This window comes from Streptomyces sp. NPDC048248, from assembly GCF_043201875.1.
In the GTDB taxonomy this organism is placed as follows: domain Bacteria; phylum Actinomycetota; class Actinomycetes; order Streptomycetales; family Streptomycetaceae; genus Streptomyces.
The window spans coordinates 1-56,278 of sequence record NZ_JBICZL010000014.1 but is presented as its reverse complement, the minus strand read 5'-3'; the positions used below and the strand labels follow the sequence as shown (position 1 = coordinate 56,278).

At 72.3% G+C, this 56,278-nt stretch carries 50 protein-coding genes (1 of these 50 cut by a window edge); 28 read left to right on the top strand and 22 right to left on the bottom strand.

What is annotated here, in order from left to right; all coding sequences use genetic code 11:
* The 5 genes from ACGFZW_RS28455 to ACGFZW_RS28435 form a co-directional block, all read left to right on the top strand.
* Positions 1–795: the 3' portion of an MOSC domain-containing protein gene (locus ACGFZW_RS28455; protein WP_393896093.1), read on the top strand. 30 nt of this gene lie to the left of the window's left edge; only the last 795 of its 825 coding nucleotides appear in the window; the start codon falls outside the window, past its left edge; the stop codon is at positions 793–795.
* Positions 796–1,016: 221 nt separating this feature from the next.
* A complete protein-coding gene (locus ACGFZW_RS28450) occupies positions 1,017–1,835 on the top strand; it encodes an MEDS domain-containing protein (RefSeq protein ID WP_393896092.1) in 819 nt (272 codons plus the stop codon).
* A complete protein-coding gene (locus ACGFZW_RS28445) occupies positions 1,829–2,281 on the top strand; it encodes an ATP-binding protein (protein WP_393896091.1) in 453 nt (150 codons plus the stop codon). The genes ACGFZW_RS28450 and ACGFZW_RS28445 overlap by 7 nt, the downstream gene beginning before the upstream one ends.
* A gap of 448 nt (positions 2,282–2,729) precedes the next feature.
* Positions 2,730–3,332: a hypothetical protein gene (locus ACGFZW_RS28440; RefSeq protein ID WP_393896090.1), complete on the top strand. Its 603-nt coding sequence runs from the start codon at positions 2,730–2,732 to the stop codon at positions 3,330–3,332.
* 156 nt (positions 3,333–3,488) lie between these two features.
* Entirely contained in the window at positions 3,489–5,936 is a 2,448-nt protein-coding gene (locus ACGFZW_RS28435) for a right-handed parallel beta-helix repeat-containing protein (RefSeq protein ID WP_393896089.1), read from the top strand.
* On the opposite strand, the gene ACGFZW_RS28430 is transcribed toward ACGFZW_RS28435, so the two are convergent.
* Positions 5,906–8,344 (bottom strand): hypothetical protein, encoded by a 2,439-nt coding sequence (locus ACGFZW_RS28430; protein WP_393896088.1) that lies wholly within the window; start codon positions 8,342–8,344, stop codon positions 5,906–5,908. The genes ACGFZW_RS28435 and ACGFZW_RS28430 overlap by 31 nt on opposite strands.
* A gap of 231 nt (positions 8,345–8,575) precedes the next feature.
* Here ACGFZW_RS28430 and ACGFZW_RS28425 point away from each other — a divergent pair, with 231 nt between their 5' ends.
* Both ACGFZW_RS28425 and ACGFZW_RS28420 read left to right on the top strand, forming a co-directional pair.
* Positions 8,576–9,421 (top strand): DeoR/GlpR family DNA-binding transcription regulator, encoded by an 846-nt coding sequence (locus ACGFZW_RS28425; protein WP_393896087.1) that lies wholly within the window; start codon positions 8,576–8,578, stop codon positions 9,419–9,421.
* 67 nt (positions 9,422–9,488) lie between these two features.
* Positions 9,489–9,962 (top strand): SRPBCC family protein, encoded by a 474-nt coding sequence (locus ACGFZW_RS28420; RefSeq protein WP_393896086.1) that lies wholly within the window; start codon positions 9,489–9,491, stop codon positions 9,960–9,962.
* A 20-nt stretch (positions 9,963–9,982) separates the two neighbouring features.
* Here ACGFZW_RS28420 and ACGFZW_RS28415 read toward each other — a convergent pair whose 3' ends face one another.
* Positions 9,983–11,080, bottom strand: coding sequence for a PLP-dependent cysteine synthase family protein (locus ACGFZW_RS28415; protein WP_393896240.1), 1,098 nt, complete (start codon positions 11,078–11,080; stop codon positions 9,983–9,985).
* 302 nt (positions 11,081–11,382) lie between these two features.
* Here ACGFZW_RS28415 and ACGFZW_RS28410 point away from each other — a divergent pair, with 302 nt between their 5' ends.
* Together ACGFZW_RS28410 and ACGFZW_RS28405 are read left to right on the top strand one after the other, a co-directional pair.
* The gene (locus ACGFZW_RS28410; protein WP_393896085.1) at positions 11,383–11,670 is read left to right on the top strand and encodes a hypothetical protein; all 288 of its coding nucleotides are present in this window, start codon (positions 11,383–11,385) and stop codon (positions 11,668–11,670) included.
* Between the two features lie 174 nt (positions 11,671–11,844).
* Positions 11,845–12,357 carry an ATP-binding protein gene (locus ACGFZW_RS28405; protein ID WP_393896084.1) on the top strand — a complete coding sequence of 171 codons (513 nt, stop codon included), beginning with the start codon at positions 11,845–11,847 and terminating at the stop codon, positions 12,355–12,357.
* A 22-nt stretch (positions 12,358–12,379) separates the two neighbouring features.
* Here ACGFZW_RS28405 and ACGFZW_RS28400 read toward each other — a convergent pair whose 3' ends face one another.
* Genes ACGFZW_RS28400 through ACGFZW_RS28390 form a run of 3 tightly spaced genes read right to left on the bottom strand, consistent with a single transcriptional unit; the run spans position 12,380 to position 16,034 of the window.
* Complete coding sequence (locus tag ACGFZW_RS28400; protein WP_393896083.1) at positions 12,380–14,944, bottom strand: FtsX-like permease family protein; 2,565 nt, start codon at positions 14,942–14,944, stop codon at positions 12,380–12,382.
* Positions 14,941–15,732, bottom strand: coding sequence for an ABC transporter ATP-binding protein (locus tag ACGFZW_RS28395; protein ID WP_393896082.1), 792 nt, complete (start codon positions 15,730–15,732; stop codon positions 14,941–14,943). Before ACGFZW_RS28395 ends, ACGFZW_RS28400 begins: the two co-directional genes overlap by 4 nt.
* Positions 15,729–16,034, bottom strand: coding sequence for an SHOCT domain-containing protein (locus tag ACGFZW_RS28390; RefSeq protein ID WP_393896081.1), 306 nt, complete (start codon positions 16,032–16,034; stop codon positions 15,729–15,731). Before ACGFZW_RS28390 ends, ACGFZW_RS28395 begins: the two co-directional genes overlap by 4 nt.
* Positions 16,035–16,212: 178 nt before the next feature.
* Here ACGFZW_RS28390 and ACGFZW_RS28385 point away from each other — a divergent pair, with 178 nt between their 5' ends.
* From ACGFZW_RS28385 to ACGFZW_RS28375, 3 genes are all read left to right on the top strand, one after another.
* Positions 16,213–16,815: a TetR family transcriptional regulator C-terminal domain-containing protein gene (locus tag ACGFZW_RS28385; RefSeq protein ID WP_393896080.1), complete on the top strand. Its 603-nt coding sequence runs from the start codon at positions 16,213–16,215 to the stop codon at positions 16,813–16,815.
* Between the two features lie 159 nt (positions 16,816–16,974).
* Positions 16,975–17,559, top strand: coding sequence for a DUF4865 family protein (locus ACGFZW_RS28380; protein WP_393896079.1), 585 nt, complete (start codon positions 16,975–16,977; stop codon positions 17,557–17,559).
* Positions 17,556–18,536 carry a phosphotriesterase gene (locus ACGFZW_RS28375; protein WP_393896239.1) on the top strand — a complete coding sequence of 327 codons (981 nt, stop codon included), beginning with the start codon at positions 17,556–17,558 and terminating at the stop codon, positions 18,534–18,536. Before ACGFZW_RS28380 ends, ACGFZW_RS28375 begins: the two co-directional genes overlap by 4 nt.
* A 47-nt stretch (positions 18,537–18,583) precedes the next feature.
* Here the strand turns inward: ACGFZW_RS28375 and ACGFZW_RS28370 are convergent, their stop codons facing one another.
* Positions 18,584–18,967 (bottom strand): PPOX class F420-dependent oxidoreductase, encoded by a 384-nt coding sequence (locus ACGFZW_RS28370; protein WP_393896078.1) that lies wholly within the window; start codon positions 18,965–18,967, stop codon positions 18,584–18,586.
* A gap of 214 nt (positions 18,968–19,181) precedes the next feature.
* Positions 19,182–20,402, bottom strand: a complete 1,221-nt coding sequence (locus tag ACGFZW_RS28365; RefSeq protein WP_393896077.1) for an ROK family protein — start codon at positions 20,400–20,402, stop codon at positions 19,182–19,184.
* A gap of 17 nt (positions 20,403–20,419) precedes the next feature.
* On the opposite strand from ACGFZW_RS28365, the gene ACGFZW_RS28360 reads away from it, so the two are divergent.
* From ACGFZW_RS28360 to mmsB, 9 genes are all read left to right on the top strand, one after another.
* On the top strand, positions 20,420–21,673 hold the full coding sequence (locus ACGFZW_RS28360) for an MFS transporter (protein ID WP_393896076.1): 1,254 nt from the start codon (positions 20,420–20,422) through the stop codon (positions 21,671–21,673).
* Between the two features lie 155 nt (positions 21,674–21,828).
* On the top strand, positions 21,829–22,176 hold the full coding sequence (locus tag ACGFZW_RS28355) for an SCO4225 family membrane protein (protein WP_393896075.1): 348 nt from the start codon (positions 21,829–21,831) through the stop codon (positions 22,174–22,176).
* Positions 22,163–22,924, top strand: a complete 762-nt coding sequence (locus ACGFZW_RS28350; RefSeq protein ID WP_393896074.1) for a maleylpyruvate isomerase family mycothiol-dependent enzyme — start codon at positions 22,163–22,165, stop codon at positions 22,922–22,924. Before ACGFZW_RS28355 ends, ACGFZW_RS28350 begins: the two co-directional genes overlap by 14 nt.
* Before the next feature lie 169 nt (positions 22,925–23,093).
* A complete protein-coding gene (locus ACGFZW_RS28345; RefSeq protein WP_393896073.1) occupies positions 23,094–24,254 on the top strand; it encodes a mandelate racemase/muconate lactonizing enzyme family protein in 1,161 nt (386 codons plus the stop codon).
* A gap of 46 nt (positions 24,255–24,300) precedes the next feature.
* Positions 24,301–25,353 carry a zinc-binding dehydrogenase gene (locus ACGFZW_RS28340; RefSeq protein ID WP_393896072.1) on the top strand — a complete coding sequence of 351 codons (1,053 nt, stop codon included), beginning with the start codon at positions 24,301–24,303 and terminating at the stop codon, positions 25,351–25,353.
* 142 nt (positions 25,354–25,495) lie between these two features.
* Positions 25,496–26,500, top strand: coding sequence for a hypothetical protein (locus tag ACGFZW_RS28335; protein WP_393896071.1), 1,005 nt, complete (start codon positions 25,496–25,498; stop codon positions 26,498–26,500).
* Positions 26,501–26,502: 2 nt separating this feature from the next.
* The gene (chvE, locus tag ACGFZW_RS28330; protein ID WP_393896070.1) at positions 26,503–27,612 is read left to right on the top strand and encodes a multiple monosaccharide ABC transporter substrate-binding protein; all 1,110 of its coding nucleotides are present in this window, start codon (positions 26,503–26,505) and stop codon (positions 27,610–27,612) included.
* A gap of 59 nt (positions 27,613–27,671) precedes the next feature.
* Positions 27,672–29,207, top strand: a complete 1,536-nt coding sequence (mmsA, locus tag ACGFZW_RS28325; RefSeq protein WP_393896238.1) for a multiple monosaccharide ABC transporter ATP-binding protein — start codon at positions 27,672–27,674, stop codon at positions 29,205–29,207.
* 8 nt (positions 29,208–29,215) lie between these two features.
* Positions 29,216–30,448: a multiple monosaccharide ABC transporter permease gene (gene mmsB / locus ACGFZW_RS28320; RefSeq protein WP_393896069.1), complete on the top strand. Its 1,233-nt coding sequence runs from the start codon at positions 29,216–29,218 to the stop codon at positions 30,446–30,448.
* A 327-nt stretch (positions 30,449–30,775) separates the two neighbouring features.
* On the opposite strand, the gene ACGFZW_RS28315 is transcribed toward mmsB, so the two are convergent.
* On the bottom strand, positions 30,776–31,600 hold the full coding sequence (locus ACGFZW_RS28315; protein ID WP_393896068.1) for an SMP-30/gluconolactonase/LRE family protein: 825 nt from the start codon (positions 31,598–31,600) through the stop codon (positions 30,776–30,778).
* A 17-nt stretch (positions 31,601–31,617) separates the two neighbouring features.
* Entirely contained in the window at positions 31,618–32,391 is a 774-nt protein-coding gene (locus ACGFZW_RS28310) for an IclR family transcriptional regulator (protein ID WP_393896067.1), read from the bottom strand.
* A gap of 111 nt (positions 32,392–32,502) precedes the next feature.
* On the opposite strand from ACGFZW_RS28310, the gene ACGFZW_RS28305 reads away from it, so the two are divergent.
* Positions 32,503–32,766, top strand: coding sequence for a DUF6332 family protein (locus ACGFZW_RS28305; RefSeq protein ID WP_393896066.1), 264 nt, complete (start codon positions 32,503–32,505; stop codon positions 32,764–32,766).
* Here ACGFZW_RS28305 and ACGFZW_RS28300 read toward each other — a convergent pair.
* The 3 genes from ACGFZW_RS28300 to ACGFZW_RS28290 all read right to left on the bottom strand — a co-directional run bounded on the left by ACGFZW_RS28300 (position 32,727) and on the right by ACGFZW_RS28290 (position 35,574).
* Positions 32,727–33,392 (bottom strand): response regulator, encoded by a 666-nt coding sequence (locus ACGFZW_RS28300; protein WP_393896065.1) that lies wholly within the window; start codon positions 33,390–33,392, stop codon positions 32,727–32,729. The genes ACGFZW_RS28305 and ACGFZW_RS28300 overlap by 40 nt on opposite strands.
* Positions 33,389–34,678, bottom strand: a complete 1,290-nt coding sequence (locus tag ACGFZW_RS28295) for a sensor histidine kinase (protein ID WP_393896064.1) — start codon at positions 34,676–34,678, stop codon at positions 33,389–33,391. Before ACGFZW_RS28295 ends, ACGFZW_RS28300 begins: the two co-directional genes overlap by 4 nt.
* Positions 34,679–34,863: 185 nt before the next feature.
* Positions 34,864–35,574, bottom strand: a complete 711-nt coding sequence (locus tag ACGFZW_RS28290) for a TetR/AcrR family transcriptional regulator (RefSeq protein WP_393896063.1) — start codon at positions 35,572–35,574, stop codon at positions 34,864–34,866.
* Positions 35,575–35,730: 156 nt separating this feature from the next.
* On the opposite strand from ACGFZW_RS28290, the gene ACGFZW_RS28285 reads away from it, so the two are divergent.
* Entirely contained in the window at positions 35,731–36,171 is a 441-nt protein-coding gene (locus ACGFZW_RS28285; RefSeq protein WP_393896062.1) for a nitroreductase family deazaflavin-dependent oxidoreductase, read from the top strand.
* A 551-nt stretch (positions 36,172–36,722) separates the two neighbouring features.
* Here ACGFZW_RS28285 and ACGFZW_RS28280 read toward each other — a convergent pair.
* Positions 36,723–37,925 carry a geranylgeranyl reductase family protein gene (locus ACGFZW_RS28280; RefSeq protein WP_393896061.1) on the bottom strand — a complete coding sequence of 401 codons (1,203 nt, stop codon included), beginning with the start codon at positions 37,923–37,925 and terminating at the stop codon, positions 36,723–36,725.
* A gap of 178 nt (positions 37,926–38,103) precedes the next feature.
* Between ACGFZW_RS28280 and ACGFZW_RS28275 the strand changes: the two genes are divergently transcribed.
* Complete coding sequence (locus ACGFZW_RS28275) at positions 38,104–39,465, top strand: dipeptidase (protein ID WP_393896060.1); 1,362 nt, start codon at positions 38,104–38,106, stop codon at positions 39,463–39,465.
* A gap of 65 nt (positions 39,466–39,530) precedes the next feature.
* On the opposite strand, the gene ACGFZW_RS28270 is transcribed toward ACGFZW_RS28275, so the two are convergent.
* From ACGFZW_RS28270 to ACGFZW_RS28255, 4 genes are all read right to left on the bottom strand, one after another.
* On the bottom strand, positions 39,531–40,562 hold the full coding sequence (locus ACGFZW_RS28270) for an NUDIX domain-containing protein (protein ID WP_393896059.1): 1,032 nt from the start codon (positions 40,560–40,562) through the stop codon (positions 39,531–39,533).
* A gap of 349 nt (positions 40,563–40,911) precedes the next feature.
* Positions 40,912–41,832, bottom strand: coding sequence for a carbohydrate ABC transporter permease (locus ACGFZW_RS28265; protein WP_393896058.1), 921 nt, complete (start codon positions 41,830–41,832; stop codon positions 40,912–40,914).
* Positions 41,829–42,740 carry a carbohydrate ABC transporter permease gene (locus tag ACGFZW_RS28260; RefSeq protein ID WP_393896237.1) on the bottom strand — a complete coding sequence of 304 codons (912 nt, stop codon included), beginning with the start codon at positions 42,738–42,740 and terminating at the stop codon, positions 41,829–41,831. The genes ACGFZW_RS28265 and ACGFZW_RS28260 overlap by 4 nt, the downstream gene beginning before the upstream one ends.
* A gap of 155 nt (positions 42,741–42,895) precedes the next feature.
* Positions 42,896–44,152: an ABC transporter substrate-binding protein gene (locus ACGFZW_RS28255; protein ID WP_393896057.1), complete on the bottom strand. Its 1,257-nt coding sequence runs from the start codon at positions 44,150–44,152 to the stop codon at positions 42,896–42,898.
* Positions 44,153–44,419: 267 nt separating this feature from the next.
* Between ACGFZW_RS28255 and ACGFZW_RS28250 the strand changes: the two genes are divergently transcribed.
* Positions 44,420–46,489 carry an NPCBM/NEW2 domain-containing protein gene (locus tag ACGFZW_RS28250; RefSeq protein ID WP_393896056.1) on the top strand — a complete coding sequence of 690 codons (2,070 nt, stop codon included), beginning with the start codon at positions 44,420–44,422 and terminating at the stop codon, positions 46,487–46,489.
* A gap of 42 nt (positions 46,490–46,531) precedes the next feature.
* Here the strand turns inward: ACGFZW_RS28250 and ACGFZW_RS28245 are convergent, their stop codons facing one another.
* The 3 genes from ACGFZW_RS28245 to ACGFZW_RS28235 form a co-directional block, all read right to left on the bottom strand.
* A complete protein-coding gene (locus tag ACGFZW_RS28245) occupies positions 46,532–48,673 on the bottom strand; it encodes a protein kinase (protein WP_393896055.1) in 2,142 nt (713 codons plus the stop codon).
* 345 nt (positions 48,674–49,018) lie between these two features.
* Positions 49,019–49,729 carry a VC0807 family protein gene (locus ACGFZW_RS28240; RefSeq protein WP_393896054.1) on the bottom strand — a complete coding sequence of 237 codons (711 nt, stop codon included), beginning with the start codon at positions 49,727–49,729 and terminating at the stop codon, positions 49,019–49,021.
* Between the two features lie 158 nt (positions 49,730–49,887).
* Positions 49,888–50,844 (bottom strand): ROK family protein, encoded by a 957-nt coding sequence (locus tag ACGFZW_RS28235; protein WP_393896053.1) that lies wholly within the window; start codon positions 50,842–50,844, stop codon positions 49,888–49,890.
* Positions 50,845–50,987: 143 nt separating this feature from the next.
* Between ACGFZW_RS28235 and ACGFZW_RS28230 the strand changes: the two genes are divergently transcribed.
* Positions 50,988–52,028, top strand: a complete 1,041-nt coding sequence (locus ACGFZW_RS28230; RefSeq protein ID WP_393896052.1) for a LacI family DNA-binding transcriptional regulator — start codon at positions 50,988–50,990, stop codon at positions 52,026–52,028.
* Between the two features lie 338 nt (positions 52,029–52,366).
* Here ACGFZW_RS28230 and ACGFZW_RS28225 read toward each other — a convergent pair whose 3' ends face one another.
* Complete coding sequence (locus ACGFZW_RS28225; RefSeq protein WP_393896051.1) at positions 52,367–53,650, bottom strand: DUF6986 family protein; 1,284 nt, start codon at positions 53,648–53,650, stop codon at positions 52,367–52,369.
* Positions 53,651–53,844: 194 nt separating this feature from the next.
* Between ACGFZW_RS28225 and ACGFZW_RS28220 the strand changes: the two genes are divergently transcribed.
* Complete coding sequence (locus tag ACGFZW_RS28220) at positions 53,845–54,366, top strand: DinB family protein (protein ID WP_393896050.1); 522 nt, start codon at positions 53,845–53,847, stop codon at positions 54,364–54,366.
* A gap of 59 nt (positions 54,367–54,425) precedes the next feature.
* Here ACGFZW_RS28220 and ACGFZW_RS28215 read toward each other — a convergent pair whose 3' ends face one another.
* Complete coding sequence (locus ACGFZW_RS28215; RefSeq protein WP_393896049.1) at positions 54,426–55,649, bottom strand: GDSL-type esterase/lipase family protein; 1,224 nt, start codon at positions 55,647–55,649, stop codon at positions 54,426–54,428.
* Between the two features lie 83 nt (positions 55,650–55,732).
* Between ACGFZW_RS28215 and ACGFZW_RS28210 the strand changes: the two genes are divergently transcribed.
* The gene (locus tag ACGFZW_RS28210; RefSeq protein ID WP_393896048.1) at positions 55,733–56,047 is read left to right on the top strand and encodes a putative quinol monooxygenase; all 315 of its coding nucleotides are present in this window, start codon (positions 55,733–55,735) and stop codon (positions 56,045–56,047) included.
* The last annotated feature ends 231 nt before the right edge of the window (positions 56,048–56,278 follow it).

The window sequence follows — 56,278 nt, the reverse complement described above, 5'->3', positions numbered from 1 at the left end:
CTCTATCCGGTCAAATCCATTGCGGGGTCCGGTCCCGGCGAGGCGGTCGTGGAGCCGTGGGGGCTCGCCGGGGACCGACGGTGGATGGTCGTGGACACCCAGCGCAGGATGCTGTCCCAACGGCAGCAGCCGACGTTGGCGTTGGCCTCGGCCGAGGTGCTGCCGGGCGGCGCCCTCGCGCTGACAGCGCCCGGTATGGAGCCGCTGACGGTCGAGGTGCCCGAGCCCGGCGAGACGGTCGTGGTCGAGGTCTGGAGGGACAAGGTCGAGGCGGTGCCGGCCGGCCGGCAGGCAGCCGACTGGCTTCGCGCGTATCTGGGTGTCGAGGCCGAACTGGTGCATCTGGACGCACCGGACATGCGCCGCCCCATCGATCCGGAGTTCGCCCTGCCCGGCGAGACCGTGAGCTTCGCCGACGGCTATCCCCTGCTGCTCACCACCACCTCGTCGCTGAACGCTCTCAACTCCCTCATCGCGCAGGGCGACCACGCCGACGAGGGCCCGCTGCCGATGAACCGTTTCCGGCCCAATGTGGTCGTCGACGGCACCACGCCCTGGGCCGAGGACGACTGGCGGTCGGTCCGCATCGGCGAGCTGACCTTCCGGGTCGCCAAGCCCTGCTCGCGCTGTGTGGTCACCACCACCGACCAGCGCACCGCCGAGCGCGGCAAGGAACCGCTGCGCACCCTCGCCCGCCATCGCCGCTTCGGTGACCGGCTGGTCTTCGGCCAGAACCTGATCCCCCAGGGGGCGGGCACGCTCCGTGTCGGCGACCCCTTCGAAGCAGTCGCCTGACGTGGCCTGCGGGCCTTCGGCGGCGCCCCGGGGCGGGCACCGATGACGGCCGCCGGGCGCATTGCGGGCCGCCCGCACGCTGCCTAGAGTGAGCGCTCCACGCCACCTGCGGGAGGGCCGTCCGGGGGGAGACGAAAAGCCAGGTGTCGATGCCTGAGAGGGGCACCAGGAACGATCACCTCATCCCTGTCCAGCATCTGCGACCCGGGGACCACGCCTTTGTGAGCTATGGCAATGACGAAGTGCGCTGGGAGGTCGTCACGGCCTTCGTGCGGCTCGGGCTGGCCCGCGGCGAGAAGGTCCTGCTGCTCCCCTGCCCCGGCGTACCGGAGGCGGAGGTGCTGGCCCGGATCGATTTCCCCAGCCGCAGTACGGTCCCGGCCCGCGAGCGCGGCCAGTTGGTGCTGACCAGCATGCGGGAAGTGATCCAGCCGGATACGGAGTTCACCGCCGCGCGCCAGTTGAGCAGGCTGAGCGAGGAGACCGACAAGGCGACCGCCGAGGGCTGCACCGGCCTGCGTGCCTTCATCGACATGGGCTGGGTGGCCGCGCTCGGCGCGGACGTCAGCGCGATGACCCACCGCGAGACACACGCCGACCACCTGTTCACCGGTCGGCCGTACACCGAGATCTGCGCCTACGACCGCCGCCGGTTCGACCGCGCGACGGTCTGCGCCATGGAACGCGCGCATCCGCGCGCCCTGCTGGAGCGCATCGGCAGCATGCGGTCCGAGCGGGGCCCGGACGACGCGGTGCACTTCATCGGCGAGGCGGACACCGCGAACCAGGGCGCGTTCACCAGATCGTTGGAGATCGCGCTGGCCCGGACGACGCGAAGCCGGCGGCTGACCATCGATCTGACCCGGCTGCACTTCCTGTCGGTCGGCTGCGCGACCGGCCTGCTCGCCCTGGTGCGCGACGCGGCGGGGCACGACCTGGTCGAGGTGCGCTGCGACCAGGTGCAGTCCGGAATGCTGCGGCGGCTCGGGGCCGGGACGGTGCCGAGGCTGGCCGCGAAGGAGGTGTCGCGGCCGTGGTGAGTCACGAACCGGTCGGGCCGTCGCAGTCGCCGCCGGCGGACGCCGGCCGCCGGCTGCTCCAGCGCCGTTTCACCGCACGACTGCTGCCCCAGTTGCGGCTGCTGGTGGAGGAGTGTGCGGCCCGCGAGGGTCTGGGCGAGCCGCGGCGCGGCGAGTTCGTACTGGCCGTGGACGAGATCGCCGGGAACGCCGTGGAGCACGCGGGTGGTTCCGGCCGGCTGGTGCTGAGCCGGGTCGGCGATGAACTGGAGTGCCGGATCAGTGACGCGGGGCCCGGGTTCAGCGAGGCGGTGATTCCCGAGCTGCTGCCGGGTCTTGACGGGGCACCGAAGGGGCGTGGCCTGTGGCTGGCGCGCCTGGTGACGGACCGGTTCGCGGTCGCGGCGGGCACCGCGGACACGGGCCTGGGGGGCGCCGTCGTGACGGTGGCGGTGCGGCTGCCCTAGGGCGCGCCGACGATGGCCCGTCCGCCCGTCCGCCCGTCCGCCCGTCCGCCTGTAGGGCAGCGGGCGCGGGACCGCGGCATGCCATGCACCGGCGGCGGCTCGGCCCACTCGCTCCGCCTCGGCTCCGAGGCGCCTTCGCGGACCGACGGGCGATCGCGCGGCGGCAGGGTCACCCCCTCCCACCAGGCCCCGCCTCGGGTCCATCGGCCACCCGGTCCTCGTCCGCCCGGTCCCACTCGGTCGTCTCGTCGGCTCTGCGGGCGACGCGTCCTAACAAGCCCCGCACTCCCGGGTGTTCACGCGCCGGTGGCGCCGAGTCGGGGCAGGAGTACAGTGTCCGCGCTCCGGCCGGTCCGCCCCTCGCGAAGTGATGTTCCTCTCTCTTTGCGGAACTCGCGCATGGACCAGGCGCGATGAGGTATTCACGGACACGGAAGGGGGTGCAGCGATGCGAGCGATGGCAGGTATGTGGCGTTGGCGACGCAATCCGCTGCGGCGCCGGACGGATCGGATCGAGGCGTGGGTGGCGCTGACCGCCGCCCTCCTGATCACGCTCGGGGCTCCCTCCGTGGGCTGGCTCACCGGACAGGCAGCGCACGGCGCGCTCCTGGAGACCGTCCGCCTCCAGCACGCACAGCGGCATCTGGTGTGGGTCACCGTCGACCGGCTGGTCTCCCGCACCCCGCTCGACCCCGACCCGGAGACCTCTTCCGAGCGCGACGCACACCGCCGGGTCATCGCCCGGTGGACCGCGTACGACGGCAGCCTGCACACCGGCCGGCTCGCCTCCCCTCGGCCGGTGGAGCCCGGCGAGCGCTTCCGGATCTGGACCGACCACGGCGGCCGGGTGATGCCGCGGCCGATGGACGTCAGCACTGCCGGTACGCATGCCGTGCTCGCCGGGCTGGGTGCCGCGGCGGCTGCCGGGGGCCTGATCGAGGGGGGCCGGCGGCTGGCCGTCTGGCGGCTGCGGGTGCGCCGCTACCGCCGCTGGGACGAGGAGTGGGAGCGCGCGGGCCAGGACTGGGGACGGGCCGGCGCGGGCAGCTGATCAACCGGCTGACCATGTCAACTGCCCCCCGCCGGGCGCGCTACGGTGGTGCATCCAGCCTCCCGGCTGGGGCCTCGCAGACCCGAATGCGGACATCCGCGGACGGATGCCTGCCGGGCCGACAACAGCCGCACGAGGTGGGGGCACGACAGCGCCATGGCACAGGGCTCGGTCCAGGTGACGCACTCCGGAACGTCGCGTTGGCGGCGCCGCACAGGGGAGTACAGCTCGCTCGCCGCCGCCCTGGAGGCCGCAGGGGACGGTGATGTCCTCACCGTCCCGGCAGGTACCTACCGCGAGAATCTGGTGCTGGTGCGCGCGGTGACGCTGCGCGGACCGGACGGGGCGCGCGGTTCGGTGCGTATCGCCCCGGCCGACGGCGTGGCGCTGACCATACGCGCCTCGGCCACCGTCCACGATCTGCATCTGGAGGCGACGGACTCGGCCGCGCCCGCGCTACTGGTGGAGGACGGCGCGCCCGAGCTGTCAGGTCTGCGCGTGGTGACCCGGTCCGCTGCGGGCATCGAGGTCCGCGGCGGCGCCCGGCCGACGGTGCGCCGCTGCACGGTCGACAACGCGGGCGGGGTCGGCATCAGCGTCCTGGACGGCGCCGGCGGCGTCTTCGAGGAGTGCGAGGTGGTGGCCGCGGGGCAGGCCGGGGTGGCGGTGCGCGGCGGGGCCCATCCGCGGCTGGAGAACTGCCGGATCCACCACGCCTCCGGCGCCGGCCTCTCCCTGAACGGCGAGGGCAGCGCGGTCGAGGCGGTGGGCTGCGAGCTGTACGAGATCAAGGGTGCGGGCATCCAGGTCGCGGCGCGGGCCACCGGCCATCTCACCGACTGCACCGTGCACCGCACCTCGGCGGACGGCGTCACCCTGGACACCGACGCGGTCCTCACGCTCGCCGACTGCGACATCCACGACATCCCGGAGAACGCCATCGACCTGCGGTCCCGGTCGGTGCTGACCCTGACCCGCAGCACGGTGCGGCACTTCGGCCGCAACGGCCTGTCCGTCTGGGACCCGGGCACGCGCGTGGACGCCAACCAGTGCGAGATCCACGACAGTACAGGCGACTACCCGGCGGTCTGGGTGAGCGACGGCGCCACGGCGGTGCTGGACTCGACGCGGGTGCACGACGTGCCGGACGCGCTGTTCGTGCTGGACCGTGGCTCGCGGGCCGATGTGGTGGACTGCGACATCTCGCAGGTCCGCAACACCGCGGTGTCGGTGAGCGACGGGGCGACCGTGCAGCTGGACGACTGCCGGATCCGCGAGGCGGCGACCGGCGCCTGGTTCCGTGACCACGGCAGCGGGGGCACCCTCGCCAACTGCACCATCGACGGCGCCCAGACCGGGGTGATCGTCACCAAGGGCGCCGACCCCACCATCGAGGGCAGCACGGTCAGTTCACCGGCCGAGGCCGGGTTCTATGTGTCGGCGGAGGGCCGCGGCACGTTCCACGGCTGCCGCGTCACCGGAAGCTCGGGCTTCGGCTTCCATGTGATCGACGGCTGCCGTACGACGCTGACGCGCTGCCGCACGGAGCGGTGTGCCCGTGGCGGCTACGAGTTCGCCGACGGCGGCTCCGGGTTCGGCGACGGTACGGCAGGCGGGCCCACCGTCCAGGACTGCACCAGCGACGAGAGCCGGACGGCCACCGCCCCGTCGACCGGGGCCGGGACCGCTCCGGCCGTGCAGACCGCAACCCAGACCGCCGGGCTGCTTGGCAACGTACCGGCGCAGAGCGCCCCGCAGGCGCCGGTGGCGGCCCCCGAGCCGCCCGTCGCCACTCGGCCCTCCGATGAGGTGCTCGGCGAACTCGACACCCTGGTGGGCCTGGACAGCGTCAAGCGTGAGGTACGCAGCCTGATCAACATGATCGAGGTGGGGCGCCGGCGGCAGGAGGCCGGGCTGAAGGCGGCGTCGGTGCGCCGGCACCTCGTGTTCACCGGCTCCCCCGGCACGGGCAAGACGACCGTGGCGCGCCTGTACGGCGAGATCCTGGCCTCTCTGGGGGTGTTGGAGCGCGGGCACCTGGTCGAGGTGTCCCGGGTTGACCTGGTGGGCGAGCACATCGGCTCGACGGCGATCCGTACCCAGGAGGCCTTCGACCGGGCGCGGGGCGGGGTGCTTTTCGTCGACGAGGCGTACGCCCTGTCCCCCGAGGACTCCGGGCGGGACTTCGGCCGGGAGGCCATCGACACGCTGGTGAAGCTGATGGAGGACCACCGGGAGGCGGTGGTGGTGATCGTGGCGGGCTACACCGCCGAGATGGCGCGCTTCCTCGCCGTCAACCCCGGTGTGGCGTCGCGGTTCTCACGGACCATCACCTTCGGCGACTACGCGCCGGAGGAGCTGCTGCGCATCGTCGAGCAGCAGGGCGAGGAGCACGAGTACCGCCTCGCCGAGGGGGCCGGCGAGGCGCTGCTGAAGTACTTCACGGCGTTGCCGAAGGGCCCCTCCTTCGGCAACGGCCGTACCGCGCGGCAGACGTTCGAGGCGATGGTCGAGCGGCACGCGGGCCGGGTCGCGCAGCTCACCGACACGAGCACCGACGACCTGACCCTGCTCTACGCGGAGGATCTGCCCGAACTGCCCTGAGGGGACGACTGCTGCGGGCCCGGCCCGCTGCGGTCGGGGCCACCCTCCGGCTCGTCGTCCCGCTGGCCGGGCAGCCCGGGGTCGAGCCGGGCGATCAGCGCGGTGCGCACCTCGGCGAAGACCGGGTCGGCCTGGTAGTCGCCATGGCCCAGGATCTGGGCGGGCAGCGGGTTCTGGAGCGTACGGCCGAAGGCGAGCGGGTCACGCAGCGGGCCCTCGTCGACGCGGCAGCCGTCCTCGCAGGTGAGCCGGGTCGGGCCGCCGATGGGGTCGGTGAAGCGCCACAGGTTGCGCCAGTCGTCCATCTCACGGTGCAGACCGGTGAGCAGGGGCGGGCCGAAGAAGGCGGGGAACCAGCGCCCGTAGAGGCGTTCCAGGGGGGAGCCGTAGGTGAGCAGCGCGACGCGGCTGCGGGTGACCAGGTCCAGCTGCCAGACGGCTGCCGCGGCCAGCACACTGCCCTGCGAGTGCCCGGAGATCACCAGGCGCCCGTCGAACCGCTCCGTCCAGGTCGCCATCCGCCAGGTGAGGTCGGGGACGGCACGCTCGGCGTAGCAGGGCGGCGCGAAGGGGTGGGCGGCGCGGGGCCAGAACGTGCCGACGTCCCAGAGGATGCCGATGGTGCGGCGGGCGGAGTGGTCGCGGTAGGCGCGTCGGCCCATGGCGACGAGGACTATGACGCCCGCGCCCATCAGCCAGGAGCCGAGCGCCTCGGCGGTCTGCGCGGCCGCGTGCACGACGGGCGGCGCGGCCTCGGTGGCGCGGCCGGGCGCGCGGCCGGTGAGCCAGGCGCCGGCCACGGCGCCGGCCCCGAGGACGAGGGTGACGGCGGCGGTGGCCGCGACGAGGACGGGCGCCGAGTCGGTCAGGCCGGCGCGGGCGATGGTGCCGGCGATCCGCTTGGTGCGCAGGTCGTCGGGGCGCTCCTGCGGGTCGAAGAGTCCGGGGACGTCGTGGGAGACCTTGCTGCGGACGACGAGCACCCGGATACCGGCGAGCACCACGACGACGGCGACGACGACCAGCAGCGCCGGGATGACCGCGGCCTGCCAGGAGAGGAGTACCGGCGGGCCGGCCATGGGGGCGTGCGCCTGGCCGGGGGTCGCGCCACCGTCCAGCCAGTCGGCGAACCGCTGGGCCACTCCCCCGGACAGCACCCCACCGACGGCACAGGCCAGCAGGGCGACGGCCGGGCCACCCATACCGCGCAGGGCGGTGCGGTCGTCGTCGCGGGCCGCGCGCTGCAGCACCCATGCGGTCACGGCGAGCGCGAGGACCATGGCGCCCTGGAAGACGGCGATCGCGCCGAAGGCCGAGGCGCCGGGCAGCGGGCCCGAACTGTGTGCTCCGGGGCGCGCCCAGGCGGTGTGCACGGCGACCAGCACCAGCGCGCCGAGGCAGGCGAACGGCAGCGCCCGCACGACCAGGCGGTCGGACTCGTCGTCCGGCGCGGCCTCGCTGCGGGCGGTGCGCCAGACGACCGCGAGGGTGGCGGCGGACAGCAGCACGATCAAGGCGGTCAGCGCCCGGCCGGTGACGGTGAGGGCGGTGCCGGTGCGCCGGTCGGCCTCGGCGGTGGCGACGAGCAGCGCGGCGGCGACGGTCAGCACACCGGCTGCGGTGTGCGCGGCGCGCAGCCGCGCGACCAGCCGGCGGCCGTACCAGAAGCCGTCCAGGCTCAGCGTGGTGCGCTCGGCGGCGGGGGTGTGACGCGAGGTGCCGGGGCGGCGGGGCGGCGGTGAGGCGGACTCGTAGGCGCTCCAGGTGCGGTACGACAGCCACCACAGGAAGCCGATGACCAAAAGGGGCACCACCGAGGCGAGCACGAGGCGGCGGCCGGGGGCGCTCCACCAGCCACCGTTGTCGGGGCTGAGGAAGCCCATCCAGGACTTGCCGGTGACGCAGTCCGTGCTGCCCGCGCACTGCCAGGCCATGAGATCCAGGGTGACCTCGCAGGCCGCGGCGGCGAGCAGGACGGTCAGGGTGAGCGCCAGGATCCGCACCAGGACGTCGTAGAGCCGCTGGGCGCGGTGCTCGGGGGGCGCGGCGGGACGCATCCAGTGGGCGAGGTTGGCGACCATGAACGGCACCAGGATCAGCCAGAGGGCGCGGGCGCCGTTGCCGGAGGTGAGGTTGGACCAGCAGTACGCCTCGCGGACGGGCCGGTCGCGGAAGTCGCCCGGCCGTTCCTCGGCGTCCGCGTCGTCGGTGCGGCGGTAGCAGGCGGCGGTGTCGTCGCCGGTGATCCGCTGGACGCGCGGGTCGCCGAGCATCTCCGCGGGTGTCGTGCCGCCGACGCCGTGCACCAGCAGTTCCAGAGCGAGCTGCGGTGCTTCGTCCGGCGGCCCATCTGCCGTCTTCCGTCGTGGCGTTGGGCGGGCGTGCGGTGTCGTGTCCGCGGTCTCCACTTGTCTTCCCCCGTTGTCCGTGCGGCGCTGTGCGGCGCCCCGAGGATTGTCCCTTTCCCCCGCACGAGCGTCCATCCACCTCTGCGACACACGTCACGGTCCTTCCGACGGCAGCGCCGGTCCCGGTCCGGCTGTCGGTGCTCCGTGCGAGGATGAGGGGACCAGTGATCGCGGGCGGCAGCCGGCGCGAGAGACCGGACTCAGCGAGCCGGGCGGAAGGGACGGGCCGGGGTGAGCGACAACCAGAACCTGCTCGCGGAGCAGCGACGTGCCCTGATCCTCGACGAGGTCAGGCGGCGCGGCGGTGTCCGGGTCAACGAGCTGACCCGCAAGCTGAACGTGTCGGACATGACGGTCCGTCGCGACCTGGACGCGCTCGCCCGCCGGGGCATGGTCGAGAAGGTGCACGGCGGCGCGGTGCCGGTCAGCGAGCCGAGCGCGCACGAGCCGGGTTTCGAGGCGAAGTCGGCGCTTGAGCTGAGCGCCAAGGAGGACATCGCCAGGGCCGCTGCGGAGATGGCGGCGCCGGGCAGCGCGATCGCCCTGGCGGGCGGCACGACGGCGTTCGCGCTGGCGCAGCAGCTGCTTGAGGTGCCGGATCTGACGGTGGTGACGAATTCGGTGCGGGTGGCCGATGTCTTCTACAGCGCGCAGCGGGCGGCGGCGACCGGCGGCTCGGGGCCGCGGGCGGGCGCCGCGACGGTCGTCCTGACCGGCGGGGTGCGGACACCGTCGGACACCCTGGTGGGCCCGGTGGCGGACGCCGCGATCCGGTCGCTCCATTTCGACGTGCTCTTCCTCGGTGTGCACGGCATATCGGTGGAGGCGGGCCTGTCCACGCCCAACCTCGCCGAGGCGGAGACCAATCGGCATTTCGTGCGGTCAGCGCGGCGAGTGGTGGTGGTCGCCGACCACACCAAGTGGGGTACGGTCGGCCTGAGTTCGTTCGCGTCGCTGGAGGAGGTGGACGTGCTGGTGACGGATGCCGGGCTGTCCGCCGAGGCGCGCGCGCAGTTCGCCGAGCTGCCCCCCGAGCTGCTGGTGGCGGGCGAGCAGCCGGATGACACAGACATCTGATAACTCGTCAGCTATGGTGTGCGGCGCACATCCACCGCCGCCGCCGCCGTGAAGGGGTGCTCGTCCCATGGCGCACCGACTCCGCCCCGTAGAACTCGACTTCACCTCGTACGCCCCCGTGCGGCTGGTGTTCGCCGAGGAGATCGCGGCGCCGCCCGAAGAGGTCTACGCCGCGCTCGCTGACGATGTCGCCGGCTGGTCGCGCTGGTTCTCAGGGGTGGCCCGCTCGGCGTCGACGGACGGCGGCCGGGGCCGCGACATCCGTCTCACCGGCGGCACCCGCTTCGTGGAGACCGTCCTGGCGGCCGAGCCCGCCGCCCACTACGCCTACCGCGGTGACACCACCAACGCCCCCGGCCTGCAGGCCCTGTTGGAGGACTGGCGACTGACCCCCGTGGGCGGGGGGACCCGGGTGCGCTGGATGTTCGCGGCGGACGGCCCGGCGGCGTTCCGCTTCGTGATGCCGATGGCCAGGCCGGGCCTGGGACGCGCCTTCCGTGAGTCGGTGCGCTCGCTGGACCGCCTGCTCGCCGAGCTCTGAGGCCCGGCGGGCGGGCCGCCTCAGGCCGGCCAGGCGCCGGTGGAGAGGAAGGTGTCGAGGGTGTCCGCGTAGGGCGCGATGTCCAGGCCCTGGGAGGCCAGCCACTCGTCGGAGTAGTACTTGTCGAGGTAGCGGTCACCGGGGTCGCAGAGCAGCGTGACGACGGACCCCTTGCGGCCCTCGGCGACCATCTCCGCGACGATCTTCAGGGCGCTCCACAGCCCGGTGCCGGTCGAGCCGCCCGCCTTGCGGCCGATGGCCTTCTCCAGGGCCCGTACGGCGGCGACGCTGGCGGCGTCCGGCACCTTCATCATCCGGTCGATCGCGCCGGGGACGAAGCTCGGCTCCATCCGCGGCCGTCCGATGCCCTCGATGCGTGAGGCCGTCGCGCAGTCGGTCCCGGCGTCGCCGGTGAGCCAGCCGTCGAAGAAGCAGGAGTTCTCCGGATCGGGGACGCAGACGCGGGTGTCGTGCTGCATGTAGTGCACGTACCGGGCGATCGTCGCGGAGGTGCCGCCGGTGCCTGCGGTCGCGACGATCCAGGCGGGCTCGGGGTAGCGCTCCAGCCGCAGTTGCTGGTAGATCGATTCGGCGATGTTGTTGTTGCCGCGCCAGTCCGTGGCCCGTTCGGCATAGGTGAACTGGTCCATGTAGTGGCCGCCGGACTCGGCCGCGAGCCGGGCGGAGACGTCGTAGACCGTCCGCGGGTCCTGGACGAGGTGGCAGCTGCCGCCGTGGAACTCGATCAGCCGGGTCTTCTCGCGGCTGGTCGTCGCGGGCATCACCGCGATGAAGGGCACCCCGATCAGACTCGCGAAGTACGCCTCGGAGACGGCCGTGGAGCCGCTGGAGGACTCGATGACGGGCTTGCCGGGACGGATCCAGCCGTTGCACAGCCCGTAGAGGAACAGCGAGCGGGCCAGACGGTGCTTGAGGCTGCCGGTGGGGTGCGTCGACTCGTCCTTGAGGTAGAGGTCGATGCCCCACCGCTCGGGCAGCGGGAAACGCAGGAGGTGGGTGTCGGCCGTGCGGTTGGCATCGGCCTGCACCTTGCGGACGGCTTCTTTGAGCCAGGCGCGGTAGTCCGGATCGGTGCGGTCGACGTCGACGGTGGGCATCGGGGTGTCGACCGCGGCCGTACGGTCCGGCCGGTTCTGCGGCTGCTGTGCGGTGCTCACCGGCGCTCCTCAAGGGGTCAAAGAGCCCGCGCGGGGACGCCGGGCCGGTTTCGACTATAGCCACCCGCGGCAACCTTCTCACCTGCATAAACAACCCTTTGAGAGCCCCCAAGGAAGCCCTGGGAGCGGGCCGTTGCGGGCGCCTGGCGCCAGGGGCACTGGTGTCCGGGCCCTCCTACCGGCAGACTCCCCTCAAGGGGCGGTGGAGGGCACCTGCCCGTTTCACCGAGGAGGTGGTGGCCATGGCGGAGCCGGAGTACAACGCGACCGGCGTACGGATCGAGCGGTGGCTGCGGTCCATGACCCGCGCCGGGCAGGTCGTCATCGCGGACGGCAGACTCGCGCTCCTGACGAGCTACGGCACGGAGATCGACAGTGCGCCACTGACGGCGGTGCAGGCGCACAAACCGCTGTTCGCAGCCCGCGACCGGGCGCTCGCCACCCTCAACGGCCACCGCTACTCCCTCACTCTCGGCGCCCCGGAACTCTTCCTGAAGGCCCTGGAGGCGGCGCGTCCGCCGCGCGCCTGACCCCCTGCTCCGGCGCGGTGGTGCGGTTGCGGGAGCGCACCACCTGCCCGACCCTGGACACGTATCACTGAGGGTTCACCAGCGGTGACGCTGTGGTGCAGCCGACATCGCTGGATCCGATCTTCGCCCCTGCCCGGTTCGGGGGGCGCCCGGCCTCATCAGGGAGTCGTGGTCGTGATCAGGCAGCCCAGCAGGCATTGCACGGTGGGGCTCCATGCCCTGCCGTCCCGCATCGGACATGTGCGCAGAATCGTTTCTGCACAGCTGCGGTACTGGCGTCTCGACGCCTTGGTGGACCCCGCGACGCTCGGCGTGACCGAACTCCTCGCCAATGTGCACCGGCACGCCCGGCCCAGTAAGCAGTGCACGGTCGAACTGTGCGTACTCCTGGACCAGTTGACGGTCTCCGTGCACGACCTGGATCCGCGGCTGCCGCACCTGCGCGTCGCCGAGAGCTGGGAGACGTGCGGGCGCGGCCTGGCGCTGATCGCGGCGCTCAGCGAGAGCTGGGGGGTTCGCCCTGACGGGGAGGGCAAAGTCGTCTGGTTCACCCTTCCGGCCCTCACGCCCGCCGTCGAGGAGGCCCTCGCGGTCACCACCCACTGGGAGACCGTGGGGCTGGAGCCCGAGCCCACGTGCGCGCCGGCCGACCCCCTCGCCCCGGTGCAGAGCGCGAAGGTCGGCTGACGCCCACGACGAGCGGCGGCCCTCACTCGGTGGCGACGGCCCGGAGCACATCGAGCCGCGCGGCCCGGCGCGCGGGACGCAGCGCGGCCACCGCCCCCGCGGCCAACCCGATCAGCGCAACCGCTGTCAGCTGCACCGGCGGCACCGCGAACACGCTGCCGCCCGCGCTGTCGGACGCGCGCACCAGCGCCCAGCCGAGGAATCCGCCGAGCAGCAGCCCGCCGGTCGTCCCGAAGGCGGCGACCAGCACCGACTCCCAGCGGACCATGGCCCGCAGCTGCGACCGGGTCTGGCCGACGGCGCGCAGCAGGCCCAGTTCGCGGGTGCGCTCGTGCAGGGCCAGCGTGAGGGTGTTGGCGATGCCGAGCAGGGCGATCAGCACGGCCAGTGCGAGCAGGGCGTAGACCAGGGTCAGGAAGGTGTCCACCCCGTTCGCGGCGGACGCGGCGTAGGCGTCCCTGGTCTGCACCTCGGGATTGCCGTGGGCGGCGGCCGTGTGCTGGACCGCTGCCTCGCCTTCGGCCCCGGTCACGCCGTCCGCGAGGGCCACCGCGACCAGGTTGTCGGAGTCCTGGACGCGGTGCTGCTGCCAGGCCTGGCGGGAGATGACGTAGTCCCCGGTGAGATCGGGCTGTTCGTAGACGGCGCGGACGGTGAAGGGCACGCGGTCGCCGTCGGTGAAGGTCAGCTCGGCGGTGCTGCCGAGCCGCCAGCCCTTCTTGTCGGCCTCCTCCTTCGCGACGGCCAGACCGTCGGCCCCGAGTCCGTTCAACGAGCCCTGGACCGCGCCCAGATCGAGGACCTCGGGAAGTGCGCCCGGGTCGGTGACGGTCAGCGAACGTCCGCCACCGTCCACCTCGGCGACGCCCTTGCCCAGGCCGACCGCGGCGTCCACCTCGGGCAGCCGGTCGAGGGCCGGGGCCAGGCGCGGGCTGATGCCGCTGCCACCGGGCCCGAAGGACGACGTGCCGACCGCGATGTCGCCGGCGAACGCCTGGGAGACGGAGCGGTCGGCGGTGGCCTTGAGGGAGGCCCCGAAGACGGTGAAGAGGCAGACCACCGCGACGCCGATCATCAGGGCGGTGGCGGTGGCCGCGGTCCGCTTCGGCGAACGCAGCGCGTTGCGCTGCGCCAGGGCTCCCGTGACCCCGCGCAGTCCGGCGATCGGGCGGCCGAGCACCCGTACGGCAAGCGTCGCAGCGACCGGCCCAAGGACGACGAGCGCGATGAGGGTGAGCAGCGCTCCGGCGCCTGTGAGCAGGACATTCGGGGTGCCGGCGGCGCCGAGAGCGGTCAGCGCGATCCCTGCCGCGCCCATGACCGCGCCGCTCAGCGTGCGGCGGCGGGAGTCACCCGAGGTGTCCACGGCGGCGTCGCGCAGGGCGGCCAGCGGGGCGGTGCGCCCGGCGCGCACGGCGGGCAGAAGCGCGGAGCCGAGGCAGACGAGCTCACCGACGGCCACCGGCAGCGTCATCGACAGTGCGCTGATGACCAAGGGGCCGCCAGGGAAGGGGAAGCCGATGGCGGGGAAGAGCGCCTGCAGACCGGCCGCGATGCCGATACCGGCGAGGAGCCCGACGGCTCCGGCGACGACCGCGACGACCGCGGCTTCGACGAGCGTGGCGCCGACGAGCTGACGACGGGACGCGCCGAGGACGCGCAGCAGGGCGTTCTCGCGGGTGCGCTGGGCGACGAGGATGGCGAAGGTGTTGTGCAGGGAGAAGGTCGCCACCAGCAGGGCGATGCCCGCGAACACCAGCAGCAGCGTGGTGAAAAGGTTCAGGAATCCACCGGCCACGGCGCTGCTCTCCTCGGTGTAGCGGTCGCCGGTGATGGCCTCCACGTCGTCGGGCAGGGTGGGCCGCAGCGCGTCGACCAGCTGCTGCTGGGAGACGTCGGGCGCGGCCCGCACGAGGATGCTCGACGCCCGGCCGGGCTCGGCGCCGAGGTAGCGCTCCGCGTCGGACCGGGTCAGTGCGGTGAAAGTGCTCTGCCCCATGCCGTCCTCGCCACCGAAGGTGGCGATGCCGACGACGGTGACGGGGACCGGGTCCGGTGTGCGCAGCACGGTGCGGTCGCCGATCCGCAGGTCACCGGCCTTCGCTGCGCCCCGGTTGATCACGGCCTGGCCGGCCGCCTCGGGGGCGTGGCCCTCGGCGAGTTGATAGGCGTTCAGCTGCGGATCGGTGATCCAGTTGGCGGCGCGCGAGGGCGGGCCCTGGCCGGCGCCCACGACCTTGCCGTCCTTGCCGATGAGCCGTCCCTCGCCCTGTACGGCGGGCTCCGCCGCGGCGACGCCCGGTACCTTCTCGACGGCCGCGGCCAGGGAGGTGCTGACGGGACTGCGGGTGCCCTGGCCGGCGCCGGGCACGGTGACGACGTCGGCACTGCGCACCACCGCGGCGGTGCCGCGGGTGGCGTCGCCGAACATCGTGTCGAAGCTGCCGCGCAGGGTGTCGCCCATGACGAGGGTGCCGCTGAGGAAGGCGACGCCGAGCAGCACGGCGAGGAAGGTGCCGAAGAACCGGCGCTTGTGGCCGCGCAGCGCGGAGCGGCCGAGGAGCAGGGGTACGGGCGCTGTGGTCATGACGGGACCGCCTGTTCGGCGTGCGGCGCGGAGCCGCGGGTCCTGGTGTCGAACGCCTTGATGCGGTCCAGGACGCGCTCCGCGGTGGGATCGGCCATGGTGTCGACCAGCCGCCCGTCGGCGAGGAAGACGACCTCGTCGGCGTGTGCGGCGGCGACCGGGTCGTGGGTGACCATGACGACGGTGCGGCCCATGGTGCGCACGGCCCGGCCGAGCAGGCCCAGCACCTCCTCGCCCGAGCGGGAGTCGAGATTGCCGGTCGGCTCGTCCGCGAAGACCACCTCCGGGCGGGCGGCGAACGCGCGGGCGACCGCGACGCGTTGCTGCTGTCCGCCGGAGAGTTCGGCGGGCCGGTGGTGCAGCCGGTCGCGGAGGCCCACGACGTCGATGAGCGTGTCGATCCACTCGGAGTCGCCCCGCTGCCCGGCCAGGTCCAGGGGGAGGGTGATGTTCTCCGCGACGGTGAGGGTGGGCAGCAGGTTGAAGGACTGGAAGACGAAGCCGACGCGCTGCCTGCGCAGCAGGGTCAGCCGGCGGTCGTCGAGGGTGGTGAGGTCGGTGCCGGCCACGAAGGCCGACCCGGACGTGAGGCCGTCCAGGCCGGCCGCCACGTGCATCAGCGTGGATTTGCCGGATCCGGAAGGGCCCATGATCGCGGTGAACCGGCCGGCCGGGAAGCCGGCCGTCACCCCGTCCAGGGCCCGTACCTGCGCGTCGCCGGATCCGTAGATCTTGACGGCGTCGACGACGCGGGCGGCGGCAGGCGGGGTGGGGCCGGTGGACGTCATGGCGTGTCACCCTTCGCTCCGGTGCCGAAGTGCTCCTCCAGGACCGACAGCCGGCGCCAGTACTCCTCCTCGTCGATCTCGCCTGCCGCGAAGCGTCGGCCGAGTACGGCGATGGGCGAGGGGGTGTCGCTCCTGGCCGGGCCCTGCGGGCCGCGGAAGTACCGGCCGGGGCCGCCGTGGCGCCTGCCGGTGCGGCGCAGCAGGGTCACCACGCCGAAGATGACCAGTGCCCAGAGCACGGGGACGAAGAGGATCCAGAGGCCGGGGCCGCCGTCGGACCAGGGATGTGCCAGCTCGAACATGGGACTCAGCTCCTCGGTGGAGGGGTTCGTTCTTTCGTCTTCGAGCCTCGTCCCCGGGACGCCGGGAGTCGTCGTACAGCCAGCGGCTTCGCACGTACCACGCAGGAAGTACGCGGTGCGTGCGGCACTGCTCCGGCCGTCCCTGGATTCTGTAACTACTAGTATGTACAGTGACCTCATGGACACTCGGGAACGGCTCGTACGCAGCACCCAGGAGCTGTTGTGGGAGCGGGGTTACGTCGGCACCAGCCCCAAGGCGATCCTGGAGCGCGCGGGCGTCGGCCAGGGCAGCATGTACCACCACTTCGCCGGCAAGTCCGACCTCGCGCTCGCGGCGATCCGGCGCAGCGCCGAGGACCTGAGGGCCGCCGCCGAGGAGTGCCTCTCCGGCCCGGGGACGGCGTACGACCGGGTGGCGGCCTACCTGCTGCGGGAGCGGCGGGTGCTGCGCGGCTGCCCCATCGGCCGGATGACGCAGGACCGCGACGTGGCGGAGAGTCCCGAGCTGCGGCAGCCGCTTGACGAGATGTTCGACTGGCTCCGGGCGCGGCTCACCGAAGTGCTCACCGAAGGCCGACGGCGCGGCGAACTTGCCGCGGGCCTCGACCCCGTGGCCACCGCGGCGACCGTCGCGGCGGTCGTCCAGGGCGGCTATGTACTGGCGCGGGCGGCCGATGACACCGCGCCGTTCGATGCCGCCGTCCAGGGCGCGCTGGCGCTGCTCGCCGCCCGCGTCACGCCCGGAGGGGCGACCGCGCCCCCACCGCCCGCCACCGCCTGACCCACTTGCCGGATCTTGGGCATCAACGTCGGCCATTTCGTGCGGAGTTGGGAGCCGCGGTGCGAATGCCCGGCGGCTGCCCCCTCCCGTACCTGCGCGGCCGCAGCCGGCAGTACCGGAACACAGTCGACGGTCGACCCGTCCCGATCGGAGCCCGCCATGCACGCCATGCGCTACGCCATCACCCTGCCCGCCGACTACGACATGGAAATCATCCGGCACCGCGTGAAATCCAGGGGACACCTGCTGGATGACTTCGAGGGGCTCGGTCTGAAGGGCTACGGAATCCGCGAGCGCGGGGTCGACGGATCGCCCGTCAACCAGTACGCGCCGTTCTATCTCTGGGCCGATCCGCAGGCCATGAGCCGCTTCCTGGCCGGTGACGGATTCCGCGGGATCATCAGGGACTTCGGGCGGCCGGTCGTACAGCACTGGCAGGGGCTGTTCCACCGTCGGGGCACGGCCGCCGGCACGCTTCCGGCCGCCTTCTCCCTCCGGACCGAGACCGTCCCCGAGAGCGCCGACCCGGCCACCGTGCTCACCGATGCGGTGGCCCGGCACGAGGAACTCGCCACAGCGGACGGTGTGCACTCCACTGCGCTGGGCTTCGATCCCCGGCACTGGGAGTTGGTCCACTTCACCCTCTGGGCGGACGCCGTCCCCGCCGCCGCGGGCGACCGCTACGAGGTGCTGCACCTGTCGGCGCCGGGCACCGGCCGGCTGGGCGAGGGGCGGCAGTGGTGACCCCGGAGCCGGCCGGGCGGGACTCGCCGGACGCGGCACCGCGCCGCACCGGCCGGACCGTCCGCACGGTGCTCGGCGATATCGCCCCCGACGCTCTCGGCGTCTGCGACGCGCACGACCATCTCTTCCTCCGCAGCCCGCAGCTGCCGGGCCAGGAGCTGGCCGACGTCCGGCTCGCGGCCGCGGAGCTGGCCGCCTTCCGCGCGGCGGGCGGCGCGACGGTGATCCAGTGGACGCCGTACGGAATGGGGCGCCACGCGTCCGAACTTCCCTCTCTTGCACGGGAGTCGGGGGTGCATCTGGTCGCGGCGACCGGGCTGCACCAAGCGGCGCACTACACCCCCGAGCTCTTGGAGGAGGTCGGGGCGGACCTGGCGGGACTGTTCGTCCGCGAGCTGACGGAGGGAATCGGCGGCGCGGGACCGCGGGCGGGGATGATCAAGGTGGCCGGCGGCTTCCACGGCCTGGACCGGCACGCCCGGCACGTCATGGCCGCGGCAGCCGAGGCCCAGCACGCCACCGGGGCCGCCATCGGCGTCCACCTGGACCTGGGCACCGGGGCGCCGGAGGTACTCGAGCTGTTGTGCGGGGAGTTGGATGTCCCGCCGGACCGGGTGATCCTCGGTCACCTCAACCGCTCGCCGGACCCGGCCGTGCACCGGATGGCGGCCGAGGCGGGTGCGTACCTGGCCTTCGACGGCCCTTCGCGCGCCCATCACGCGACCGACTGGCGGCTGCCCGAGGCGCTGGCCGCCCTCGCCGACGCGGGCCACGGCGACCGCGTCCTGCTCGGCGGCGACACCACGACGGCCGGTGCCAGGTCGGTGAACGGCGGTCCCGGCATGCCCTATCTGCTGCGCGGGCACCGCCGGCGCCTCGCACTCGCGCTGGGCGAGGAGATGGTGACGCACTTCCTGACGGCCAATCCGGCCCGCGCCTTCGCCGCCGAGTGGGGGCGGGCGCACGGCCCCTCTTGACACGGCCGGTCCCAAGTGGCCCCGAGGTGCTCACGCCCGGGTGCCGCTCAGAGGCTGACGGAGATCCCCACGTGCGGCCGCTTGCCCCCGCGCAGCAGCGCGCCACCGGTGTCCATCAGCCGGAACCGCAGCCCGTACTTGCGCGCCATCGCCTTGCGCACCCGCCCGAGTTCGGCCTTGCCCTCCAGCAGCCGGGCGGCGCCCTCCGCGGTCTGCGCGCCCTCGGCGATCCGGCCGCGGACGTCGCACGGGGTGACGGTCGCCCGGGAGTCGTTGCGCAGCCGCTTGACCTTCCAGCTGTCGTCCCGGGTCCAGACCAGCAGTTCCTCCCCTTCGGCGACCGCCCAGACCGGGGTGGCAACCGAGGTGCCGTTCCTGCGGAAGGTGACCAGGCTGACGTAGGGGCTGCGGGCGATCGCTTCGGGAATCATGGCCGCAGCCTAGAGGGTGTCCTCAGGCTGCCGACGTCCCCCGCTGCCCCACAGCCGGCGGCGCTCGCCGGTCCCGCCGCTCCGGCGCCTGCTGTGCCGTGCGGTGCCGTGCCGTGCCGTCCCGTGCACCGCCGGACTCCGTCGGCCGGGCAGGAGTTGGGCGGCACCCCTGGGCCGGCCGTCTGCTGCCGCACCCCGGGAACGCCGCGCCCGGCTACCGCTCGACGACCACCAGCGGATCGTCGAGGACCGGCTGCCAGGCCAGCTCCGCGGCCCCGACAAGACTGTTGTGGTCCAGGCTGCACGGCAGGATCGGCACGCCGCCGCTGCGCCCCCACAGGCTGCGGTCGGCGACCACCGCCCGGAGCCGGTCCGGGTCGGCCTCCAGCAGGGAGCGGTGCAGCCCGCCGAGGATGATCCGGTCGGGGTTGAGGATGTTGACGAGGCCGGCGATGCCCAGTCCGAGCCGGTCGATGAGGAGGTCGGCGGCGCCGCGTACGGCCGGGTCGGCGTACTCGTGCCGCAGCAGATCGACGGCCTGCTGGAGCAGGGAGACCTCCGGGCCCGCCTCGCGGCCGGCGGCGCCGAGGAAGGCGAGCGGGTCCGCCTCGACGTCCAGACAGCCGCGGCTGCCGCAGTGGCAGGGCGCGCCTTCGGGGTGGACGGTCAGGTGGCCGACCTCCAGCGCGAGGCCGGAACTGCCGCTGTGCAGACGCCCGTCCAGCACCAGTGCCCCGCCGACACCACGGTGGCCGGACGCCACGCAGAGCAGGTCGCGGGCGCCGCGGCCGGCGCCGTGGCGGTGCTCGGCGAGCGCCATGAGGTTGACATCGTTGCCCGTGAAGCCGATCTGCTCGGTCACGCCGGGGATGCCCGCGTCGGCGAGAGAGCGCAGGAAGAGTTCGCGTACCGGCGCGCCGGAGGGCCAGGCGAGGTGCAGCGGGTTGAGGGCCTCGCCGTCCGGTTCCGCGACGGCGGAGGGCACCGCGAGTCCCGCGCCCAGGCAGCGCCGGCCGGTCTCGCGCAGCAGCCGCGAGCCGGTCGCGACGACGTCGGAGAGGACGTGGGCCGGGTCCGCGGGGATGGCGCCACGGCCGGTCGCGGTCGCCGCGATACGGCCCCCCAGGCCCACGAGGGCGACGCGGTAGCCGTCGGCGTGGATCTGTGCGGCGAGCACGACGGGGCCGCGCTCGTCGATGAACAGCCGGTGGGAGGGGCGGCCTTGGGAGCCGGCGATGGCGGTCGGCCGTGAGTCGACGGTGATCAGGCCGAGCGCTTCGAGTTCGGCGGCCACCGCTCCGGCCGTCGCGCGGGTCACGCCGAGTTCGGAGGTGAGGACCGCGCGGGTGGGCGCGCGTCGGGTGTGTACGAGCTCCAGTGCGGGTCCGAGGGCGCCACGGCCCCGCTCCAGCTTGGTTGTCCGAGTCTGGGTCACGGCTCTATTCTGACTTTGTGCCACTGCTGAACAAAACACGGAGTGCTCTTTTCCGTGCCGGACCCCAGCATGCCACCGATCCGCGGCTGGTCCGGCTCCGCATCGCGATCACCGCGTTCTTCGCGGTGGACGGCTTCCTCTTCGCCGGCTGGGTCGTCCGCATTCCGGCGATCAAGGCGCAGACGGGCGCCGGCGCGAACACCCTCGGGCTCGCGCTGCTCGGTGTATCGGCGGGCGCGGTCGCCTTCATGCTGATCACGGGCCGGTTGTGCCGCCGGTTCGGCAGTCATGCCGTGACCATCGCCTCGGCCGCGGCCCTGTCGCTGAGCATCGTGCTGCCCCCGCTCACCCACTCGGCGACCGCACTTGGACTGGTGCTGCTGGTCTTCGGCGCCGCCTACGGCTCGCTCAACGTCGCGATGAACAGCGCCGCCGTCGACCTGATCGCCGCACTGCGGCGCCCCGTGATGCCGAGCTTTCACGCCGCCTTCAGCCTCGGCGGCATGCTCGGCGCGGGGCTGGGCGGGCTGATCGCGGGAGGGGTGTCCCCCACCGTCCATCTGCTGCTGCTCGCGGTGACCGGACTGCTGGTGACGGCCCTCGCCGGTCACGCGCTGCGCACTCACCCGGCACCGAACGTCCCGCAGCGGCTGCCCGCCGAGGACCGTGGCGTCGGCGCGGGGCCCGAGGGGAGCGGCCGCTCGCACCGTACGGGCGGGCTCTCCGGCCCCGTCCTCGGGTTCGGACTGCTCGCACTGTGCACGGCGTACGGAGAAGGCGCGATGGCCGACTGGGGCGCGCTGCATCTGTCGGAGGATCTGCACGCCGGGCCCGGCCTTGCGGCCGCCGGCTATGCGGTGTTCGCGCTGGCGATGACCATCGGGCGGTTGTCGGGGACGGCGGTGGTCCAGCGCTTCGGGCCGGCTCGCGCGCTGATCGCCGGCGGCACGACGGCGACCGCCGGCATGCTGCTGGGAGCGTGGGCGCCCACCGCCTGGGCGGCCTGCGCCGGGTTCGCGATCACCGGCCTGGGGCTGGCCAACATCTTCCCCGTCGCCATCGCGCGGGCGGGCGAGGCCGGCGGCCCGCAGGGCGTCGCCGTGGCATCCACCGTCGGCTACGGCGGCATGCTGCTCGGCCCGCCCGCCATCGGCTTCCTGGCCGAGGCATTCACCCTTCCCTCGGCCCTGACGTCCGTGGCGGTGCTCGCCGCGGTCGCGGTGCTTCTGTCGTATACGACCCGTGGGGTGCACCACACCGGGCGGGAGTGATTCGCGCGGGCCCGGGGTACGCGCACCGTACGTCCGTACGCGGGACGATCCCGGCGTGCGGCGTGGCCGACGGAGGGGGCAGCGCGATGGAAGAGGACTCGCCCGGGACGACGGGATCGGCGGCATCGCCCGAAGGCCGGAGCGCACCGCGCCGGGTGGCACGCCTGACATTCGGCAACCCGGTGTCGCTCGGATATCTCGCTCTGGTGCTCGCCGCGGTGGGGTTCGCGGTGCTCGACGGTCTGGTCACGGATCCCGCCGACGCCTCCTTCTCCGGTGTCTGGGCACTCCTGCTCACCGCGCCGACGATCTTCCCACTGTGGCTCGCGGGGGACGCGCTCTGGGGCGGATCGGGAGCCCCGGACGCCTACTTGATGGCCGCGGCCTCCCTTGCGGCCCTGGTCAACGCCCTGCTGCTGGGGCTGGCCCACCGTGCGCTGCGGGGCCCGAGGAGGTCCACTGTCGGTACCGGCTGGCACACTCGTCGGCATGGAGATCACTGAGTTCGTCGAAACGCTGCGGCTGGACGGGGCGCTGCTCGCCAACGCCGCGGAAGAGGCCGGGCCCGAGGCCCGGATTCCGGCCTGTCCGGAGTGGCAGATGCGGGACCTGGTCACCCATATCGGGCAGATCCACCGCTGGGCGACGGAGTTCGTCACGAAGGGCATCGAGCAGCCCCAGCGGCCGGCCGAGGCGCCCGCGATGGACGACGAAGAGCTCGTGAGCTGGCTGCGCGAAGGCCATCACCACCTCGTGCTGGCGCTGGACTCCGCCGCCGCGGACCTGACGGCCTGGACGTTCCTGGACGCCCCGTCCCCGCTGGCGTTCTGGGCGCGGCGGCAGGCGCATGAGACATCGGTGCACCGGGTGGACGCCCAGCAGGCGGCCGGCGCCTCCCTCACACCCCTGCCGTCCGCCTTCGCCGTCGACGGCATCGACGAGTTGCTGTCCGGCTTCCACTCCCGGGACCGCAGCCGGGTCCGTACGGAGGTGCCCAGGACGCTGCGGGTGCGCGCGACGGACAAGGCCGGAGCGGAATGGACGGTGCACCTCTCCCAGGCACCGCCGCGCACGGTGCGCACGGGCGCCGACGCCGAGCGGGGCGAGGCCGGGCCTCCGGCGGACTGCACGATCGAGGGGTCGGCCGAGGAGCTGTATCTGGCACTGTGGAACCGCCTGCCGTGGGACACCCTGAAGATCACCGGCGATGACGCGCCGGCCCGGCTGTGGCAGGAACGCGGCGGCATCTGAGATGTCGGGCGTCGCGGGCGCGGCCACACCCCGGTGTGTCCGCGCCCGCGATGTCGTTCGGCGCGCTGTCCACGCACACCCATTGACACCGCTCTCGCCACGTCATTACGGTCACGCCACCATTTCGAACGAGTGACGAAATATCGAACACGGCGAAGGGTCAATTCCCGTGCGTATCACGCGAATCAGCACGCATGTCGTCGGCACTCCCTGGCGCAATCTCACCTATGTGCAGGTCCATACCGACGAAGGGCTCACCGGCGTCGGCGAGACCCGGATGCTCGGCCGCACGGACGCGCTGGTGGGCTATCTGCGCGAGGCCGAGGCCCATCACATCGCCGGCTCCGACCCGTTCGCGGTCGAGGACCTCGTACGCCGGATGAAGTACGGCGACTACGGCAGGGCCGGTGAGATCGTGATGTCCGGCATCGCGTGCATCGAGATGGCCTGCTGGGACATCAAGGGCAAGGCCCTCGGGGTGCCGGTGTGGCAACTGCTCGGCGGCCGGGTGACCGACCGCGTCAAGGCGTACGCCAACGGCTGGTACACCACCGAGCGCACCCCCGAGGCGTATCACCGCGCCGCCCGCGCCGTGGTGGACCGCGGCTACCAGGCCCTGAAGATCGACCCGTTCGGCACCGGGCACTTCGAACTGGACCACGCCGCGAGTTGCTACGCCGTCTCCCTCATCGAGGCGGTCCGGGACGCGATCGGCCCGGAGCGGGAACTGATGCTGGAGATGCACGGCCGGTTCAGTCCGTCCACCGCGGTGCGGCTGGCACACGAGATGGCACCGTTCCGGCCCGCGTGGCTGGAGGAGCCGGTGCCGCCGGAGAACCTCAAGGCGCTGGCCAAGGTCGCCGGGAAGGTGGATCTGCCGGTGGCCACCGGCGAGCGCATCCACGACCGGACCGAATTCCGGGAGCTGTTCGAGTCGCAGGCCGCGGACATCATCCAGCCCGACCTCGGGCACATCGGCGGCATCCTGGAAACCCGCAAGCTCGCCGCCACCGCCGAGACGCACTACATGATGGTGGCGCCGCACAACGTCGGCGGCTCGGTGCTGACCGCCGCCTCGCTCCAACTCGCGGGCTGCACACCGAACTTCAAGATCCTGGAGCACTTCAACGACTTCGCCGACGCGGAGATCAAGAAGGTGGTGAAGGGCGCGCCCGAGGTCGTGGACGGCTACTTCCCGTTGTCGGACACACCGGGCCTCGGCGTGGAGCTGGACACCGAAGCGGCGGCCGAATTCCCGCAGCAGGCAGCCCGCTTCGACCTCTGGGCCGAGGGCTGGGAGCAGCGCGATCCCGACCGGAAGCGGTCATGAGGCGCCCCCGGCCCACCACCCCGGGCCCCGGCCGGGCGGTGGCGACATGACCGCTCTTTCCCGGGTCTCCCGTCTCTCCCGCGCCGTCGTCCTCGACGGCCCCGGGCAGCACCGGCTGGTGGTCGGCCCGGCGCGCGAGCCCGGCGCGGACGAGGCCCGGGTGGCGGTGTCGGCCGCGGGCATCTGCGGCAGCGACCGCGAGGTGTACGACGGGGCGCGGCCGGCCGGCTATGTCCGCTACCCCGTCACGCCCGGCCACGAGTGGTCCGGCACGGTGGAGGCGGTGGGCCCCGGCGTCGATCCGGCCCTGGTGGGCCGCAAGGTCGTCGGCGAAGGCTTCCGCAACTGCCGTACCTGCGACCGTTGCCGGGCCGGCGACACCTCCCTGTGCACCGCGGGCTACTCCGAGACCGGTTTCACCGAGCCCGGCGGTTTCGCCGACACCCTGGTGCTGCCCGCCCGTCTGCTGCACCCGCTGCGCGCCGACGCCGACCTGCGGGCCGCGGCGCTCCTGGAGCCGGCCGCCGTGGCCGCCTCGGCGGCACTGATGGGCAACGCGCTGCCCGGCGAGCGGGTCGCGGTGGTGGGCGCGGGGACGCTCGGGCTGCTCGCGGTCCAGTTGCTGGCGGCCGCCTCCCCTTCGGAGTTGGTCGTCGTCGATCCCCGCACGGCCCGCGCCGAGCAGGCCCTGACGATGGGCGCGACGCGGATCCACACCCCCGCGGACGACCGGCTGCCGTCCGGATTCGACCTGGTGGTGGAGACGGCCGGTGCGCAGGGCAGTGCCGCCGCCTCGGCGCTGATGGCCCGGCGTGGTGGCCGCGTCGTCCTCGTCGGCCTGCCCGCGCCCGGTGCGCGGGGCATCGACCCCATCCATCTCGCGATGAGCCAGATCACCGTGCACAGCGTGTTCGGCGCACCGTCCGCCGCGTGGACGCACGCCGTGCGCGCCTTCGACGCGGGGCTGCTCGACCCTGCCCCGCTGATCACCCACGCCTTTCCGCTGGAGGAGTACGCCACGGCCGTCGCCCTGGTGGGCGGCGGTGACGCTTCGGTGGGCAAGGTCCTGCTGGAGCCCGGCGGCAGCACCGGGGCCTGACCGGCGGCGCCCCGCTCTGCGGCCGCCGTCGGCATGCACGAAAAACCGAACGACGTACGAAATATCGAACGCTGCTGTTGAACCATCCCGCTCGGCGCGTCCGCGGACGTCCCGAGCTCATCCCAGCCTTTCGAGGAGCCCCATGCCCACGCCCTCCCCTTCCGCCGAGCCCGGGCCTGCCGCAGGCACCGGTCCCCGGCATCCCGCCGCCCACGTCCTCGCCCCGCTCGGGCACGCCGCGCCCGCCGACAACCCGGCCGACACCTCCCCGTACGCCTTCCCCGACGGCGGGACCTGGCGCACCGAAGTCCCCTCCGTGGAAGGGCCCGAGGCGCTGGCCACCGTCTTCAAGGAGGCCGGCCGGCTGGACGTACCGATCCACCGCGTCAGCCAGGGCAGCGGCGTCTGGATGCTCAGTGACACGGAGATCACGGAGATGGTGGAGTCCTGTGCGGAACGGGACACCGAGCTGTGCCTGTTCACGGGCCCGCGCGGCACCTGGGACATCGGAGGGGCGACCCGCTCCGACTCCGGCGGCGGAGGGCTGCGCGCCCGGGGACAGGAAGCCGTCGCAGGCTGTGTGGAGGACGCGCTGCGCGCCGTGGAACTCGGCGTACGCTGCCTGCTCGTCGCGGACGAGGGTGTGCTGTGGCTGCTGCACCGGCTGCGCACCGAGGGCGCCCTTCCCGCCGAAACCACCCTCAAGGTGTCCGCGCTGATCGGGCCGGTCAACCCCGCCGCGTACGAGGTCTACGAGCGCCTGGGCGCGGACTCCGTCAACGTCCCCTCGGACCTGACCCTCGATCATCTGACGCAGATCCGGCGGGTCTCGCGTGCGCCGATGGACTTCTACATCGAGGCTCCGGACGACCTCGGCGGCTACATCCGCATGTACGACGCCGCTCAGCTCATCCGGCGCGGCGCTCCCCTGTATCTCAAGTTCGGCCTGAGCCGCTCCCCCGGCATCTACCCCTACGGCGCGCAGCTGCGCGAGACCGCGCTGAACAGCGCACGCGAACGGGTGCGGCGCGGCCGGCTGGTGCTCGATCTGCTGGCCCGTCTCGGCGCGGACGGCGGGATGTCGCCGCTGGGGTCCCGGCTGCCCGGTGAGCTGCGCCGGTTCCCGCTTCCCGAGAGGACCAACTGACCATGGGTGTGACGAGAGTTCACCGTATCCCCGCCATCGCCCTGGCGGCCGCGCTCGCCCTTTCGGCGACCGCATGCGGCCAGGAGGCCAAGGGCGGCAGTCGCTATCGGCCCGGCGGCACCGGGGGCGGCACCATCGGCATCGCCATGCCCACCAAGTCCTCCGAACGCTGGATAGCCGACGGCAGGAACATGGCACGGCAGTTCGAGGCGAAGGGCTACACGGCGGATCTGCAGTACGGCGACGACAAGGTCGAGAACCAGGTCGCCCAGCTGGAGAACATGATCGCCAAGGGCCACCGGCTGCTGGTCGTCGCGGCGATCGACGGCTCCGCGCTCACCGACGTGCTGCGCCGCGCCAAGGAGGCCGGTATCCGCGTCATCTCCTACGACCGTCTCATCCTCGGCACCCCGAACGTCGACTACTACGCGTCCTTCGACAACGAGCGCGTCGGCCGGCTGCAAGGGCAGTACATCGTCGACGCATTGCACCTGGACGAGGAGAAGGACGACAAGTTCAGCATCGAGCTGTTCGCCGGATCGCCCGACGACAACAACACCAAGTACTTCTGGAGCGGCGCGATGGCCGTCCTCAAGCCGTACTTCGACCGCGGTCAGCTCACCGTCCGCAGCGGGCAGCGGAAGATGAACCAGGCCACCACGCTGCGCTGGGACGGCGGAACCGCGCAGAAGCGGATGGACGACCTGCTCAGCAAGAACTACGGCGATGCGCGGGTGGACGCCGTGCTCTCCCCGTACGACGGCATCTCCATCGGCGTGATCTCCGCCCTCAAGAGCGTCGGCTACGGGTCGGCGGACAAGCCCTTTCCGGTGGTCACCGGCCAGGACGCGGAGCTGGCGTCCATCAAGTCCATCCGCGCCGGGCAGCAGACCCAGACCGTCTACAAGGACACCCGCAAGCTGGCCCGGCAGGCCGTCCGGATGGCCGACGCGGTGCTGCACCGCAAGAAGCCGAAGGTCAACGACACCACGACCTACGACAACGGCTCCCGGGTGATCCCCGCCTTCCTCCTCGACCCGGTCAGCATCGACCGGAAGAACACCGAACTCCTCGTCGAGGAGGGTTACTTCAAGGCCGGTGAGCTGAAGTGACCGGTGTGAGGGGCGAGCGCCGCGCCGCCGGCGGCGAGACGGCGGGCCCGGTGCTGGAGATGCTCGGCATCACCAAGAGCTTCGCCGGGGTCACCGCCCTGTCCGACGTCCACCTGTCCGTGCGCGCCGGGGAGATCCACGCCATCTGCGGCGAGAACGGCGCGGGCAAGTCGACGCTGATGAAGGTCCTCAGCGGGGTGCACCCGCACGGGAGCTACCGGGGCGAGATCCTCTTCGAGGGCGAGCGCTGCGCGTTCAAGGACATCCGGGCGAGCGAGCAACGCGGCATCGTCATCATCCACCAGGAGCTGGCGCTGGTTCCGTATCTGTCGCTGGCCGAGAACATCTTCCTCGGCAACGAGCGCGCCCGCCGCGGCGTCATCAGCTGGAGCGAGACGCTGCGGCACGCGTCGGCGCTGCTCAAGCGGGTCGGTCTGCACGAGACGCCGCAGACCCGGGTCGCCGATATCGGCGTCGGCAAGCAGCAGTTGGTGGAGATCGCCAAGGCGCTGTCCAAGGAGGTGCGGCTGCTGATCCTCGACGAGCCGACGGCCGCCCTCAACGACGAGGACAGCGAGCATCTCCTCGACCTCATCCTGGAGCTACGCGAGCAGGGCATCGCCTGCATCCTCATCTCCCACAAGCTGGGGGAGATCCGGCGGGTCGCCGACTCCGTCACCGTCCTGCGCGACGGGCGGACCATCGAGACGCTGACCGTCCGCGACGCGCCGGACGCCGCACCGGAGGTCTCCGAGGACCGCATCATCCGCGGCATGGTCGGCCGGGACCTCGACCAGCGCTTTCCCGATCGCACCCGCTACGAGGGCGCGGACGCCGGCGAGAAGGCGCTCGCGGTGTCCGGCTGGACCGTGCACCACCCGATCGACCAGCAGCGCAAGGTCGTCGACGACGTCTCGCTGGATGTGCGGCGCGGCGAGATCGTGGGGATCGCGGGCCTGATGGGAGCCGGCCGCACGGAGCTGGCGATGAGCGTCTTCGGCCGCTCCTACGGTCGCTACGCGGGCGGGAGACTGCACATGGGCGGCCGCGAGGTGGCGGCCCGGTCCGTCCCTGAGGCGGTGGCGCACGGCATCGCGTATGTCACCGAGGACCGCAAGACCTACGGGCTGAACCTCATCGACACCGTCCACCGCAATATCTCGCTCGCCTCGCTGCCGACGATGGCCCGGCACGGCATCGTCGACCAGCACGAGGAACGGCGGGTCGCCGAGCGCTACCGCCGGTCGATGAACATCAAGACACCCACCGTGCAGGAGCAGGTGGGGCGGCTCAGCGGCGGTAATCAGCAGAAGGTCGTGCTGGGCAAGTGGATCCACGCCGATCCCGACGTGCTGATTCTCGACGAACCGACGCGCGGCATCGACGTCGGCGCGAAGTACGAGATCTACACGGTGATCGACCAACTGGCCGCGCAGGGCAAGGCCGTGGTCTTCATCTCCTCCGAACTCCCCGAGCTGCTGGGCATGTGCGACCGCATCTACACCATGGCAGCCGGCCGGCTGACCGGTGAGATCGCGCGCGCGGACGCGACCCAGGAAGCACTGATGCGCCATATGACCATGGACAAGAGCTGAGGCCGCCCATGACGACCGCAACCGAACACTCCACCGGCTCCGCGCCGCCACCGCGCGCGGACCGTCCATCGACCGGGGCGCTGCTCCTGCACACCGTGCGTGCCAACATGCGGCAGTACGGCATGATCATCGCGCTGGCGCTGATCGTGGTGCTGTTCCAGATCTGGACCGACGGCACGTTGCTGCTGCCCAACAACGTCTCCAACATCGTCCAGCAGAACAGCTACATCCTGATCCTGGCCATGGGCATGATGATCGTCATCATCGCCGGGCACATCGATCTGTCGGTCGGCTCACTGGCGGCCTTCGTCGGCGCCGCGGCCGCCGTGATGATGGTCAAGCACGACATGCCCTGGGGCGTTGCCCTGGTGGTGTCGCTGCTGATCGGGGCGATCGCCGGGGCCTGGCAGGGCTTTTGGATCGCGTATGTGGGCATCCCGTCGTTCATCGTGACGCTGGCCGGGATGCTGCTGTTCCGCGGCGCGACCCAGATCATGCTGGAGGGTCAGTCACTCGCGCCGTTCCCCGGCGGCTTCCAGGACATCGCGCAGGGCTTCCTGCCCGAGATGGGGCCCTACACCCAGTATCACAACCCGACGCTGGTCATCGGCCTGCTGGTGATCGCCTTCGTCCTCCTCCAGGAGTGGCGCGACCGGCGCAGGCAGCTGGCCTACGAGCTGGACGTGCTGCCGTTCAATCTCTGGCTGCTCAAGTGCGCGGCGATCGTGGCGGCGGTGGTCGCCTTCACCCTGACACTCGCCGGTTACCACGGGGTGCCGGTGGTCCTGCTCATCATGTGCGCGCTGCTGATCGCCCTGGGCTTCGTGATGCGCAACGCCGTGGTCGGCCGGCACGTCTACGCACTCGGCGGCAATAAGGCGGCCGCCAAGCTGTCGGGCGTCAAGGACCGCCGGGTCACCTTCCTGGTGTTCGTCACCATGGGCACCCTGGCGGCGCTGGCCGGCTGTGTGTACGCGGCCCGGCTCAACGCCGGCACGCCCCAGGCCGGCATCAACTTCGAACTGGAGGCGATCGCCGCGGCGTTCATCGGTGGCGCCTCGATGAGCGGTGGCGTCGGCACCGTCCTGGGCGCCATCATCGGGGCCCTGGTGCTGGGTGTCCTCAACAACGGGATGTCGCTGGTCGGTATCGGCACCGACTACCAGCAGGTCATCAAGGGCCTGGTGCTGCTGGCCGCGGTCGGCTTCGACGTCTGGAACAAAAGGCGCGTCGGTTCCTGAGCGGAGGGTGCCGCCCGAGGAGGCGGCAGCCCGCCCAGGAGTGGGCCACCGGCCGTGGCCGCGGGATTCCCCGCGGCCACGGCCTCGCGCGGTCAGCCGGCCGCCCCCTCGCGGCCGGGTGCCCGGCGCCTGACTCGCGGTGGCCTCTTGTCCTACCGTTCGGGATCTCGAACGGCGATCGGAACTCCGGCCGTGAAAATAGATTCCGACTGATGCCCCGTCAACACTTCGCGCCGAATCCGTGTACCACACCGGCCGATCAGGACAATTGCCCCGCTTTGCCACCCACCGAACCCGTTCGGGATCTCGATCGGAGCCGCGGCGGGATCATCCGGCGAAAGCCGGCTGGGGCAGTCCCTCCCCCGCCGCCGGAAGCACCAGCAGCGCTCCCGCCGCGCCGCCCGGCGCCACCCCCTCGCTCGCCGAGGTGACATAGAGATCCGTCAGGCCCCGGCCACCGAACGCACAGGCCGTGGGCCGCCGTACGGGCAGTTCCACCACCCGGTCGAGCCGCCCGTCAGGGGCGTAGCGACGCAGCGCGGCACCGTCCCAGAGGGCCACCCAGACACAGCCCGTCGCGTCGACGGTCAGCCCGTCCGGAAAGCCGGCGCCCTCCTCGACGGTGACGAACGGACGACGACCGGTCGCCTCGCCATCCGGCCCGACGTCGAAGACATCCACCCGACGGGTCGGGCTGTCGATGTAGTACATGCGCCCGCCGTCCGGACTCCAGCCGATGCCGTTGCTGACGGTGACGCCGGAGAGCTGTGGCGTGGCCCGTCCGTCCGGCGCGACGCGGACCAGCGTGCCGCCGCCCGGCGCCTCGTCGTAGCGCATGGTGCCCGCCCACAGCGACCCGTCGGGGGCGACGCCGGCGTCGTTGCCGCGACGGCCGGGCACGACCTCGCGGTGCAGCCAGCGCAGCGCACCATCGGCGTCGTAACAGGCCACGCCGTCACGGAGGTTGACCACCAGGCCGCCGCCCGCACGCGGCTTCGCCGCGCCGACGTGCTGCTCGGTGGCCAGGACCGTGCGGCGGCCGGTGGCCGGGTCGAAGGTGTGCACCCGGGAGGCGAGTATGTCCACCCAGATCAACCGCCGGGCCGACGCGTCCCAGGTCGGCCCCTCCCCCAGGCGCGCACCGGCTGCCACGGCCACCTCCCACGGCCTCACCGCCGGCCCCGGTGCCCGAGCGCCTCGGAGAGCTCCCCGGCACCCTTCACCGTCAGCTCCTCCAGCTCCGTGCGCCGCTCCTCGCTCCAGCGCACCATCGGTACGGAGATGCTGAGCGCTGCCACGACCCGCCCCGCGGAATCCCTCACGGGCGCCGCCACACAGCTCACGTCGGCGTTGGACTCACGCTGCTCCACGGCGATTCCGCGCTCGCGGACCGCGGCGAGGTGCCGGCGCAGCGTGGCGGGGTCGGTGATGCTGTTCTCCGTCATGGCGGTCAGCTCGGCGCCGTCCGGGATCCGGGCGGTCAGTTCGTCCTCCGGCAGCGAGGCGAGCAGCATCTTGCCGACGGAGGTGCAGTGCGCGGGCAGCCGGCGACCGGCGGCCGAGACCATGCGGACCGCGTGCGTGGAGTCCACCTTCGCGATGTAGATGACGTCGGCGCCTTCGAGGAGCGCGACATGCACGGTCTCGTCGCAGGTCTCGGCGACCGAACGCGCCACCCGCTGCCCCTCGGCGGCGAGGTCGAGCTGCTCGGCGTAGCGGCTGCCGAGCTGATAGGTACGCACTCCCAGCCGGTAGCGTCCGGGCTGCTGCGGTACGGGCACCAGGTAGGTGCGCGCGGTGAGGGTGGAGACCAGCTCGTGCACGGTGGTACGGGGCAGTTGCAGCTTGCGGGTGATCTCCGGGGCGGACAGTGTGCCGTCGCCCTCCAGGAACAGTTCGAGCACGTCCAGGGCCCGGGTCACCGCGGGTACCAGTCGTCCCATGTGCGTCCCCCTCCTTCGTTCGATAGGCCGGTTGTCGGCCGAAATAACGAACACAGGCTAGATTTGCGCCACTTCCCCTGGCAATGGGTATGCAGGGGGCAGACTTGCGTCATGTCACCCACGCGCAGCCAGTCCGAGAAGGACGCCCTCACCGTCGAGATCGTTTTCGCACTTCTCAGCGCCGCGTTCGCGGGCGGCATCTGCTTCCTGGCGGTGGGCAGCCCGTCGCTCTGGGGCGGGCTGCCCACGCCCTGGAAAGGCCCCTGGCTGACGGTGAGCGGCGCCCTCGGCGGGGCGGTGGGCGTCGTCCGCATGGTGTGGGTGCTGCGGCGGGCTCAGCCCAGCCAGCCGGGACGCACCAGCCCCGACTCGTAGGCCAGCACGACCAGTTGGGCGCGGTCGCGTGCGCCGAGCTTGACCATCGTGCGGCTGACATGCGTCTTGGCGGTCAGCGGGCTGACGACCAGCCGCCGGGCGATCTCCTCGTTGGACAGCCCGATCCCGACGAGCGCCATGACTTCGCGCTCCCGCTCGGTCAGTACGGACAGCGCGTCGGCCGCCGCCGGCTCCTTGGAGCGCGCCGCGAACTCGGCGATCAGCCGGCGGGTCACCCCGGGCGAGAGCAGGGCGTCACCGTCGACGACCGCGCGCACCGCCCGCACCAGCTCCTCCGGCTCGGTGTCCTTGACGAGGAAACCCGACGCCCCGGAGCGGATCGCCTCGAAGACGTATTCGTCCAGCTCGAAGGTGGTCAGCATGACGACCCTCACGTCGGCCAGCTGCGGATCCTCGGTGATGCGACGGGTGGCGACCAGCCCGTCCACCACCGGCATCCGGATGTCCATCAGCACGATGTCCGGGCGGTGTTCGCGGACCGCGGCCAGCGCCTCCTGGCCGTCCGCCGCCTCAGCCACCACCTCGATCTCCGGCTGGGCATCCAGCAGCACCTTGAACCCGGCGCGGACCAGCAGTTGGTCGTCGGCGAGCAGTACCCGGATCACGACTCCTCCTCGGCGGTCGGGGCCACCGTACCGGGATCCGCACCCCCGGGCGGGTTCTCGGCCGGGGCGAGCGGAATGCGCGCCACGACCCGGAAACCGCCGTCCGGGCGGGGGCCCGCCTCGACGGTTCCGCCGAGCGCCGCTGCCCGCTCCCGCATCCCGACGAGACCGTTTCCGCCACCGGCGGGCTCCCCCGCCTCGGACGTCGCGGGCCCGTCGTCGTCGACCTGGATCTCCAGCTCCGACGGCGCATAGCCGAGCCGGACCAGGGCGGTGCGCGAGCCGGAGTGCCGGACGATGTTGGTGAGCGCCTCCTGGACGATGCGGAAGGCCGCGAGATCGGCTCCGGGCGGCAGGGCGACGCGGCGGCCCTCGGTGCGCACGCTCACGTCAAGGCCCGCCCCCGTGGCCTGCTCGGTGAGCTCGGGCAGGCGGTCCAGACCCGGTGCGGGGGCGCGCGGCGCCGCACCGCGGGCGCGCAGGGTGTCGAGCACCTGCCGGACCTCGCCGAGCGCTTCCTTGCTCGCGGACTTGATGGTGCTCAGCGCGCTTCTGGCCTGCTCGGGGTCGCTGTCCAGGAGGGCGAGCCCCACTCCCGCCTGGACGTTGATGACGGAGATGCTGTGGGCGAGGACGTCGTGCAGTTCGCGGGCGATCCGCAGCCGTTCCTCATCGGCCCGGCGCCGTTCGGCGGCGGCCCGCTCGGCCCGTGCCTTCGCGAGCTGCTCACGGCGCACCCGCACCAGCTCGGAGACGGCCACCACCGCCACCACCAGCACGGCGATGAACAGTTCCTGGCTCCACGGCGCCGGCCCGTCGCGCGGCGGCAGCCAGCGGTAGAGCCAGTGGGCGACGAGGAGATGACTGAGCCAGAGCCCGGCGACCGCGCTCCAGGCGACGACCCGGTACCCGGCGACGATCGCCGCGAAGGTCCCCAGCGCCACGAGGAGGAAGACGGGACCGTACGGAAAGCCCGCGGCGAAGTACACCGCCACGGACGCCGCCACACAGAGACAGACGGCGCGCGGGAAACGGTGCCGGAAGAGGAGCAGGACGGCGCCCACGACCAACAGGGTCCGCCCGAGGGAATCGAGCGGGACGCGATCGGGCTGGTTGTGCCCGGCGAAGCCGGAGCCGACCAGGACGAAGACCGTCACGGCGAGCGTCGAGAGCCAGGGCAGCCGGGTACCCGCCCAGCCTCTCGGTTCCTCATGGGCGGGTGAAGGCCACCGGCCCCGAAGCCGACCGAGACCGCGCCGCACCCACTGCGGCCGTGCGTTGTCCATGCCGGTAACGCTAGACCGCAACGACCGGCGGCGGCGTCCCCCCGACGCAGTGATCAGCCGTACTCCTGGGGGAGTAGGCGGGGATGAGCGGCAGGAGGGCGGGCGACTGGGTGTCGTCGTCAGCGGGCGCGGTGTCAGCAGGCGCGGTCTCAGCGGACGCGGCCGTGGGCGGGCGCGCCCTGCCTTCAGCGGGGAGTGGGGAGGCCGACGCCGCGGGCCAGCTGGAGCACGGACTGGTCGAAGAATTCCGTGCGGGCCTCGATCACGCCGTTGAACTGACCGAAGAGTTCGAAGCTCAGCAGGCCGAAGAGCTGCGCCCAGGCCGCCACGAGCCGCGCGGTCACCGCGCCCGGCAGTTCCACACCCAGCTCGGCGGCGAGCGCCAGCGCCTCGCCCAACAGCACATCGGGCAGCGGCTCCGCGGGCTCCTTGAGCGTTCCCGCGGCGTACGCGTCGCGGACCACGCCGATCAGGGCGAGGCCGACGCGCGCGGCCGGCTCGGTCGTGGTCTGCGGGGCGCTGTAGCCGGGCACGGGCGAGCCGTAGATCAGGGCGTACTCGTGCGGATGGGCCAGGGCCCATCCGCGGACGGCGCCGCAGACGGTGCGCCAGCGGGTGAGCGGGTCGCCGGCCCGGGGGCCGCGCAGCGCGTCCCGCGCGGTTTCCGCTGCCTCACCGACCGCGTTGTAGGCGTCGATGATCAGCGCGGTGAGCAGGTCGTCGCGGCTCGGGAAGTAGCGGTAGAGCGCGGAGGAGGCCATGCCCAGCTCGCGGGCCACGGCACGCAGGGACAGCTTGGCGGCGCCCTCGGCCGCCAGCTGTCTGCGGGCCTCATCCTTGATGGCCGCGGTGATTTCGCTGCGTGCCCGTTCCCTGGCCCCTCGGATCGCCGTCATGAGAGCAGTCTGCCACCTTTCGGAGCACCGCACAAAAACGAGAGCAGTGCTCTTGCTTTGGAGCGCAATCCTCCTTCACACTGCTCGTAAGCGAGAGCACTGCTCTCGAATGTGAATGGCGCTCACACCTCGTGGACGTCGACAACGGAGGACCCCATGTCCCAGTACCTCGAACCGAACCGCTTCGCCGTCCGCCTCAACCGCTTCATCGGCTGGCTCGCCCGCCGCGGCATCAGCCTCGCCGGCGCGGCCGACCTGGCCGTCCGCGGCCGCAAGAGCGGGGAGTGGCGCCGCGTCCCCGTGAACCCGATGACCTTCCAAGGGGGCCGCTATCTCGTCTCGGCGCGCGGCCACTCCGAATGGGTGCGCAACATGCGCGCCGCGGGCGGCGGGGAATTGCGCGTCGGCCGCCGGACCCGCGCCTTCACCGCCGTCGAGGTCCCACCGGCCGAGACCCCGGCCGTGCTGCGGGCCTATCTCGCGCGCTGGGGCTGGGAGGTGAAGTCCTTCTTCGGCGAGATCACCGCGGATTCCACCGACGAGGAACTCCTCGCCGCGGCCCCCCGCCACCCGGTTTTCCGGATCACCGAATCCTGAGCCCTGACACCCCGGCCGACGCCCGTGCGGACGCCGGCTCCGGCGGCGACAGCGAAGGCGACAGCGAAGGGCCTGGGCACAGCGCAGGAAGGTGGCAGCGGAGGCGAAGGTGGAGGTGGAGGTGGAGGCGGGTCGCACCTCCTCCGGCCCGGCCGGTCGTCGGCGACGTCCGGTGCCCGACGTTCGCCTGCCCGTCGCTCGCCGACGGGCCGCGGTTCCCCGCCGGGCCGCCCCCGGCACTCACGGCACCCTTCCGAGGACCGGCCCGCCAACGGCGAACCGGCCTCCCGAGCCCATCCGGCTCGCCACCCGCCGCGACCACACGCCGGCACACCGACACACCGCGACGGGCATGCGCCCCGGCGACCGGCATACGTCTCCGCGACGCCGTACTCCCCCAGTTCGACACGCGCGCCGGAGATCCACGGCCGGTATGCGCCCGGCAGCACCCGGCCGGCGCCCCGCCGCACATCCCGGCCACGCACCCCGGCGCACGACCCCGGTGGCCGGACCCGGTGCTCGGCCCCCGGTTCCCGACCCCCGGCCCGACCTCAGCGGTCGAAGGCCTCCAGCGCCCGCCGCGCCATCGCGTGGGTGCGGACCAGTTCGCCGAGGGTCGTCGTGCCTCGGGTGATCTTCGCGAAGGCGTGCCAGGCCGGGCGGAAGCCGGTGATCGCGGCGTGCAGCAGGCCGGGCCGGCGGGAGAAGACCTGCAGCATCCGCCGGCCCACCCCCATCTCCACCCCGAGGCCCGCCTTGATGGCGAAGGCGTAGTTCAGCGCCTGCCGGCGCGCGTCCACCGCGTCATGAGCCTCCGCGACCCGGACCGCCCACTCCCCCGCGAGGCGCCCCGAGCGCAGCGCGAAGGAGATGCCCTCGCGGGTCCACGGCTCCAGCAGTCCCGCGGCGTCGCCGCACACCAGGACCCGGCCGCGGGACAGCGGCGAATCCTCCGCGCGGCAGCGCGTCAGATGCCCGGACGAGATGCTCGGTTCGAAGCCCGCGAGCCCCAGTCGCCCGATGAAGTCCTCCAGGTAGCGCTTGGTCGCCGCGCCCTCGCCGCGGGCGGAGATCACACCGACGGTGAGAGTGTCACCCTTGGGGAAGACCCAGCCGTAGCTGCCGGGCAGCGGGCCCCAGTCGATGAGCACCCGGCCCGCCCAGTCCTCGGCAACCGTCTCGGGCACCGGGATCTCCGCCTCCAGACCGAGGTCGACCTGGTCGAGCTTGACCCCGACGTGGGCGCCTATCCGGCCCGCGCTGCCGTCCGCCCCGATCACGGCCCGCGCCAGCACCACCTCACCGTCGCCGAGCACCACGGCGACGGTCCGCCGGTCGGGGACCTCGGCGCCGTGCTGCTCCACCCGGGAAACCGTGACGCCGGTACGGATCCGCGCGCCGGCGTCCTTCGCGGACTCGACCAGAGCGGCGTCGAACTCGGGGCGGTTGATCAGCCCGAAGAGCATCTGCTTGGAGCGGCGGGTGCGGGACAGCTTGCCGTTCAGCGAGAAGGTGACGGCGTGGACGCGGTCACGCAGCGGCAGTTCGAAGCCGGGGGGCAGTGAGTCCCGCGAGGGGCCGATGATGCCGCCGCCGCAGGTCTTGTACCGCGGCAGTTCCGCTTTTTCCAGGAGCAGCACCCGGCGGCCCGTACAGGCCGCGGCGTGCGCGGCCGCGGCGCCCGCGGGCCCAGCGCCCACCACCACCACGTCCCACACCTGCTGGTTGTCCTCGGCTGCCTGCTCGCTGCTCACCTGTGCTTCTGCTCCTGTTCGATGCCTGGCTGCGCGTACCGCCCGCATCCTACGGGCCGCTTCCGCGCGGACCGCCTGTGGGAAGATCGGGAGCACCCATACCCGTATGTCCGGCCCGTCCGCACACCCCGCCGGACGGCCCGTAGGTACACAACGCCGCGCCTACAAGGAGCGTTCCATGTCTGCCAGCCCCCTCGCGCTCACCGTCGCCTCGCTGCAGCCCCGTGCCCTGTCCGAGCTGGCCGAGCTGGTGGCCTTCAAGTCGGTCGCGGACCCGGCACAGTTCCCCAGGAGCGAGTGCGAGGCGGCCGCCGACTGGACGGCCGGCACGTTGCGTGCGGAGGGCTTCGAGGACGTCGCGCTGCTGGACACCCCGGACGGCACCCAGTCCGTGTACGGCTTCCTGCCCGGCCCGGCCGGCGCCCCGACGGTTCTGCTGTACGCCCACTACGACGTGCAGCCGCCGCTGGACGAGGCCGGCTGGGTCTCGCCGCCGTTCGAGCTGACCGAGCGCGACGGCCGCTGGTACGGACGTGGCGCGGCCGACTGCAAGGGCGGCCTGATCATGCATCTGACGGCGCTGCGCGCGCTGAAGGAGCACGGCGGCGTCCCCGTCAACGTCAAGGTGATCGTGGAGGGTTCGGAGGAGCAGGGCACCGGTGGCCTGGAGCGGTACGCCGAAGCCCACCCCGAGCTGCTGGCAGCCGACGCCATCATCATCGGTGACACCGGAAACTTCCGGGTCGGCCTGCCGACGGTGACCGCGACGCTGCGCGGCATGACGCTGGTGCGGGTGCGGGTCGACGCCCTGGCGGGCAATCTGCACTCCGGGCAGTTCGGTGGCGCGGCCCCGGACGCGCTGGCGGCGCTGATCCGTGTGCTGGACTCGCTGCGCGCCGAGGACGGTTCGACGACCGTGGACGGACTTGCCGCGGACGCGACCTGGGAGGGACTGCAGTACCCGGAGGAGGACTTCCGCAAGGACGCCAAGGTGCTGGACGGCGTCGAGCTGATCGGCAGTGGTTCGATCGCGGACCGCATCTGGGCGCGTCCGGCCGTCACCGTGCTCGGCATCGACTGCCCGCCGGTGGTCGGCGCGACGCCGTCCGTGCAGGCGGGGGCGCGGGCTCTGGTGAGCCTGCGGGTGCCGCCGGGCACCGATGCCGGGGAGGCGACGAAGCTGCTCGCCACGCATCTGGAGAACGCCGCGCCGTGGGGTGTGCGGGTCGCGGTGGAGCAGATCGGCCAGGGCCAGGCGTTCCGCGCCGACACCGGGAGCCCGGCGTACGCGTCCATGGCCGCCGCCCTGCGCGAGGCGTACGAGGGGGAGGAGATGCAAATCTCCGGCATGGGCGGCTCGATTCCGCTGTGCAACACCCTGGCCGGTCTCTACCCGGACGCGGAGGTCCTGCTGATCGGGCTGAGTGATCCCGAGGCGCAGATCCACGCCGTCAACGAGAGCGTCTCGCCGCAGGAGCTGGAGCGGCTGTCGCTGGCCGAGGCACTGTTCCTGCAGCGGTACGCGGACAGCCGGGCCTGACGCCCCGAGCCCGACCGGGGGTTCGGGCGCCGCGGTCCCCCGCCCGCGGCGCCCGGCCTGGCGTCTCAGCCGAGCGGGACGCCCGCCTCCAGGTGAAGCGGGCAGCCCTGTTCGCGGGCGCGCAGCGCCCAGCGCAGGCGGTTCCAGCGCACCGGCGGCAGCATGTCCTCCGCCTCGGCCTCGGTCGCGAACCGCCAGTCGCGCAACTCGGCGCCCGGCAGCAGCACCTCGCGGATGCGGTCCGCGGTCAGGGTGCCGCCGTCGAAGAGCAGCCGGAGGCCGCCGTAGCCGGGGGGTTTGGGCGCCTCCCAGTCCAGGACGAGCAGCCGGGGAGCGCGGGGCAGCTGGATGCCCAGTTCCTCGGCGACCTCGCGCACTCCGGCGTGGGCGGGGGCCTCGCCTGGCTCCACGATGCCGCCGGGGAACTCCCAGCCCGGCTTGTAGGTCGGGTCGACGAGGAGTACCCGGTCCCGGTCGTCGAAGAGCAGCACCCCGGCGGCGAGTGTCTCCGCGGTCGGCTCGGGTGTCTGGACGATGTCGCAGGCGCCGGCGCCGACGCGGACGGCCTCGGCGATCTGCTCGGCGGTCTGCCGGGGCGTCAGCCGGGTGGTGTCGACGACGTGGGCGTCGTCCTTGATCCAATCGGGGGCGGTGGTGTACGGCCGGTGCCCGGGAAGTCCCTGGCGTGCCGACGTACCGGCCGCGGACTCCGGGGCTCCGTGCGTCCGGTGGGATATTCGCTCCCGCAGGATCGTTTCCTCCGCATCCAGGAACACATGCCGCACGGGAATGCGGCGGGCCGCGAGAGCGCCGAAGATCTCGTCGCGGTACTCCTGGCGCAGCAAGGCCATCGGTGTCACGAGGGGGCCCGGGACCTCGGTGAGCAGAGCGGCAGCGGTGTCCACGACCATCCGGCGCCAGGCCGGCAGGTCCTGATAGTCGTCGATCTCCTCGAATCGCTTCGCGGGCAGCATCAGCCGCAGCCCGCTGCCGAGGATTTCGGGGTCGTAGAGCGTGCTTCCGGGAAGCAGGTCGAGCAATTCATGAGCCGCAGTGGTCTTGCCCGCACCGAACGTGCCGTTCAGCCAGACGATCACGGTTTCCCCTCTTCCCTAGGACCCAGGTGAGTTGCCCGCAACACCCTGCCACGGAAACCCCTCGGGACCACGGGCCGCGGGCGCGACCGGGGACGGCGCATCTGCGACGGTCGGCCCGGCCAGGGAGACCTCGCGGCTCCGTGGACGCGCCGATCGCGCACTGCGCCACGACGGAGGATGCCGGTCACCGATCCCCCGCCGCGAAGCCCCCGGCAAACAAGCGCTCCCCCACCCCTTCCGCACCGAAACCCCCATCCGTACAACGAAGTTGGCCCCCTGGACACCCCGCTGTCCGTCGCATATGACGGCGGCGCATCACGCCGTCACCAGCCGTTTGCCGGCCGCGCCGCTATCCCTTGTTCGCCCCCAGGGTCAGCCCCGCGATGAAGTGCCGCTGCAGCAGCAGGAAGACCAGGATCGTGGGGAGCGCGACGAGGACGGAGCCGGCCGCCAGCAGGTTGTAGTCCGTGAAGAACTGGCCACGCAGATTGTTCAGGGCCGAGGTCACGGGCAGTTTGTCGCCGTCGGAGAGGAAGACCAGGCCCCAGAGGAAGTCGTTGTACATCCAGGTGAATTGGAGGGTTCCCAGGGCGGCGAGTGCGGGGCGGCAGAGCGGAAGAGTGACGCGCCAGTACTGCGCCCAGACGCCCGCGCCGTCGACGATCGCGGCCTCCAGGATCTCCCGGGGCAGTGTCCGCATGAAATTGGCCAGCACGAAGACGCAGAAACCGAGTTGGAAGGCGATCTGCACGGCGATGACGGCCCACAGGGAGTCGTACATCGTCAGGGAGTCGGACATCCAATAGGGCAGCGGGATCTTGTTGAAGAGGACGTACAGCGGAGTGACGATGACCTGCTGAGGGAGCAGGTTTCCCGCGGTGAAGACCATCAGCAGGACGATGCCGCCGCGCATCCGCAGCCGGGATACGGCGAATGCCACGAAGGACGCCAGGAACAGCGTGAGCAGGACGCCCGGCACCGCGATGACCAGTGAGTTCACGAAGTACCTGGTCATGCCGGAATCGACGAACGCCTGCGCGTAGTAGTCGAAGGACAGGCGCCGCGGGAGGGAGAAGTAGCCGTATTTCGCGGTCTCCTCGTACGGGCGCAGCGAGGCATAGACGGCCAGCAGCAGCGGCGCGAGGAATGCCAGCGAGACGACGAGCAGGAAGGCGTGCACGCCGAAGCGACCGCGGCGGCGTGGCGGGGCGGGCGCCGCGGCGGGCACCGGTCGCGCGGCCGGGGGCGGGGCGGTGGCAGGGGCGGTCATCGCTTCTGCTCCCCTCGCAGCTCCTGGACGAGATAGGTCACGATGAATCCCATGGAGACGAGGAGGAGGACGACGGCGATCGCGGAGCCGAATCCGATCCGGCCGGCCTCGCCGATGATGTTGTCGGTGACCAGCACCGACAACAGCTCAAGACCGTTGCGGCCCTTGTTGACGGCGTAGACGATGTCGAAGGCGCGCAGTGATTCGATGACGGTGATGACGCCGACGATGACGTTCACCGGGCGCAGCGTGGGCAGGACGACGCGGAAGAAGGTCTGCCGGTCGCTCGCGCCGTCGATGGCGGCGGCTTCTTTGAGGCTCGGGTCAACGGATTTGAGACCGGCGAGATAGAGAATCATGACGTATCCGGTGTGCCGCCAGCAGGCCGCCAGCATCACCATCCAGATATTGAGGTCCGGGTCTCCCAGCCAGTCGGTGGGGTTTTCGCCGCCGAGTACGGCGTTGAGTGCGCCCTGGTCCCGGGAGAGGATGAGCTGGGCGATGAATCCGACGACGGCGAGCGAGAGCACCACCGGCATGTAGAGCGTCGATTGGTAGAACCGGCTGAAGCGGACACCGCGGTCGATGAGGACGGCGAGCAGCAGCCCGAAGGGGGTGGCGAGAAATCCGAGAAATACCAGCCAGAGAAGGTTGTGCCGGACGGCAGGCCAGAATTGCGGGTAGTTGGTGAAGAGGTTGTCGTAGTTCTTGAGGCCGGCCCATCGGATGTCGCCGATCCCGTCCCAGTCGGTGAAGGACAGCCCGACGGAGGCGAGCGTCGGCCCCCAAATCAGGGCGAGGTCGAGCAGGATCGGAACGCCCAGCAGCAGGCCGAGAACGCAGAGGTCGCGGCGGGTGTACTTCCGTGGCCCCCGCCGCCCGGCGCGCCGCAGGCGGGTGCGGGGCACACCTCGTACGCGGGCGTCCGGCGCGGCTGGAGTGCGGGTGTTCGGCACGGCTCTTCGCTCCCCGTCGTGTCCGTGGTCACCCGACGGTGACCCGGTGGCAGTGGCCGGTGGGCGGCGGCCCGCGCGGTCGATGCGGCGGCGGTCCTCCGCTGCGGTCATTCCGCCGCGAAGATCTGCTTCTTCTGGCGTTCGATGTCGTTCACCAGACCGTCGATGTCATCGGGCTTGTTGAGGAACTGCTGGATGGCCTGGATCATCACCGTCGACGCGAAGTCGGGGCGGGTGTCGCGATCCATGAACTGCGATATCTGCCGGGCGCCCGCGACGAGTTCGACGGCCTTCTTCTGAAGTGGTGTGTAGGCGCCGGTGTCGGCACCGCTGTTGACCGCGACGTTGTTCGGGTCGGAGCGGAGATAGATGTCCTCCGCTCCGGGCGTGGCAAGGAATTTCAGCAAGTCCTTCGCTCCGTTCTTGTCCTTGGCCTTCTTCGACATCAGGAATCCGTCGATCGGCGCCTCGACCGCCTCCTGACCGAAGGACGGATCGATCTCAGGGAAGGGGAAGAAATCGAGGTCCGCGCGGTCGGCTGCGCTGAACTGCTGGCCCGGGTGCGGCAGTCCGAGGACCGTCATACCCGCCTTCTTCTGCGCGAGTGTCTGCGCGGCCTCCTGCCAGGTCCGTCCGTTGGCGCCCTTTTGGTGGTACGGCATGAGGCCGCGCCAGAGGTCGAAGACCTGCTTCACCTGCGGGCTGTTCCAGGACTTCCGGCCGCTCATCAGCGCGAGGTGGAATTCGTAGCCGTTGGCCCGCATATTGAGGTAGTCGAAGGTGCCCATCGCCGGCCAGCCGTCCTTGTCGCCGAAGGCGAAAGGCACCAGCCCGTCCTTCTCCATCTGCCGGGCGAGGGAACGGTACTGGTCGAAGGTCTTGGGGACCTCGTACCCCTTCTCCTGGAAGACGCTCCTGCGGTGGAAGACCGCCCACGGGTAGTAGTAAAGCGGCACGAAGTACTGCTTCCCGTCCGCACCCGTCGACTGCTTCTTCAACGCGTCGGTGAATCCGTCGAAGCCCCGCCACAGGTCACTGATGTCGGCGAGCAGACCCTTGCGGGCGAAATACTGCATGCGGTTGCCCGCGAACCACATGAAGACATCGTCCGGCGTGCCCTGGAGGTAGCGGTTGATGTTCTCCTGGAAGTTCTCGTGATTGACGGTGTTCACCCGCACCGTCTTCTTCGACTTCTTCTCGTAGGCCCGGAAGACGTCCGCGAAGGCCTTCTTCGGGACGGCGTCCGAGGCATTGGAACCGACCGAGATGCCGCCCGGTCCACTGCCGCAGGCCGCGAGGACGGACGGCAGGGCGACCGCCCCCACCCCGAGTGCCGTACCTCGCAGCAAGGTCCGCCGGGACATCCGACGTCCTGCCGCTTCCCCGTGTGAGCCTGATCCGCCGAACGTTGACTGGGCCATGTCCCCCTCCTCAGGGGTGGAACCAACAGAACCGAACGCGAGTGGTGGGATCTCACTCTCAACGGCAGGACCAGTCAAGGGTTTTTGCAGGCGAGGGAACAACCGTTACCGCTCCCCTTACAACAGAGTCCAACAAGCCCTACCGTAAACACCCGTCAGTGAGCGGTACCCGACTCCCCACACCTCTCGCGAGGACGGAGGACGCGAACCATGCGCGTTCATATCCGCACCACCCCACTGCGAGGTCATCGAAGAATCGTCGGAGCGCTGTCCGCCGCGCTGCTCTGCACGGCAGGGGTGACCGCCCAGCCCGTCGCGGCCCGCACTCCCGACGCCCCGGTCACCACCCTGGCCGGCACCGACACCGCGCATTCCCCCGCGTCACGGCTTCCCGACGGGCTCGCCAAGACGCCGCCCATGGGCTTCAACAACTGGAACTCCACGCACTGCCGGGCGGAGTTCAACGAGGAGATGGTCAAGGGCATCGCCGATCTCTTCCTCGCCAAGGGCCTCAAGGACGCGGGCTACCGGTACGTCAACCTCGACGACTGCTGGGCGTTGCCCGAGCGGGACGCGAACGGCAAGCTGGTGGCCGACCCCCGTCGCTTCCCGCACGGCATCAAGGCCGTCGCCGATTACGTCCACTCCAAGGGCCTGAAGTTCGGCATCTATACGAGCGCGGGGACCAAGACCTGCAACGAGGCCGGCTTTCCCGGTTCCCTGGGACATGAGGTCTCCGACGCCCGTCAGTTCGCCGACTGGGGCGTCGACTACCTCAAGTACGACAACTGCAACAACCAGGGCGTGGACGCCCGGTACCGCTACCGCGCCATGCGGGACGCCCTGAAGGCCACCGGGCGGCCCATCGTCTACAGCATCTGCGAATGGGGCGAGAACAGGCCCTGGGAGTGGGCGTCGGACGTAGGGCACCTGTGGCGCACGACCGGTGACATCAGCGACAGCTGGTCGAGCATGCTCGGGATCCTGAAGCAGAATCTGCCGCTCGCTCCGCACGCGGGCCCCGGCCACTGGAACGACCCGGACATGCTGGAGGTCGGCAACGGCGGGATGACGGACACCGAGTACCGCAGCCATTTCGCGCTGTGGTCGATGATGTCCGCCCCGCTGCTGATCGGCTCCGATCTGCGCAAGGCGACGCCGGAGACCTACGAGATCCTGGGCAACAAGGACCTCATCGCGCTCGATCAGGACGAGCTCGGCAAGCAGGCCACCGTCCTGGCGTCCGAGGGCGGCCGCTGGACGCTGGTCAAGGAGCTGGCGAACGGTGACCGCGCGGTCGCCCTCTTCAACGAGACCGGACAGCCACAGCGCATCACCACCAGCGCCCGGCAGGTGGGTCTCCCGCAGGCGGACGGCTACCGCCTGCGCGACCTCTGGCAGCACCGCGACCAACACACCACCGGCACGATCTCGGCCACCGTCCCCGCCCACGGCACCACCGTCTACCGAGTCTCCGCCGACCGGCGCTGGGCGGACTACCCGCCCGCCGTCGAGGCCGGCACCGACGGTACGCCGCTGGTCGAGAACGACACCCCCACCGGCCTGCGCTCGACCGTAGGCAACCTGGGCGGCACCCCCGCCAGGGACGTGCGGGTCACGCTCCGGGCCCCGGACGGGTGGCAGGTCTCGGCGACCTCGCCCCCCGACGCCCGCGCGCTGCTCGGTGGCGAGACGCTGCGCACCGACTGGAAGATCACCGCGCCGGCCGGGGCGCAGCCAGGGGGTTACGAACTGACACTGACCGCCGCCTACCGCGCGCCTGACGGACAGCGGCTCACCACCACCCTGCCCGGCTCCGCCCATGTCGTGGTGCCCCCGCCTGCGGGGACGGCGTACGCCGCCGAGCTGCCGTGGCTCACCGTCGCCAACGGTTGGGGCCCGGTGGAGCGGAACACCAGCGTCGGGGAGAGCGAGGCCGGCGACGGCGGGCAACTCACCATCGGCGGGACCGTTTTCGCGAAGGGGTTGGGCGCGCACGCTCCCAGCGAGGTGAGCTTCTACACCGGCGGCCGGTGCACCGCGTTCCGCGCCCGGGTCGGTATCGACGACGAGTCGGGCGACAAGGGATCGGCCGGCTTCGAGGTCTGGGCCGACGGCAAGCGGCTCACCGAGAGCGGCACGCTGACCGGCGAGGACGCCGCCGGGACGGTCGACGCCGACGTCTCGGGGGCACGCACCGTCCGCCTCGTCGTGACCGACGGCGGGGACGGGGTGGACCACGACCACGCCGACTGGGGCGACGCCAGGTTCAGCTGCTGAGGGGCCGGCTGCCGCCGGGCGGGCCCACGGCCCGCCCGGCACTCAGCAGGTGCGCAGCCCGGGGACCGGCTGATCGTTCCGGCCGCCGGTCAGATAGACGACGCTGACGTAGACGCCGGAGTTACCGCTGTCGTCGTCGGTCTTGGCCCACCAGACGTTGGTCCACTTCCCGTACGTCTCGCGGCGGCCCAGATTCGCCTGGCAGTAGAAGTAGTTGGTGCCCGCGTTGAGCGTGCCGACCTGCTGGAAGGAGTCGGTGTAGGAGGTGGCGGTCCGCCACACCTGGCAGTTGGCCTTACCGCCCCCGATGCCCACACAGGACGGTCCCTCCGTCGGGTCGCCGCCACCGCCGCCGCTCGTACCGCCGCCGTCGCCACCGCCTCCGGTCGTGTCGCTGCCGCCGTCCGAACCACCGGACGTGCCGCCGCCGTCCGAACCACCTTCGTCGCCACCGTCGCCGGATCCGCCGTCCTTCCCGCCCGAACTGCCTTCCCCGGCACCTGCTTCGACGTCCTCGGAGGCGCCGCCACCGGCGGGCTTGCCGGACGCGGAGGGTGACGGGCTCGCGCCCTCGCCCTTGTCCGTGCCCTTGGCGTCGTCCTTGCCGGCCGTCGCGCGCTGCTCGTCGGCCGGCGCAGGCTTCACCGCCGACTCCGCCGCCTGCCGGCCCCGTTCCGCGACGGGGTCGCCCGCACCCCCGCCGACCAGCGCATACGTCCCACCACCGGTCGCCAGCACGGCGAGCACCGCGGCCACTGCGAACACCACGCGGCGGCGACGCCGGGCCGGCAACCGCGCGGTGTCCTGCTCGGACCGGCCCGATGGGTGCGGGTAGCTGCCCGTACTGCCGACGGGCGGGCCACCGACCACACCCGGCGGGTCGTAGCCGACCGCGGCGACGGACGGGCCCGCGGGAGCGCCGTCGGAGGCGCCAGGGACGGGACGCGCCGCCGGGACAAAGCCGGCCCCGACCGTCGGCGAGCCGGCGAGAGCTGATCCGCTCGTGGCGTCTGGGTCGCAGGGCGCGGCCGGACCGGCGGACGGCGGCACCGGCTGCGCCGGGCTCCCCGGCGCTCCTTGCGCACCGGGCCCCGACAGCCAACTCGTGGGCGGCGCCTGGCCGTTCGACGGGCCGACGGGCGCGCCGCCGCCTGCGGCCGGGCCTGCCGCACCCTGCATGCTCTGCCCGGTCTGCCCGCCGCCCGGTCGGTCCTCGCCCTGCGCGCCGACGCCCTGCGGCGAAGGCGGCGGAGGAGTCGCGCGGACATCCATCGCGGTGGGCACCGGCGCCGCCCCGGGAGCCTGCACCGGTGCCGGCTCCCGGCCCTCGGCCACCGCCTCCAGCATGCTCCGCGCCGCGGCGGCGGACGGCCGTTCTGCCGGGTTCTTCGCCATCAGCGCGTGCAGCACCGGCGCGAGCGGACCCGCCTGCCGTGGCTCCGGCAGCGGCTCGGTGACGATCGCGGTCAGCGTCGACCAGACCGACGTCCTGCGAAACGGCGCGCCGCTGCCCTCGACGGCGGCGTACAGCGTCATGCCCAGCGACCAGATGTCCGACGCGGGGGTGGGATCCATGCCCTGCGCCCGCTCCGGCGGCAAGTAGTCGAGGGAGCCGACGAGTTCGCCGCTGCGGGTGATGTTCGTGGTCGCGCCGTCGCCCGGCGCCTCGATGCTGGCGATGCCGAAGTCGGTGAGGACCACCCGGCCGCTGCTGTCCAGCAGGACGTTGCCGGGCTTCACGTCACGGTGCAGGACACCCACCCGATGGGCGGCGTCCAGCGCGTCCATCACCTGGGCACCGATCCGGGCGATCTCCCTGGGGTCCAGGGCGCCGCGACTGCCGATGGCGTCGTCCAGCGACGGGCCGTCCACCAGCTCCATCACGATGACCGGCCGGCCGTCCTCGTCGATGACGTCGTGGACGGTGATCACGCCGGAGTGCCGGATACGTGCCGCGGCACGCGCTTCGCGCTGCATACGGGTGCGCAGGTCGGCGAGCTCCGGTGCCGAGGCGTCGGTGTAGGCGCGCAGGACCTTCACCGCGACCTCGCGGCCCAGCACCTCGTCGACGGCGCGGCACACCACGCCCATGCCGCCACGTCCGATCCGGCCGGTCACGCGGTATCTGCCGCCCAGGACGCGGCCGGTCAGGTCGGCGTCCTGCCCCCGCCGGGGGCCGCTCACGGCGGCGGCACCGGGTGTGCCGCCCCCCTGGGGCCCGGGTGCACCGCCCGCCGCACCGGACTCGTGCACGCCGTCCGCCCCGCCGGCCTGATCCGCTCCGCGCTGCTCACGCTCCCCCGCTGTCACCGTCGCCGATTCCCCTCGTTGCCCGTAGCACTGCCCGTCGTCGTGGGCTACAGCCTAGAGACTTTCCGTTGCCGCGAGGCAGGCAACTTCGTACCGACCGCTACCGGTGGGCGCGTCGGACGTCCCGACCGGCATCCGGGCTGACACCCCGTGCCGCGGAGCCGCCTCTCCGGGTCGGCCGGGCGCGTGCGTCCTCGCCCGGCCACCGGTGTGCTCCGGTCAGGCTGCGGCTGCCTCGGCGGCCGCCGCCTGGGCAGCGCGCCGCTCGCCCGCGGCCTGCGACCGCTTGGCGTACAGGGCGGTCCAGACGCTCAGCAGACCGAGCACCCCGTAGGCCATGGCCGGGCTGATGACCACCATGGCGCCGGTGTCCACGACATAGGCCAGGGCGATCCGCACCCCCGCCTCCGCGAGGTAGGCCACTCCCCATACGGACGTCATCACGGTCATGGTGCGGCGGAAGCCTTCGTACTGCCACATGCCGTTCCACCAGGCGGTGCTCTCCGGGGTGCCGTCGGTGGCGAACTTGCGGCCGAAGTAGAACATCAGTGGACGCGGTGCGAGCAGGGTGGCCAGGCAGAGAACCCCGAACAGCCCGGTCACACCGGAGTCCTTGATGATGAGTGCCCGTGCCGAGTGCGCGCCGATCAGCGAGACGAAGGCCGTGATGGCCAGGAACACCAGCGTGACGACGGCGAATTCGTCGAGGCGGCGGCGCCAGGCCAGATGCACGGCGCTGTCGAGCACCGGCCAGGCGCCGCTGAGCAGCAGCGCCGAGAAGTCGCTCCAGCCGTGGTCGGTGAGCGCGTTGAAGGTGACGATCGGCGCGACGACATTGAGGCCGATGGTCAGGATCCATCCGAGCGCGGCGGCGGGCCCGGAGCGGGCCGGCGGTGCGGGACGGGCTCCGTGGACTTCCTGAGCGGACATTTTTCCCCCGTGGACATGCGTGATGAGTCAGGCAGGGGAAAACGTAAACGACCTGGTGGGCAGGGTGAGCATCCTGGAGCCAAAATCCTCACCAAGTCATCCGGCGGTCGCCGCCGCCTCGGCGGGCCCCCCACCGGAGCGCGGCGGGCGCTACGGCCTCAGCCCGTGGGCGCGAAGGCTTCGAGGCGGGACTCCTGTGCGGCGGCCGCGGCGGCGCCCACCAGCCCGGCGTCGGTGCCCATTTGAGCGGGTACGACCGTCAGATCCGACACGAAGGACAGCGTCGCGTAGTCCCGCAGGGCGGCACGCAACGGGGCGAAGAGCACCTCTCCCGCGCCGGCCACGCCGCCGCCGATGACCGCGATGTCGATCTCGACCAGCGTCGCGGTCGCGGCGATCCCGGCGGCCAGCGCCTGCGCGGCGCGTTCGAAGGAGCGGAGGGCGACGGGGTCGCCGGCATGCGCAGAGGCGGCGACCGCCGCGGCGCTGGTGTCGCCGTCGGCGCCCGGCAGCCATCCGTTCGCCAGCGCCCGGCGGGCGATGTTGGGTCCGCTGGCGATCCGTTCGACGCAGCCACGCCCACCGCACGGACACGGATCGCCGTCCAGATCGACGCTGATGTGGCCGATGTGGCCGGCGTTTCCGGTGGGGCCGGGATGCAGGCGGCCGTTGAGGACGAGGCCACCGCCGACGCCGGTGGAGACCACCATGCACAGCGCGTTGGCGCGGCCGCGGGCCGCACCCTGCCAATGCTCGGCCGCGGTCATCGCCACACCGTCACCGACCAGCACCACCGGGCACTCACCGACCAGCGCCCGCACACCGGCGACCAGCGGGAAGTCGCGCCAGCCGGGGATGTTGACCGGGCTGACGGTGCCCGCGGAGGCGTCCACCGGGCCCGCGCTGCCGATCCCCAGTGCCGCCACCCGCGCCCAGTCCGGGCCCGCCGCCAGCTCCGAAACGACCTCGGCGACCGCGCGCATCACGGTCGCCCCGTCCCGGTCGGCGGGCGTGGGCCGCGCCGCCCGTACGATCATCCTGCCGCGACCGTCCACCAGAGCGCCGGCGATCTTGGTGCCGCCAATGTCCAACGCTGCGCTGAGGTCCATCTGCATCGGTGTCGAATCTCCTGGTGGGCCCGGGGGCCGGGGGTGCCGGCCCGGCATGAGAACACCCAGTCTCCCTTCTGTTGACAACGTTGTCTAGAGGCTATGCTCGACGGCATACCCCGACGCCGACAGAATCAGGACCGCACACCGTGAGCGACACCGCCCGGGGCACCTCCCGCCGCTACGGCACCCGGCCCACGATGAAGGATGTCGCGGCGCGCGCCGGTGTCGGACTGAAGACGGTCTCCCGCGTGGTCAACGGCGAGCCGGGCGTCACTCCGGACACCGAACGACGCGTCCAGGAAGCCATCACGTCCCTGGGGTTCCGCCGCAACGACTCCGCCCGCATCCTGCGCAAGGGCCGGACGGCCAGCATCGGGCTGGTGCTGGAGGATCTCGCCGACCCCTTCTACGGCCCGCTCAGCCGCGCCGTCGAGGAGGTCGCCCGCAGCCACGGCGCACTGCTGATCAACGGCTCCAGCGCCGAGGACCCGGCCCGTGAACAGGAGTTGGCGCTGGCTCTGTGCGCGCGCCGGGTGGACGGCCTGGTCGTCATCCCCGCCGGTGACGACCACCGCTATCTGGAGCCGGAGATCGCGGCCGGGATCGCGACGGTCTTCGTGGACCGCCCGGCCGGCAAGATCGACGCCGATGTCGTGCTCTCCGACAGCTTCGGCGGCGCCCAGGACGCGGTGGCGCATCTCATCGCGCACGGCCACCGGCGGATCGGGTTCATCGGTGACCAGCCGCGAATTCACACCGCACGGGAGCGGCTCCGCGGCTACCGCACGGCGATGGCCGCGGCAGGGCTGCCGGTGGACGACTCCTGGGTCTCGCTCGGCCCCACCGCCCCCGAGCGGGTGCGGGGCGCCGCCACCGCCATGCTGGACTCCCCCGAGCCGGTCACCGCACTCTTCGCGGGCAACAACCGCGTCACCGTCACCGTCGTCCGTGTCCTCGGTGTACGCCCGCACCAGGTGGCCCTGGTGGGCTTCGACGACTTCGAGCTGGCCGATCTCGTCCAGCCGGCGATCACGGTCGTCGCCCAGGACGCCGCCCGCCTGGGGCGGACGGCCGCCCAGCTGCTCTTCCGCCGCCTGGAGGGCGTCGACGACCCGCCGCGGCGGGTGGACATCCCGACCCGCCTGATCGCCCGCGGTTCGGGCGAGCTGCGCCCTGTGGAGAGTTGAGAGCGAGCGGAGAGCCCACGGACCGGCGGGCGCTGACGACAGCCGCGCGCGGTCGGGGCCCCGGAAGAGGACCCCAGCTCAGGGACCTGGGGGGCCTGGCCGCCGCCGCAGGGCGGCGCACACCGGTCGCCGTTCCTCCTCGACGCCGCCGGGCGCGAGCGAGGTCTCGTGGCCGCCCGGAGCTCGCAGGCTCCCAACGGCGCTCGCCCGAAGCTCATTTGACGAGGCATCACATCGCAAGAATGCAGGCCCCTCGCGGAACGCCGCTGCCCCGGCCGTGGCGCCGGAGGGCGTCGACCGGGGCAGCGGGCAGCGGCCGGCCGTGGGCCGGCCCGGGATCAGGCGGACTTGGCCGGACGGCCGGCGAGGGCGTCCAGGTCGGCGCGGGTCAGGCCGGTGAGGCGGGCGACCTCGGCGGTGTCGACGGCGCCGCAGTCGAGGCCGCGCAGCAGGTAGCCGCTGAGCGCCTTGGCGGTGGCCGGCTCGTCCATGACGTCGCCGCCGGCCTTGGCCACGTACGCGGTGAGCCGGGCCGCGGCCTGCTCCAGGCCCTCGCGGTAGAAGGCGTAGACCGCGGCGTAACGGGTCGGCAGGTGGCCCGGGTGCATGTCCCAGCCCTGGTAGTAGGCGCGGGCGAGCGACCGGCGTACGAGACCGTGGTGCAGCCGCCAGGCGTCGTGCACCTGGGCCGTCGGGCCGACCGGCAGGACGTTGGTCGAGCCGTCCGAGAGGCGGACGCCGGTGCCCGCCGCGGCCACCTGCATCACGGCCTTGGCGTGGTCGGCGGCGGGGTGGTCGAGCGACTGGTGGGCGGCGCTGACGCCGCAGGAGGCGCTGTAGTCGAAGGTGCCGTAGTGCAGGGACGTCGCACGGCCCTCGGCGGCCTCGATCATGCGGGCCACGGTGGCCCGCCCGTCGGCACCCAGGATCGACTGGGTCGTCTCGATCTGGATCTCGAAGCCGATCCGGCCGCTCTCCAGACCGCGGGCCTTCTCGAAGGCTTCCAGCAGCCGCACCATGGCGGTGACCTGCTCGGCGTAGGTCACCTTGGGAAGCGTGAGGACCAGCCCGTCGGGCAGGCCGCCGGCCTCCATCAGGCCGGTGAGGAAGATGTCGAGGGTGCGGATGCCGCGGTCACGGACGGCGGCTTCCATGCACTTCATCCGGATGCCCATGTACGGAGCCGCGGTGCCGTCCTTGAAGGCGGCGGCCACCAGGGCGGCCGCGCGCGCGGCCGCCTCGTCCTCCTCGGCGTCGGAGCGGGGGCCGTAGCCGTCCTCGAAGTCGATGCGCAGGTCCTCGATGGGCTCGCGCTCCAGCTTGGCGCGGACGCGGTCGTGGACGGGCCCCGCGAGCTCGTCGGAGATGCCGAGGACGGCGGCGAGCGCGGCGGCGTCCGGGGCGTGCTCGTCGAGGGCGGCGAGTGCCTGGTCGCCCCAGGAGCGCACGGTGCCCGCGGTGTAGACGTCCCCTGGGACGTAGACGGTGTGAACGGGCTGGCGGGTGCCGGGGTCGCCCGGGTAGCGCCGGGCCAAGTCGGCGTCGACCTCGGCAAGAGCGGCTCCGATTCCCTCACGTACGGTGTGCGCAAGGCTCGTTGCCACGGTCTCCTGCTGCCCCATTCGACACCCTCCCGGTGCTCACGCCCGACGATCGAGCGTTTTTCCGTCTAGCGGAATCAACAATCCGTATAGCGAAGTTAACCGTGTCGGGTGCCGAGGTCAACACCCTCTCCCCCGCAGCGACGCAGGTCACGGGCCCACGGACGGCCAAACTCTGTGGCGCCGGGGACCACGGGGCCGTCACACTCGCCCTCATGACATGGATCGCACCACACATCGACCGCAGGGACCTTCCGACGGCGGCCGCCGAACGGGAGATGTTGCAGGGCTGGCTCGACCGGCACCGCGACACCCTGCTCACCAAGTGCGCCGGGCTCACCCCGGAGCAGCTGGCCGAAGCCAGCACCCCGCCGTCCACACTCACCCTGCTCGGCCTGGTGCGGCACATGACGGACGTCGAGCGTGTCTGGGTCCGGCAGCGCTTCGCCGGTGAGCAGGTCGATGCCCGCTACTTCACCGACGAGAACGCGGACGCCGATCTCGACGACATCGATCCTGCCGGCGCGGAAGCGGCGTACGCCGCCTTCCGAGCCGAGGTCGAGGTGTGCGACGCGGCGGTGGCCGGCCGCGGCCTGGACGAGCTCTTCCGCAACCCCCACGGCGACGGCAAGCTGAACCTGCGCTGGGTCTACGTCCACCTGATCGAGGAGTACGCGCGGCACAACGGCCACGCGGATCTCCTGCGCGAGCGGATCGACGGCGCGACGGGCGACTAGGGCGTGACCGCTCACGCCGTCAGGTGAGGGCTCCTGGGGCTGCTGCGGAGCCGGGCGCCTCAGGCACGCTCCGCGGCGAACGGGCCGCCGGAGCGGAAAGCGTGAGCGGCGAAGCGGTCGCCGATCCTGCGATGGGTGGCGGCGTCCGGGTGGAGCTGGTCGGGCAGCGGCAGTTCGGCGAAGTCGGCCTCGCCGTAGAGATCGCGGCCGTCGAGGTAGGACAGGTTCGGGTCGTCGACCGCCCGCTGCTTCACGATGCGGGTCAGTTCGTCCCGGATGACGTTGAGCGTCAGCTTCCCTGCGGCCCGTTCCGCGGGGTCGCCCATCGCCTTGAACTGCAGCCGTCCAGCGCCCAGGTTGCTGAAGTCCGGGGCGGCGGGGCCGGGTGTGTCCTCGTGGATGGGACACAGGAGGGGCGAGACGACCAGCAGGGGCGTGGTGGGGTGGCCCTCGCGGATGGTGTCGAGGAAGCCGTGCACCGCCGGACCGAACGCACGCAGGCGCATCAGGTCGGCGTTGACGATGTTGATACCGATCTTGACGCTGATCAGATCCGCCGGGGTGTCGCGGAGCGCGCGGGCGGTGAACGGGTCGAGCAGGGCGCTGCCGCCCATGCCCAGGTTGGTCAGCTCCACGCCGCCGAGGGAGGCGGCCAGCGCGGGCCAGGTCGTGGTGGGGCTCGCGGCGTCGGAACCATGGCTGATCGAGCTGCCGTGGTGCAGCCACGTCCTGCGGCCCCGGTCCGGCAGGGGTTCGACGGGGGCATCGGTGCGCAGCGCGACGAGTTGGGTGATCTCGTTGTGCGGCAGCCAGATCTCGATGTCCTTGACGCGGTCGGAGAGGCCGGTGAACCGGACGGTGCCTACGGGGCCGGGCCGGACTTCCGAGGTCCCGGTGGCCATGTCCACCATCAGCACATTGCCGCCGGGCACACTAGCCTGTCCCGCCGGCCGGCCGTCGACGAGCAGGTCGTAGAGGCCGTCGGGGCGCGGCGGAGCGCCCTGGTAGGCGTTCTTGGTGCGCAGTGCGTCCAGTTCCACGGCGGTGGCCCGGGTGCGGAACACCAGCCGTACGCCGGACGGTTGGGCCTCCGCCATCGCCAGCTGCCCGTCGGCGCACTGGGCGCGGGCCCGGGCGGGCAGCCGGTGCGGCAGCACACCGTGTTCGGTGCGCTCCAGATCGAGCGCGCCGCGCAGCAGATCCGCGGTGAGCGGCATGGTGATCCAGTCCGTCGCGCGGGCCGCCGTGGGGGCTCCGGTGACGTCATCGAGCGGGTCATTCATGCCGGGCATTCTGCCGGTCGGTCGCCCCTCGGCCCAATGGTTTCTTAGGCTGAAGCGTCCGCCACCGAACACCAGGAGGCCTTGTGCCCGTCGTCGTCGCCACCATGAGGACCAAGCCCGGCCGCCGCGAGGACGTTCTCGCGGCTTTCCGACGGCACGCGCCCGCCGTGCACGCCGAGCCCGGCTGCCTGCTCTACGCCGCGCACTCCGGCGACGACCGGGTCACGATCGTCGAGCACTGGGCGGACCAGGCCGCCCTCGACGCCCACTCGGCCGGCCCGGCGATGGCGGCGCTCATCGGGGACATCACGGACGCGATGGCCGCGCCGGTGGACGTCGCGGTCCTGGAGCCGGTGCCTGCCGGGGATCCCGCGAAGGGCGTACTGACCAAGGGCTGAGCGCGCCCGTCGGGAGATCGGCGAGGACCCGAGAGCCCGAAGACCCGCACACCACCGGCCCGGTTCGCGCGTGGCGGTACGGGGCCGGTGGTGTGCGGGTCTTCTGTGCCTGTGGGCTCGGGCGAGCCCAACGGTCTCAGCCCTTGCGGGTCTTGACCTCTTCGGTGAGGGCGGGGACGACCTCGAAGAGGTCGCCGACGATGCCGTAGTCGACGAGGTCGAAGATCGGGG

Excerpts from the sequence above, each read along its gene's own strand:
- ACGFZW_RS28440 (WP_393896090.1), top strand. The coding sequence starts at position 2,730 with ATGCGAGCGATGGCAGGTATGTGGCGTTGGCGACGCAATCCGCTGCGG.
- ACGFZW_RS28435 (WP_393896089.1), top strand. The coding sequence starts at position 3,489 with ATGGCACAGGGCTCGGTCCAGGTGACGCACTCCGGAACGTCGCGTTGG.
- ACGFZW_RS28420 (WP_393896086.1), top strand. The coding sequence starts at position 9,489 with ATGGCGCACCGACTCCGCCCCGTAGAACTCGACTTCACCTCGTACGCC.
- ACGFZW_RS28415 (WP_393896240.1), bottom strand. The coding sequence starts at position 11,080 with ATGCCCACCGTCGACGTCGACCGCACCGATCCGGACTACCGCGCCTGG.
- ACGFZW_RS28410 (WP_393896085.1), top strand. The coding sequence starts at position 11,383 with ATGGCGGAGCCGGAGTACAACGCGACCGGCGTACGGATCGAGCGGTGG.
- ACGFZW_RS28400 (WP_393896083.1), bottom strand. The coding sequence starts at position 14,944 with ATGACCACAGCGCCCGTACCCCTGCTCCTCGGCCGCTCCGCGCTGCGC.
- ACGFZW_RS28395 (WP_393896082.1), bottom strand. The coding sequence starts at position 15,732 with ATGACGTCCACCGGCCCCACCCCGCCTGCCGCCGCCCGCGTCGTCGAC.
- ACGFZW_RS28390 (WP_393896081.1), bottom strand. The coding sequence starts at position 16,034 with ATGTTCGAGCTGGCACATCCCTGGTCCGACGGCGGCCCCGGCCTCTGG.
- ACGFZW_RS28385 (WP_393896080.1), top strand. The coding sequence starts at position 16,213 with ATGGACACTCGGGAACGGCTCGTACGCAGCACCCAGGAGCTGTTGTGG.
- ACGFZW_RS28380 (WP_393896079.1), top strand. The coding sequence starts at position 16,975 with ATGCACGCCATGCGCTACGCCATCACCCTGCCCGCCGACTACGACATG.
- ACGFZW_RS28370 (WP_393896078.1), bottom strand. The coding sequence starts at position 18,967 with ATGATTCCCGAAGCGATCGCCCGCAGCCCCTACGTCAGCCTGGTCACC.
- ACGFZW_RS28350 (WP_393896074.1), top strand. The coding sequence starts at position 22,163 with ATGGAGATCACTGAGTTCGTCGAAACGCTGCGGCTGGACGGGGCGCTG.
- ACGFZW_RS28340 (WP_393896072.1), top strand. The coding sequence starts at position 24,301 with ATGACCGCTCTTTCCCGGGTCTCCCGTCTCTCCCGCGCCGTCGTCCTC.
- ACGFZW_RS28335 (WP_393896071.1), top strand. The coding sequence starts at position 25,496 with ATGCCCACGCCCTCCCCTTCCGCCGAGCCCGGGCCTGCCGCAGGCACC.
- chvE (WP_393896070.1), top strand. The coding sequence starts at position 26,503 with ATGGGTGTGACGAGAGTTCACCGTATCCCCGCCATCGCCCTGGCGGCC.
- mmsA (WP_393896238.1), top strand. The coding sequence starts at position 27,672 with ATGCTCGGCATCACCAAGAGCTTCGCCGGGGTCACCGCCCTGTCCGAC.
- mmsB (WP_393896069.1), top strand. The coding sequence starts at position 29,216 with ATGACGACCGCAACCGAACACTCCACCGGCTCCGCGCCGCCACCGCGC.
- ACGFZW_RS28310 (WP_393896067.1), bottom strand. The coding sequence starts at position 32,391 with ATGGGACGACTGGTACCCGCGGTGACCCGGGCCCTGGACGTGCTCGAA.
- ACGFZW_RS28305 (WP_393896066.1), top strand. The coding sequence starts at position 32,503 with ATGTCACCCACGCGCAGCCAGTCCGAGAAGGACGCCCTCACCGTCGAG.
- ACGFZW_RS28295 (WP_393896064.1), bottom strand. The coding sequence starts at position 34,678 with ATGGACAACGCACGGCCGCAGTGGGTGCGGCGCGGTCTCGGTCGGCTT.
- ACGFZW_RS28290 (WP_393896063.1), bottom strand. The coding sequence starts at position 35,574 with ATGACGGCGATCCGAGGGGCCAGGGAACGGGCACGCAGCGAAATCACC.
- ACGFZW_RS28285 (WP_393896062.1), top strand. The coding sequence starts at position 35,731 with ATGTCCCAGTACCTCGAACCGAACCGCTTCGCCGTCCGCCTCAACCGC.
- ACGFZW_RS28275 (WP_393896060.1), top strand. The coding sequence starts at position 38,104 with ATGTCTGCCAGCCCCCTCGCGCTCACCGTCGCCTCGCTGCAGCCCCGT.
- ACGFZW_RS28265 (WP_393896058.1), bottom strand. The coding sequence starts at position 41,832 with ATGACCGCCCCTGCCACCGCCCCGCCCCCGGCCGCGCGACCGGTGCCC.
- ACGFZW_RS28255 (WP_393896057.1), bottom strand. The coding sequence starts at position 44,152 with ATGTCCCGGCGGACCTTGCTGCGAGGTACGGCACTCGGGGTGGGGGCG.
- ACGFZW_RS28250 (WP_393896056.1), top strand. The coding sequence starts at position 44,420 with ATGCGCGTTCATATCCGCACCACCCCACTGCGAGGTCATCGAAGAATC.
- ACGFZW_RS28240 (WP_393896054.1), bottom strand. The coding sequence starts at position 49,729 with ATGTCCGCTCAGGAAGTCCACGGAGCCCGTCCCGCACCGCCGGCCCGC.
- ACGFZW_RS28235 (WP_393896053.1), bottom strand. The coding sequence starts at position 50,844 with ATGCAGATGGACCTCAGCGCAGCGTTGGACATTGGCGGCACCAAGATC.
- ACGFZW_RS28225 (WP_393896051.1), bottom strand. The coding sequence starts at position 53,650 with ATGGGGCAGCAGGAGACCGTGGCAACGAGCCTTGCGCACACCGTACGT.
- ACGFZW_RS28220 (WP_393896050.1), top strand. The coding sequence starts at position 53,845 with ATGACATGGATCGCACCACACATCGACCGCAGGGACCTTCCGACGGCG.
- ACGFZW_RS28215 (WP_393896049.1), bottom strand. The coding sequence starts at position 55,649 with ATGAATGACCCGCTCGATGACGTCACCGGAGCCCCCACGGCGGCCCGC.